The organism is Bradyrhizobium sp. BLXBL-03 (assembly GCF_051853015.1).
GTDB classification, from domain to species: Bacteria; Pseudomonadota; Alphaproteobacteria; order Rhizobiales; family Xanthobacteraceae; genus Bradyrhizobium; species Bradyrhizobium manausense.
Genome location: NZ_CP182470.1, coordinates 842,051 through 898,454, shown reverse-complemented (window position 1 = coordinate 898,454; position 56,404 = coordinate 842,051). Strand labels below are relative to the sequence as shown.

The following is a 56,404-nucleotide window of genomic DNA, read 5'->3' as shown; positions in this document are numbered from 1 at the left end:
GCAGCGCGCCCATCAAGAGGCTGGACGGGATGTAGTCGGACGACAGGATATCGAGCAGGCCTTCACGGGCAAGATCGACCGCGGCGATGTTGCCGGAATGCGAGCCGCCGCGCACCACGTTGGGCGCGCCCATCAGGATGTCGATGCCGGCCTGGTGCAGGCCGCGCGCGGCCTCGAGCGTGGTCGGGAATTCCGCCACCGCGACGCCGTCACGCACGGCGTCGGCGACGTTTTCCTCGGTGGTGTCGTCATGGCTCGCCAGCGGAATCCTGTACTGATGCGCCAGCGCCACGATCTCGCGCATGTTGGCCGCGGCGTATTTCTTCTGATAATCGAAACGCCTTGCGAACAGCTCGTCGAGCTCGGCGTCGGTCATGCCCCCGCCCTTGCCGCGATAATAGTCGCGCAGCTTCACTTCATCGCGGAACTGGCGCTGGCCGGGAGTATGGTCCATCAGCGACATCAGCTTGACGTCGGGCCGGTCGATCAGCTCCCTGGCTTCCTCGACCACGCTCGGCATCGGGATTTCGCAGCGCAGATGCAGGAAGTGGTCGGCGCGCAGCAGGTTCGAGTCGCGCGCGGTCGTGATGGCCGCAGCGAGCACGCCGGCGCGGCCATCGACCTCCTCGGCGCCGTCCTCGCGCCAGACACGGAGCGAGTCGAACACGGTGGTGATGCCTGAGGTCGCAAGCTGGCCGTCATAGGAGATCACGGCCGCGACGGGATTCCAGAATACCTTTGGGCGCGGCACGTAATGCGCTTCGAGATGATCGGTGTGCAGCTCGATCAGGCCGGGCATGATCAGATCGCCGCCGGCATCCTCCGCACCCGCGGGCGCCCTGCCCTCACCGATCCCGGCGATGCGTCCGTCGGCAAGCGCAAGCCAGCCCTGTTCGATCACCCGGTCCGCCAGCACGATCCTGGCGTTGGCAATCACTGTGTCCTTCGGCTTCATTTCCATGTCCTTCAGGCCGCGGCGGCAAAGCTGGTGACGTCGACGATGCGGTCGGCAATCAAATGCCTGACTTCGTCGTCATGGACAATGGCGACCATGGCCACGCCCTGGCGCTTCTTCTCGGCGACCAGCGCGACCACCACAGCGCGGTTGGCAGCGTCGAGCGAAGCGGTCGGCTCGTCCAGCAGCAGGATCGGCAGGTCCGAGATGAAGCCGCGCGCGATGTTGACGCGCTGCTGCTCGCCGCCGGAGAAAGTCGCGGGCGGCAGCTGCCAGAGCCTTTCAGGAATGTTGAGGCGATGCAGCAGCTCACCGGCGCGCGCTTGCGCATCGGCGCGAGTCACGCCGCCTGCGATCAGCGGCTCGGCGACGACGTCGATAGTGGCCACACGCGGCACAGCGCGCAGGAACTGGCTGACATAGCCGATGGTGGCGCGGCGGACGTTGAGCACTTGCCGTGGCTCGGCGGTGGCGAGATCGATCACCTCGCCGCGATGGCGGATGCCGATGCGACCGGAATCGCAGCGGTAATTGCCGAAGATCATCTTCAGGATCGAGGATTTGCCGGCGCCTGACGGTCCGGACAGCACGACACACTCGCCCGGCTGGACCTGAAAGGTCACGCCGCGCACGACAGGCAGCTCGATGCCGCCTTGCAGGTGCATCCTAAAGGTCTTGCCGGCGTCGGCGATGTCGATCATGGCGGTCATCGGAGAGCTCATGGCGGCAGAATCGAGGAGACGAGGAGCTGGGTATAGGGCTCACGCGGATCGTCGAGCACCTGGTCGGTGAGACCTGTCTCGATGAGGCGGCCGCCCTTCATCACCATCACGCGATGCGAGAGGAGACGCGCCACCGCGAGATCATGGGTGACGATGACGACCGCGAGATGCAATTCGGCGACGAGATTGCGCAGGAGATCGAGCAGGCGCGCCTGCACGGAGACATCCAGACCGCCGGTCGGCTCATCCATGAACACCAGCCGCGGCCCGGTGACGAGGTTGCGCGCGATCTGGAGGCGCTGGCGCATGCCGCCGGAATAGGTCCGCGGCGCATCGTCGATACGCGCGACGTCGATCTCGACCCGGGTGAGCCAATCGGAAGCACTTTCGCGAATCCGGCTATAATGGTTCCAGCCCACGGCCATCAATCGCTCGCCGACATTGGCGCCGGCCGAGACCGCCATGCGCAGGCCCTGCGCGGGGTCCTGATGCACAAAGCCCCAATCGGTGCGGAACAAGAGGCGACGCTCGGCCTCGCCGAGCGAGGCGAGATCGCGGGTGACGCCGTCGCGCATCCGATAGGATACCTGCCCGTCGCTCGCCGCGAGCTGGCCCGACAGCATTTGCAGCAATGTCGACTTGCCGGAGCCGGATTCGCCGACGATCGCCAGCACCTCGCCCGGATAGAGCGCGAACGACACGTCACGGCAGGCGGCGATGCGGCCGTAGGACTTGCTGAGGGAGTTTGCGATCAGCAATGGCTGATCGGCTTCCTGAATATCCTGATCAGCCATTGGATGCCTCCGGCGCCTTGTCCTTGTAGGGTGCGGCGCTCAGGGCACCGTGATGGCCGGCAGCCTGACGGCCCTCGCAATAGTCGGTGTCGGAGCAGACGAACATGCGGCTGCCCTTGTCGTCGGTGACAATCTCGTCGAGATAAGAGTCTTCGGTGCCGCACAGCGCGCAGGGCGCGTTGAAACGATACGGCTCGAACGGATGATCCTCGAAATCGAGCGACACCACCTGAGTGTAAGGCGGGATCGCGTAGATGCGCTTCTCGCGGCCGGCGCCGAACAATTGCAAGGCCGGGCAATTGTCCATCTTGGGATTGTCGAATTTCGGCGTCGGCGACGGGTCCATCACATAGCGCGCGTTCACCTTGACCGGATAGGCATAGGCGGTCGCGATGTGGCCGAAGCGGGCGATGTCCTCATAAAGCTTCACATGCATAAGGCCATATTCGGCGAGCGCGTGCATGCGGCGGGTCTCGGTCTCGCGCGGCTCGAGGAAGCGCAGCGGCTCCGGGATCGGCACCTGATAGACCAGCACCTGCTTTTCGTGCAGCGCGGTCTCCGGGATGCGGTGACGGGTCTGGATTACGGTCGCCTCGTCGGTCGACGTCGTGGTGGCGACGCCCGCGGTCTTGGCGAAGAATTTGCGGATCGAGATCGCGTTGGTGGTGTCGTCCGAGCCCTGGTCGATCACCTTCAGCACGTCCCTAGGGCCCAGGATCGCGGCGGTCACCTGCACGCCCCCGGTGCCCCAGCCATAGGGCATCGGCATTTCACGGCTGGCGAACGGCACCTGATAGCCGGGGATCGCGATCGCTTTCAGGATGGCGCGGCGGATCATCCGCTTGGTTTGTTCGTCCAGATAAGCGAAGTTGTAGGCAGGCGCGTTCATTCCGCGGCCTCCTTCATGGCACCGGGAGTATTGGCTTCGGCCGAAGCTTCGGCAAATTCCTTGCGCAGCTTGCGCAGGAGGCCAAGCTCGGACTGGAAGTCGACGTAATGCGGCAGCTTCAGATGCTCGACGAATCCGGTCGCCTGCACGTTGTCCGAATGCGACAACACGAATTCTTCATCTTGCGCCGGGGCGAGGGCTTCTTCTCCGAGCTCGCGGGCACGCAGCGCCCGATCGACCAGCGCCATTGACATGGTCTTGCGCTCACTTTGGCCGAAGCCGAGGCCATAGCCGCGGGTGAAGCACGGCGCTTCGGTTGCCGAGCCCTTGAACTGGTTGACCATCTGGCACTCGGTCAGTTCGATCGAACCAAGCGGCACGGCGAAGCCGACGTCCTCAGCTGTGAATTCGACCTCGACCTCGCCGAAGCGGATCTCGCCGGCGAAGGGGTGATTGCGGCCGTACCCGCGTTGGGTGGAATAGCCCATCGCCAGCAGAAAACCTTCATCGCCGCGGGCGAGATTTTGCAGGCGCAAATCGCGGTCAGCCGGGAAGTTCAGCGGCTCCCGCGTGAGATCGCCGACGCTGGCGCCGTCTTCGGCCTGTGGCGATGATTCGATCAGTCCGTCGCGGCCGAGAATGTCGGTCACGCGCGGCGTCGGCGCCGTTGAGGCTTCGGCCACGGCCGGCGCTTCCGGCACAAAACCCTGGGCGAGCGAGGGATCGAGCAGGCGATGCGTGTAGTCGAAGGTCGGCCCGAGGATCTGGCCGCCCGGAATGTCCTTGAAGGTGGAGGACACCCGCCGCTGCACCCGCATCGCGCCGGTGTCGACCGGCTCGCTGGCGCCGAAGCGCGGCAGGGTGGCGCGGAAGGCACGGACCAGGAAGATCGCCTCGATCAGATCGCCGCGCGCCTGCTTGATCGCGAGCGCCGCGAGCTCGCGGTCATAGAGCGAGCCCTCGCTCATGACGCGATCGACGGCGAGGCCAAGCTGTTCGGAGATCTGGTCGAGCGAGATTTCCGCAACGTTTTGGTCGCCGCGCCTGGCATTGGCGAGCAGGCGATGGGCGTTCTCGATGGCGCGTTCGCCGCCTTTGACTGCGACATACATGCCTCTAGCCTCCCTTGCTCACGACGCGCGTGGTGCGCGGAATCGCGACCACGGCATCCTCGGCGACCAGCACCACGTCGATGCCGCGCGGAAACAGCGTCTCGTTGAAGCGCAGCTGCTCGAACAGGTCGAACGGCTTGAACGACGCCTCAAGCGTCGCGACGCCGTCGATGCCGGGACCGCGCAGCTCGACGTTTTGGCCTGCGCCCAGGCTCTCGACCTGAATGATCACGGTGGTTGAACGATCCGGATATTCGTTGGTGCCGAGCGCGAACCGCGTAAGATTGGGCAGCAACACGCCGTCGCTGATCAGCGCGAAGGCTGCGATCGACGAATCCTGCACCACCGGCGCGCCGGTGTGAAACTTGAGCCATTTCAGGACCTCGGTGCTCTCGGCCATGCGCGCATCGAGCCAGAGCGGCGTGTCGTGATCGAACAGCGTCAGCGCGATCGCGGCCGTGCCGCGCATCATCGTATCGGGCGTTCCCGCCATCGGCACGATGCGCTGGACCGTGCCGGGCCGTGCCATCGCGTCCATGACCGAGCGAAAGGTCGATTGCGCCGACAACACCTTGTCGGCGAATCCCGGCGGCAGTTCCGCAATCGTTGTCATGGCCTCATCCCTCACCGCGCACCATGGTGTAGAAATCAACCTTGGTCGCAGCCGTCTGTTCGGCCTGCTGCTTGCGTCTGACCATAAGCTGCTCGCGCAACGGAGCGATTACGTCGCGCTCGACGGCGACGCCGAAATCGCGTGACTGCACCAGCGCGTCGCACAGCGCGATCAGCCGTGCCTTCTCACTGTTGCGCCCGAGCGTGTAGCCGAAGCCGACCTCGCCGCTGGCAAGCCGCACCGCAGCGCGCGACACGGTCGCCTCACCGAGATTGAACGGCGCGCCATCGCCGCCGACCCGGCCGCGCAGCATCACCAGACCGTTCTCCGGTTCGCGCAGATCCTGATGGACGGGCAAAGCAATCGTGCGGAGGCGAGCGGCGATCTCGCCCGCCTCCGCGTGCGCCAGCACGGCCATGGCGGCCTTGCGCTGGGCTTGCTGGGTATTGTGCTGGGTCACCGAATCCACCGGCCTTCCACAAAACTTGCCGAATTGAAGTTGTCTATGATAATAGACAACTTCATACGGAAACGCCATGACTGTTTCGTGACAAGCGTGTGATTTTAGGGCTAGGCTGATCGCCGACATGAGTATGCAGGACACCGCTTCCTCCGGCGTCGCGCTGTGGCGCCTCGTTGCCGACGGCATCGAGCGCGGCATCGCCGACGGCCGCTTTGCCGCCGGCGACAAATTGCCGGGCGAGATGGAGATCGCCGAAACCTATCGCGTCAACCGCCACACCGTGCGGCGCGCGCTCGCAGCCCTTGCCGAACGCGGTATCGTGCGCGCCGAGCGCGGCAGCGGAACCTATGTCGAGGCGCAGAAGCTCGCCTATCCCTTGCGCTCGCGCACGCGCTTCTCGGAGATCGTCGGCGCCGAAGGCCGCGAGCCGCATGGCCGGCTGATCGAGGCGTCAGAGGATGCCGCAACGCGCGAGCTTGCAGGGGAACTGGGCGTGAAATCAGGCGCGCCGCTGGTGCGGATCGAGGCGATCCGCCTCGCCGACCGCACGCCGATCTGCGTCTCCACCACCTGGTTGTCGGCCGAGCGATTTCCGGGCGCCGGCGCGGTGTTCTCGGCCACGCGCTCGATGACGAAGATGCTCGAGCATTACGGGATCCGCGACTACCGCCGCGGCGCCACCCGGATCACCGCCGGCATCGTCGATGCGACCGATGCCGCGCGGCTCGATCTGCCGCTGGGACGGCCGATCCTGGTGGTCGACGCGACGGACCTCGATCTCGAGGGCAAGCCGCTGGTGACGAAGCATTCGCGCTTTGCCGCAGAGCGGGTGGAGTTTTTGGTGGAGCCGTAGGGGAGCTCGCTCTCTCCACGAAAACGGAGCCGTAGGACCTCCTACCCTTCGTCAAGGGTGGGAGTCCCTGACAGATAACCATAGCACCGTGCTCGACGCTATCCAGGACGCTTCGCGCCGGCTTTGCCGGTGCCTATGGCATCCTGGACAGCGTCTGCGCGCGGCGCTCTTGCGTTCGGCAGGTCGGGACGAAGGAACGGTCGCATGCGGCCGAACAAAGGAACGGCTCAGCCTGCTGCCGAGATCTTCGCGCTGTTGTGGTCTGCGTCGTAGGGCGTCTGGTGCTTGAGCGTCGCGCACAAGGCAAAGAGCAGGCGATCTCCCACACCACGCAGCGCACGCGCATGGCCGTGTCCGCGCTGCCGCAAAGCATCATAGCGTCGCCGGGCTGCGGCGTCGTATTGAAGCGCGCCGCGCGACCAGTGATGAACGGCGCTTTGCAGCCGCCTGTTGCAGGCCAGGCGGCGGATCACGAAGCGTTGCTTGCCGCTTTGCCGCGTCACCGGTGCGACCCCTGCCAAGGCGCGCAAGGCGTGGTAGTCTCGTCTGCGCAGAGGCTCGGTGGCCTCGACGAGCAGTGTGGCGAGAACGATCCTGCCGATTCCCGGCCAGGAGCGAAGGATCGCCACGTCACACTGCTCGGGATTCTGCCCCGCGGGGCTCTCCTGTTCTTCGAGCTTGGCGCACAGGCGGTCCAGGCTGTGCTGCGCTTCCTTGATTTGCTGATTGACCAGGCGCAGACGGGCCGCGAGGCTGCGGATATGCACGCACGCAGCCTCCGTCGTGCCCGGTGCCACGAGCAGGGGTGTCTCGCGCAAAGTCTTGAGCACCGTCGCCGCATCGAGGCGGCGGATACGATAGGCGCTGAGGATGCGCGCGATCGCCTTGTCGCTGGCCTTGGCCGCGCTGTCCGGCGTCGGCACCTTTTGCCAAAGTGCCAGGAACCAGTCGTCGGCGACATCGTCGGTCAGCTTGGCCGCTTGGGGATAGTACCGCCACAACTGCTGACGCAGGCGATTGGCAAGCCGCGTGCGCTCCTGCTGCAGCTCCTCCGCCATGCGCGACCACTCGCGCAGCTCGATCACCACCGGATTGTCGGCCGCAAGCTGGCGGAAGGCCGCACAGTCCGTACGCAATGAGCTTCCGAGCACATGAGCGTCGCGGCGATCATCCTTGGCACCGGCCACCGTGAAGCGATCCCGGAAGCGGTCGAGTTGCTTGGGATTGATGGCAAAGACCATAAAACCATGCTCGAGCAGCATCTCCACCACTGGGCCATGCGGCGTCTCGATTGCCACCGCGATCTGTCCCGGTGCGGCCTTGGTCTTTTCGACCAGCCAATCACACAGCTCCGTCAGTCCGGCTCCGCCATGCGCAAAGTCGCGCTGGCCGGCCGGCCGTCCTTCCGCATCCAGCAGGCAAACGCAATGACTCCGCGTTGCCCAATCGATCCCGACGAACCATTGCACGTCCTTGACCATCGTTGGATCTCCTCGCTCTCAAAGCGGGCCAACCGCGATCCTGATCGATCCCTGTACTGGCGCTCTCGGCGCAATGACCTCCTACTGGATCTCGATCGCGGACGTTCCGCTGGGGCGCGGTTCCTACGTGGGTGCTCAAGGGCACGGGTGGACAAGGCTGCTCCCGACGGATCGGCCCGAATGGCCAGTCTACACCTCTAGGCCGGCCATGAACGTCAGAAGAGGTACAGGGTGGGCAAAGGCGCTCTTGCGCCGTGCCCACGATCTTTCTCGATCGCTAGAGAGGTGGGCACGCTTCGCTTTGCCCACCCTACGGCAGCGGTGCTCAGGCCACTGCCCGCTTACCGATGATCGCAAAGCGCAGCTTGCCCGAGATGAAATCGATTCCCGCGACGGCGACCAGGATCATCAGGATCAGGAACGACACCTTCTGCCATTCCAGCACCCGGATCTGCTCGGCGAGCTGGAGGCCGATGCCGCCGGCGCCGACGATGCCGATGATGGTGGCCGAGCGCGTGTTCGATTCGATGAAATACAGCACCTGGCCGGCGATGACGGGCAGCACCTGCGGCATCAGGCCGAAGCGGATCTCGTGCAGCGCGCTGCCGCCGGAGGCGCGGATGCCCTCGACCTGCTTCTGATCGGCGCCTTCGATCGCTTCCGAGAACAGCTTTCCGAACGCACCGAAATCCGCCACGGCAATCGCGAGAACGCCGGCGAACGGGCCGAGCCCGACCACGTTGATCCACACCAGCGCCCAGATCAGCGTATCGACGCCGCGGATCGAATCCAGGAACCGCCGCACCGGGAAACGGACGATGTTAGGGACGATATTGCGAGCCGCAAGCAGGCTGACGGGCAGCGCCAGCAAGGCGGCCAGCGTGGTGCCGAGCAGCGCGATCGACAGCGTCTCGCCCAGCGCTTTGAGATAGAGCGGGAGCGACGATCCGGGATCGGGCGGCATCATCATCATGCTGATCCAGCCGAGCTGGCTTAGGCCCGAGATGAAGCGCGCCGGCGAGAAATCGAGATCGACCAGGCCGAACACGAAGATCGCAAGCGCCGCGATGAGCATCGCCGGGGTCGCCAGGCGTGCCGATGCCGGACGGCCGAAGACGTCGGGGTAGCGCGCGCGGAGCTCCTCGGTGTTGACATCCTGCGGCTTGTTCAATTCCGCGCCTCCTTGCCGAACAGGCGGCCGCGCACCCAGCCGGTGGTGATGTCGATCAGGAACACCGTGACGATGATGGTGACGAGGATGGCGCTGACGTCGGAGTAGTAGAATTTTCGGATCGCGACGATCAGCTCCTGCCCGATGCCGCCGGCGCCGACAAAGCCCATCACCGAGGCCTCGCGCACATTGATCTCGAAACGCAGCAGCGCGTAGCTGGCGTAACCCGCCGAAACCTGCGGCAGGATCGCAAAGCGCATGCACGACACCCAGCTCGCGCCGGTGGAGCGGATGCCCTCGACCGGCTTCATGTCGGCGTTCTCGACCATCTCGGAAAACTGCTTGCCGAGCGCGCCGGTGGAATGGATCGCGATCGCGAGCACGCCAGCGACCGGACCGAGACCGAACGCCATGACGAAGATCAGCGCGAACACGATGCCGGGCACCGTGCGCGCGAATTCAAGCAGCCGGCGCACCGTGAAGCGCAGCCAGGGCGCGGGCGAGGTGTTCTCGGCGGAGAAGAAATTGAGCAGGAAGGCAAGGACGGCGCCGATCAGCGTGCCGACATAGGAGATCAGCAGCGTCTCGCCGAGCAGCTTCAGCCATTTGTGCAGGCCCCAGAACCACTCGCCGAGATCGGTCCAGACCCGCTGGCCGCTGTCGAGGGTGAGGATGCGATTGAAGTAGCTGACGAAGTTGCCGAAATAAGTGAAGAAGGTGCGCAAATTCACCTCGGCGCCGATCGAGGCCACGATCAGCGCGGCGACGAACAACGTGAAGCCCGCCGAGAGGCGCAGGCGCTTGCGTGCGACCGCCTTGCGATAGGCGGCGTTGAGGGCGGCGAGCTGCTGCTCGGGAAGGATCGAAACCGCAACCGTCATCGAAGGCAAAGATCCATCACAAACAGATCCATCAAGAAAAGAGCCGGGTCCATCGACCCGGCTCGAGGTGCCTCGTCCCGACGAGCTCAGGACGCCTTCTTACGCAGATTATCGACGAACCTAATCAGATCGATGGTCTTGTTGTAATCGTCGTTGGCGATCGGCTCCCACGGCTTGTTCTTGCCGTCGGAGAGCTTCTTGAACGCCTCGGGGTCCTTGGTCGCCGCATCGAGGAAGGCCTTCTTGATGGCGGCCTTCATGTCCTCAGGCAGGTCGCTCAGATAGGCGTAGGGCGAGTTGATGATGAGGTCGGACTTCACGACGATGCGGAAGTCCTCCTTCTTCATCGGCGTGCCGTCGGCCGACTTCACCATACCCTTGTTGAGCATGCGGGTCAGGTTGGAATCGTCGTCCGCGTTCCACCAGTTGGCAGCGACGTCGACGGTTCCTTGCGCAAGTGCGAGAACGGCATTCTCGTGGCTGCCGGTGAAGACGACCTTCGAGAAGTAGGCATCGGGATCGATGCCGAGCGCGTTCAGCTTGAAGCGCGGCATGTTGTTGCCCGAGGTCGAGTTCGGATCGACCAGGCCCAGGTTCTTGCCCTTGAGGTCCTCGATCTTCTGGTACGGCGATTTCGCCAGCACGTAGAACACCGAGTAATAGCCCTTCGAGCCGTCGGAGTTGACGTCGATGACGAAGGCGTCGGTCTTGACGCCGGTAAGCCGGGCACGCGCGAACGAGGCCGGGCCGTAATAGCCGATATGGATGTTGCCGGCGCGCTGGCCCTCGATGAGGGCGGCGTAGTCGTTGGCGACACGCAGAGTCACCTTGACGCCGAGCTCCTTGGACAGATAGCTGATGAAGGGGGCGTAACGCTCGGTCACGCCCGAACCGTTCTCGGCCGGAATCGCGGCGAAGGTGATCTCCGGATATTTCGCCCTCCAGTCTTCGGCGGAAGCGGATCCGGCAAAGGTCAGCGCGGCGGCGCCGGCAAGAACTAATCTGCGAGTGATCATGATGCCCTCTTCATCTGATAGGAGCGGTTGACGCAAAACTGGTATGACGGATGCGACGCGGCTCAGGCCGCCGCAGCCGTTCCGAGTGCCGGGACCCCCTCGGGCACCGGCGCAGGCGTGCCGCCCATGACATCGGCGGCTTCGAGATCGTAGAGCTCACGCGCGACAAGGTCGGTCAGCGCGGATGGCGCGCCGTCGAACACCACCCGGCCCGCCGCCATGCCGATCAGGCGATCGCAATAGCTGCGCGCCAGATCGAGCGAATGCAGGTTGCAGAGCACGGTGATGCCGAAATGCTTGTTGATGCGCAGCAGCGCATCCATGACGATCTTGGTGTTGCGCGGATCGAGCGAGGCGATCGGCTCGTCGGCGAGGATGATGTCGGGCTGCTGCACCAGCGCCCGCGCGATCGCCACGCGCTGTTGCTGGCCGCCGGAGAGTTGATCGGCGCGCTGCGCCGCCAGCGCGGCGATATCGAACTGTTCCAGCGCCGACATCGCCAACGCCTTGTCCTGCTCGGGCCATGCTTGCGACAGCGAGCGCCAGGCCGGCATGGTGGCAAGACGGCCCATCAGCACGTTGGTCAGCACGTCGAGCCGGCCGACCAGGTTGAACTGCTGGAAGATCATCGCCGACCGCGCCCGCCACTGCCGCAGCTCCTTGCCGCGCAGCGCGGTGACGTCGAGGCCGTCGAACAGGATGCGGCCCTGCGTCGGCGTCACCAGACGATTGATGGCGCGCAGCAGGGTCGACTTGCCGGCGCCGGAGCGCCCGATCACGCCGACGAAGCCGCCGGGGGAGATTTGAAACGAAGCCTCGTCCACCGCGGCTTTTGCGCCAAAGCGGCACGTCAGACCTTCAACCACCAGCATGCAGGGCTCCAGAGTAGCTGGAGCCCACCGCTATCCCCGGCGGTTGACACTTGTATGACACGCGCAATGCGGCGGGGCGATCCTACACACTTCATCCCCTGTCATCGTATCGTCATCACACCGTCATTGTGCCGCTCGAAGAGACGCGACATTGGCCAGGCTGGCATGGTGGGACTGGGATCACGACAAATTGCGTGCGGCGCTGGCCTAATTCCGCACGCTCGCAATTGAAGATTTCCTGTCGGCATACGAAGCAGAGGCAAGTCTCCCTTCCAGCAAACCAAGCGCGGTCGCGTGACAGACATTTTCATCGAAGGTGGCCGGACCCTTGTTAGCTCCGGGCTCGCCGAAACATCGCTCGCCGTATCCGGAACCGACATTGCGCAGATCGATGCGGCACGCGGTCGCGCGCGGCTGGCGATCGATGCGCGCGATTTGCTGGTGCTGCCCGGCATCGTCGACCTGCATGGCGATGCCTTCGAGCGGCAGATGATGCCGCGCGCCGGCGTCGATTTTCCGATCGACGTCGCGCTTGATGACACCGACCGCCAGGTCATCAGCAACGGCATCACCACGGTGTTCCACGCCACCACCTGGTCATGGGAGCCGGGCCTGCGCAGCGGCGACAATGCCAGGCGCCTGCTCGAGGCGATCGAGCGGCAGCGGCCGCACTTCGCCGCCGACACTCGTTTTCACCTGCGCCACGAGACCTACAATCTCGATGCCGAGGCTGAGATCGGCCAATGGCTGGCCGAGGGCCGCGTCGACCTGTTCGCCTTCAACGACCATATGGACGGAGTCGTTGCCGACATCTCAAATCCGCGCAAGCGTAACCGCATGGTGGAGCGCACCGGCGTGTCGGGCGAGGATTTCGACAAGCTTGTCGCGCATATCGTGTCGCGCGCAGCCGAGGTTCCGGCCTCGATCGCCCGGCTCGCTGCTAAGGCCCGCGCGGCCGAGGTGCGGATGCTGTCGCATGACGATGCGACGCCGGCGATGCGCCGGAATTTTCGCGCCATGGGCGTGAGGCTCGCCGAATTTCCGATCAATGAGGAGACGGCGCGCGAGGCAGCCGATCATGGCGATGCCATCGTCTACGGCGCACCGAACGTCGTGCGCGGCGGCAGCCACACCGGCTGGACCAAAGCCTCCGACATGATCGCGAAGGGGCTCTGCACGGTGCTGGCTTCCGACTACTACTATCCGGCGCCGCTGCTCGCCGCAGTCCGCCTCGCCGCCGACGGCGTGCTGCCGCTGACCGAGGCCTGGAAGCTGATCTCGTCGGCGCCCGCAGAGGCCGCTGGCCTCACTGATCGCGGCACGCTGGCGGCGGGCCGTCGCGCCGACATCCTGCTCGTCGACGACAGCATGCCGCTGCGGCCGCGGCTGGTCGCGGTGATCGCGGCCGGCAAGCTCGTCCATCTCACCGATGCGACGCGTCTGGCTGGCATCGCGGCGACACCGCGCGAGACTATCGTTGCAGCATAAATTAGTTATGCTTGGGCAATGACAGGTTTTCCCCGCTACGCGATCTATTTTGCCGCCGGCGCCGACCACGCACTCTCCCGCTTCGGCGCCGAGCTGCTCGGCTATGATGCCTACACCGGCGACGAACTGCCCTTTCCCGGCGACGCCCTGCGCGTCGCCGCCGACTGGCGCGACGTCACCGCCGATCCCCGCAAATACGGTTTTCACGGCACGCTGAAGGCGCCGATGGCGCTGGCAGCGGGCAAGACAGAGGCCGAACTCGCCGCGGCCTGCGCGACATTCGCCGGCAAGGCGCGCCCGATCCCGGTGATCCGCCCAATCGTCGATTCCATCAGCGGCTTCATCGCCGTCATTCCGGCCGAGCCGGTTGGCGCGCTGCAACAGCTCGCCGCCGATGGCGTCCGCGATTTCGATTGCTTCCGCCAGCCCCTGACCGCGGAAGACCGCGCGCGGCGCAAGCCGGAAAAGCTCAGCGAGCGCCAGCGCGATTATCTCGATCGCTGGGGCTACCCTTACGTGATGGAAGATTTCCGCTTCCACATGACGCTGACGGGGCGGCTGGACGCCCAGCGGCGCGGCCCGATCCTGGAGATGTTGCGGGCAAGGTTTGCGGCGCTGAAGCTGGAAAAGCTGGCGATCGATCGCATCACGCTGTTCAAGCAGGATGATGCCAAGGCACGCTTTTATATCGTGGGCGAATGGACGTTGGCACCGGCCCCGTAGGACCTCCTACCCTTCGTCAAGGGTGGAAGTCCCTGACAGATAACCATAGCACCGTGCTCGACGCTATCCAGGACGCTTCGCGCCGGCTTTGCCGCTGCCTATGGCATCCTGGACAGCGTCTGCGCGCGGCGCTCTTGCGTTCGGCAGGTCGGGACGAAGGAACGGTCGCATGCGGCCGAACAAAGGAACGGCTCAGCCTGCTGCCGAGATCTTCGCGCTGTTGTGGTCTGCGTCGTAGGGCGTCTGGTGCTTGAGCGTCGCGCACAAGGCAAAGAGCAGGCGATCTCCCACACCACGCAGCGCACGCGCATGGCCGTGTCCGCGCTGCCGCAAAGCATCATAGCGTCGCCGGGCTGCGGCGTCGTATTGAAGCGCGCCGCGCGACCAGTGATGAACGGCGCTTTGCAGCCGCCTGTTGCAGGCCAGGCGGCGGATCACGAAGCGTTGCTTGCCGCTTTGCCGCGTCACCGGTGCGACCCCTGCCAAGGCGCGCAAGGCGTGGTAGTCTCGTCTGCGCAGAGGCTCGGTGGCCTCGACGAGCAGTGTGGCGAGAACGATCCTGCCGATTCCCGGCCAGGAGCGAAGGATCGCCACGTCACACTGCTCGGGATTCTGCCCCGCGGGGCTCTCCTGTTCTTCGAGCTTGGCGCACAGGCGGTCCAGGCTGTGCTGCGCTTCCTTGATTTGCTGATTGACCAGGCGCAGACGGGCCGCGAGGCTGCGGATATGCACGCACGCAGCCTCCGTCGTGCCCGGTGCCACGAGCAGGGGTGTCTCGCGCAAAGTCTTGAGCACCGTCGCCGCATCGAGGCGGCGGATACGATAGGCGCTGAGGATGCGCGCGATCGCCTTGTCGCTGGCCTTGGCCGCGCTGTCCGGCGTCGGCACCTTTTGCCAAAGTGCCAGGAACCAGTCGTCGGCGACATCGTCGGTCAGCTTGGCCGCTTGGGGATAGTACCGCCACAACTGCTGACGCAGGCGATTGGCAAGCCGCGTGCGCTCCTGCTGCAGTTCCTCCGCCATGCGCGACCACTCGCGCAGCTCGATCACCAGCGGATTGTCGGCCGCAAGCTGGCGGAAGGCCGCACAGTCCGTACGCAATGAGCTTCCGAGCACATGAGCGTCGCGGCGATCATCCTTGGCACCGGCCACCGTGAAGCGATCCCGGAAGCGGTCGAGTTGCTTGGGATTGATGGCAAAGACCATAAAACCATGCTCGAGCAGCATCTCCACCACTGGGCCATGCGGCGTCTCGATTGCCACCGCGATCTGTCCCGGTGCGGCCTTGGTCTTTTCGACCAGCCAATCACACAGCTCCGTCAGTCCGGCTCCGCCATGCGCAAAGTCGCGCTGGCCGGCCGGCCGTCCTTCCGCATCCAGCAGGCAAACGCAATGACTCCGCGTTGCCCAATCGATCCCGACGAACCATTGCACGTCCTTGACCATCGTTGGATCTCCTCGCTCTCAAAGCGGGCCAACCGCGATCCTGATCGATCCCTGTACTGGCGCTCTCGGCGCAATGACCTCCTACTGGATCTCGATCGCGGACGTTCCGCTGGGGCGCGGTTCCTACGTGGGTGCTCAAGGCACGGGTGGACAAGGCTGCTCCCGACGGATCGGCCCGAATGGCCAGTCTACACCTCTAGGCCGGCCATGAACGTCAGAAGGGTACAGGGTGGGCAAAGGCGCCCTTGCGCCGTGCCCACGTTCTTCTCGGCAATACGCAGGTGGTGGGCACGCTACGCTTTGCCCACCCTACGATTGCGGTGCATGAGGCTTACTTCCCCCACCTCAACGCCAGCGCGTCGCGCTCCTTGGCGAGCTCCAGCAATCCTGCGCGCGTTGCCGAATGCAGCGGTTGCAGCGGATGGCGCACCGCGTCGGACTTGATCACACCGCCGGCCTGCATCATCGCCTTGCAGGCGATCAGGCCGCATTGGCGGTTCTCGTAATTGATCAGCGGCAGCCAGCGTTCATAGGCGGCCTTCGCCTTCTCCCGGTCGCCCGCGAAATAGGGATCGATGATCTGGCGGATACCGTCGGGATAGCCGCCGCCGGTCATCGCGCCGGTCGCGCCGGCATCGAGATCGGCCATCAGCGTGATGGCTTCCTCGCCATCCCAGGGGCCCTCGATGTCCTTGCCGCCGGCCTCGATCAGGCTGCGGAGCTTTGACGCCGCGCCCGGCACCTCGATCTTGAAATAGCGGATGTTGGAGAGCTCGCGCGCCAGCCGCGCCAGCAGCTCGACCGACAGCGGCGTGCCCGCAACCGGCGCATCCTGGATCATGATGGGGATGGTGATCGCGCCCGAGAGCACCTTGAAGAATTCGACGATGCCCTTCTCCGGAACGCGGAAGGTGGCGCCGTGATAGGGCGGCATCACCATCACCATGGCGGCCCCGGCGGCCTCGGCCTGCTTGCTGCGCGCCGCGCACACCGCCGAGCTGAAATGGGTGGTGGTGACGATCACGGGCACGCGGCCGGCGACATGCTCCAGCACCACATGCATCACGGCCTCGCGCTCGGCATCGGTCAGCACGAACTGCTCGGAGAAATTGGCGAGGATGCAGATGCCGTTCGAGCCGGCGTCGATCATGAAATCGATGCAGCGGCGCTGGCCCTCGAGATCGAGCTCGCCGCGCGCATCGAAGATGGTGGGTGCGACCGGAAACACGCCGCGATAGGGGCGCTGGGCCTTATGTGGGGTGACCGGCATCGAAGACATCTCCCTGTCGTCCTGTCGTTGGAGCTTGGTACCGCTACCATTTACAGGTCGCAGCCAGACCCGGCAATGCCGATCCACGTTCCATCAAGCTGGGAAAGAAGCCCTAGGCGGACTTCACGGCGCCGAGGAAGCCCTCCACCGCGGTGCGGAGGCGGTCAGCGTCGGCCGACATCTTGGTCACGGACTGGAACAGCACCGTGCCGGCATTGCCGGTCTCCTGGTTGAGCTGGGCCACGCTGCCGATGGTGTCGGTGACCTCGCGGGTGCCCTGGGCGGCATGCTGGAAGTTGCGCGAGATCTCGGTGGTGGCCGCGCGCTGCTGTTCGACGGCGGCGGCGATGGCCGTCATCTTCTCGTCGATGCCGCTGATGGCGCCGCCGATCGAACGGATGGCGGCGACGGCCTGGCCGGTCGCGCTCTGGATCTCCTCGACCTGGCGCGAGATCTCTTCGGTGGCGGTCGCGGTCTGCGACGCCAGGCTCTTGACCTCGCCGGCAACCACCGCAAAACCGCGGCCGGCCTCGCCGGCGCGCGCCGCCTCGATGGTGGCGTTGAGGGCGAGCAGATTGGTCTGGCCGGCGATGGCGTGGATCATCTTCACGACTTCGCTGATGCGGCCGGCGGTCTGGTCGAGGATCTCGACAGTGGCGTTGGTCTGCTCGACCTGAGCCACCGCCTCGCGCGCATCGCGTGCGCTGGACTGCACCTGCGCGGAGATTTCGCCGACCGAGGCCGAGAGCTCCTCGGTCGCGGCCGCGATGCTTTCGAGATTGTTGGTGGCCTGCTCGGCGGCGGACGACACCGCGGCCGTCTGGCTGCTCGATTCCGACGTCAGCATGCGCACGTCGGTCGCGGTGGCATCGAGCTCCTTGGCCGATGCCGCGACGCTCTGGATCACCGCCTGCACGGTGTCATCGAAGCTACGGCATGCCTCGTCGACGGCGCCGGAGCGGGCGAGCTGCAGCGCCTGCTGCGATTCGCGTTCCCGGCCGAGCCGTTCCGCGGTGGCCGCGCTCTCGCGCAGGCTTTCGAGCGCGGCGGCCATGGTGCCGAACTCGTCGGGATAGCGGGATTGCGGAACCGGCGTCGCGTAGTCCCGCGCGCTGATCCGGGCGATCGCCTCCAGAATGGCGCGCACCGGACGCATCAGGCGATTGCGCACGACATAGACGCCGGCCAGCGTCACTGACAGCGCCAGCAGGAACGCGAGCGACTGCACGATGAGATTGGTCAGCGCCTTGGCCTGAACGGTCTCGGCTCGCACGATCGACTGGTCGAGCGCCGTGGTCGCGATAGCGACAATGAGCGGGAACGGCGACTGGCACAGCGCATTCCAATCCGCCGCCGCCATCGCCGGCTTGCCGCTACCGTCAAAATTCCTGGTGAGATCGCCGATCTGCTTGAGAACACCGTCGGTCTTGGCCTGCGCGTCCCTTGCTGCGCTAACCAATTCTGAGGGAACATCGGGGGCTGCCAGCAACTCGGCCATGCCGGCAAAGCTGGAGGCAATGGTGCCGTCCCACTGTGCCACTGATCGCTTTTGAGTGTCGTCGAGCGGCTTGCTGCTGTTGACGTTCGAGCGCAGCGACGAGCAATGGATGCCATAGCGGTCGCGCACCTGCCAGGCGAGGCGGCGGACCTGGACCATGCGGGCAATGAAGGGATCGTTCATCCAGGCCTGGTTCGACACCGCGGTCGAGGCGAGGTTCGCCGTGTCGATGACCTTGGTGACGGCATCGTACCAGGGGTTGCCGCGCTCGATCTTGCGCTCGGCGCGCGGACGTTTGGCTTCATCATAGAACAGCTGGAATTGCGGGGCGGCCTCGCTCCAGCCCTGCTTCAGCTTGCTCGCCAGTTCGTCCCGGCGGGCAAAGTCGACGCTGGCCATCGCGGCGATGACACCTTCATAGCCGCCCTGCTCCGCCTTTTCCGCCTCGGCGAGCTTTGCGCGCGGATCGTCCTCGCCGAGGATCGCGCTCTGGGCGTCGCCGCGATTCTGGCGGAGCGCTACCACGCCGTGAAAGATCGCCTTGTCGGCAGCGGCAAGCCGCGCCGTCTCAAGACTGTCGTTGTAGCGGCCGAGGGCCCCCACCATCTGGATCGCCGTGGAGGCGAGCGCGCCGGCCGCCAACAGGGCCATCAGGGTCAGGAGCAGCGAGCTTACCGATTTCTTAAACATTGCCATGGGTCACAAGGGGGCCTTTGTCCAGGAGAGGCCACCTTGCATCGGGACATGCCAATGTTCCGTTAAGGTTTTAGTCAAATGCGGTGTTCGCGATTTGCCAGCCCCCTTGAGGTTGGGCCAGATGTCACGAAACCTTCGTGAAATCAGGCGGGCGCCGCTCGGCAAAGGCCGTGAATGCCTCGCGCGCCTCGGCGGTGCGCAGACGCTTGGCGAACTGCTCGCCCTCGGCATTCATCTGCGCGACCAGCGCCTCGCCATCGCGCATCAGCTTCTTGGTCGCGATGAGCGCACCGGCCGGCTGTTTGGCCAGACGCTGGGCGAGCGCGAGCGCCTCGGTATCGAGCCTCTCGAGCGGCACGACGCGGTTGGCGAGGCCCCATTCCAGCGCGGACTTGGCCGGCACGGTCTCGCCGAGGGCGAACATCTCATAGGCGCGAGCATAACCTATGCGCGCCGGCATCAAGAGGCTGGAGGCAGCTTCCGGCACCAGCGCGAGACTGACGAAGGGCGTCGACAACTGCGTATTCTCGGCAAGCACGACCAGATCGCAATGCAGCAGCATGGTGGTGCCGACGCCGACGGCACGGCCCTGCACGGCCGCAACAAGAGGCCGCGTGCAACGCGCCAGCGATTGGACGAAGCGTCCGACATTGCGGCTGCCTTCGGACTTGCCTGATGCGACGGCCGCAAACTCGCCGACGTCATTGCCGGCGGTGAACATGTCGCCCTCGCCGCGGATCAGCAGCACGCGCACGGACGGATCGGACTCGGCGGCTTCGATGGTGTCGGCGAGCTTGCGGTACATCGCGTCCGTCAACGCATTCTTCTTGTCGGGGCGCGCCAGGGTAAGGGTGAGAATTCCGTTGTTGTTTTCAACTCGCACATGCTCGGTCATCAGTGTCTCCTCTTATTGCTCTGGATCTCGTGTGCCGTCTCTTAGGGAGTCTCGTGGAAACTTGTCCTGAATGCTGGTCAGCCAGCGCGCGACGATGTCGATCTCGGCGCTGGTAAATCCTTCCGTCAGGGCGGCATTGATCGCAGCCGTATCGGCCCTCGCCTGCGCCAGCACAGTGCGGCCCTTCGGCGTCAGCCACACCCGAAAGGCGCGGCCATCCTCGCGATCGGCGCGGCGCTCGACCAGTTTTGCCGCTGCGCTGCGATCGACGAGGCCGGAGATGCCGGCCGGACCAAGATCAAGCGCCGCGCCCGCCTCGCCCATCAGGACGCCGTCCTGCTTGCTCAGGATGAACAGCAACCCGGCCTGCGCCGGCGTGACCTCATTCTGCTGCTGCACAGCCATCCAGCGCTGCAAACGGCGCTGCGCGACGTTGAGCAGATAGATCAGCCGATGATGCTTCGCCTCAGGCGGTTTATTTCGCATGCGAAATAGATAGTCCAGCTTCGTCGGATTGTCAAAGCCTGCCGCCGCTAGCGCGACGGCCCGCGACAGCCGTCGAGCAGAATTGCGGCGCATGCCTTTGCCCGCCGCTCGATCTCCTTGCGGGAGGGCAGCGTCACGCTTGCGTAGATCGCGGCGCGTTGCGGCGCTGACACCATCATGCCGATCATCATGCCGGCCGCTTCATCGACATTGTCGAGCGCGAGGCGCTTCTTCCTGACCTGAACGCGGAGCCAGCCGGCGAGCGCCGCCGCGGTGCGGGCGATGCCGTCCCGGTAGAAATTCGCGGCAAGATCGGGGAACGTCGCCGATTGCTGCAGCACCATGCGCTGCAGCGCCACGACCTCAGGATCGAGTGCGAGATCGGCACAGGCGACCAGCACCGCAGCAAGATTTGTTTCGATGTCGGCCTGGTTGTTGGCCTGAAGATTGACGTCGGAGAGCAGCCGCTCGAGCCTGTCAGCGCACATCGCCTCGAACAGCGCCGCTTTGCCCGGAAACAACCGGTAGAGCGTCTTGGTGGAGATGCCGGCGCCGCGCGCCAGCTCCTCGGTGCTGGTTGCTGCGTAACCATCGACGGCAAACGCGTGTCGCGCGGCCTCGAGGACGATCCGCTTCGTCTCCTCGTCGCTGCGCACAGGCGGCCGTCCGCGCGCACGAACCTGTGATGACGATTTTGTCTGAGCCATGTCTTTAAATGATGCCTGTCATTCCATTGACAGTCTCAAAGCTAGTCCTATTTTGGAAATCGTCAAGTTTCCTAATTCAGGGAGGCGGCGATGACCGTCCACACCAACCCAACGAAATCCGAAGGCACCGTGGTTCCAACCCTGGCACCGGAGGGCATTCTGCCGGCCTCATCAGCCCCCGCCCCGAGCCGAAAGCTCAACCTTCGCAAGCTGTTGCTTGCGGGAGTGGCCCTCGCCGCCCTCGCTGGCGCGAGTTGGTACGGCTACGACTACTGGACCGTCGGCCGCTTCCTGGTCTCGACCGATGACGCCTATGTGAAGGCCGACAACACCACCATCGCGCCGAAGGTCAGCGGCTATCTCGACCGTGTCCTGGTCGGCGATAACGAGCATGTGAAAGCAGGCCAGGTGCTGGCGCGGATCGACGACCGCGACTTCCGCGTCGCGCTCGACCAGGCCAAGGCCGATGTCGCCGCCGCGAATGCGACGATCACCAGCAAGCAGGCGCAGCTCGAGGTTCAGGATGCGGTGATCGCCGCGGCCAGGGCGACCATCGATGTCGACACCGCAGCAAAGATCTTCGCGCAACAGGAGAACAAGCGTTACACCGATCTCGCCGCGACCGGCTATGGCAGCGTGCAGAATGCGCAGCAGGCACAGTCCCGCAACGCCGGCGCCGAGGCTGCGATCCAGCGCGACACCGCCAATCTCGCCTCAGCTCTCAAGCAAGTCGAGCTGCTGAAGGCCGAGATCGCACACGCCAATGCCGCCGCCGCCCGCGCCGCCGCGCTTCAGCATCAGGCCGAGCTCAATCTCGGCTACACCACGATCGTCGCGCCGATCGACGGCGTCATCGGCAACCGCACCTTGCGCGTCGGCCAGTTCGTGCAGGCCGGCACCCAGCTGATGTCGATCGTGCCCGCCGAGGGCGCCTATGTCGTCGCCAATTTCAAGGAAACGCAGCTCACCCACGTCCGCGCCGGACAAGAGGTCGAGATCGAGGTCGATACGTTCCCGGGCCAGGTGGTGCATGGCCACGTCGATTCCATCGCGCCGGCCAGCGGCCAGGAATTTGCTTTGCTGCCGCCTGACAACGCCACCGGCAATTTCACCAAGATCGTGCAGCGCATCCCCGTGAAGATCGCGCTGGATGCCGAAACGCAGCCGGTGATCGAGCTGCGGCCCGGCATGTCCGTGATCCCGACGATCGCAACCCGTTCAGCGCCGACCGCGCAAGCGGCAACGACGCCCTCGACGCAGTCCAAAGCCAAGCTTGTTTCCGGAGGGTCGTGCCATGTCCAACAGCCTCGCAATCTCGACGCCAGCGCCCTCCATACCGGCCGCGACGCCTGATCGCGTCGCCGCCGACCCGAACAGGGCCAGTGCCACAGTCTGGATCGCCGTCTTCGCCGCGATGATCGGCGCCTTCATGGCGATCCTGAACATCCAGATCACCAATGCCTCGCTGCTCAACATCGAGGGCGGCATCGGCACCGGTGTCGACAACGGATCCTGGATCTCGACGTCGTACCTGATCGGCGAGATCATCGTGATCCCGCTGACCGACTACCTGTCGCGCGTGTTCTCGTTCCGCAACATCATGCTGAGCTTTGCCTCGCTCTTTGCGGCGTTCTCGGTCGCCTGTGCCTTCACTCACGACCTGCCGTCGATGATCGCGATGCGTGGCTTCCAGGGCTTCTTCGGCGGCGTGCTGATCCCGATGGCCTTCACGCTGGTCTTCACCAAGCTGCCGAAGGGCCAGCAGCCGATCGGGCTCGCGATGTTCTCGCTGGCGGTGACGTTCGCTCCGGCAATCGGCCCGACCATCGGCGGTTATCTCACCGAGAATTACGGCTGGCAGACCATCTTCTTCGTCAACGTGCTGCCGACGGCAGTCATGGTGAGCATTCTGTTCCTCACCCTGGAACGTGCACCCCTGAATCTCGCTTTGCTGCGTGAAGGCGACTGGTTCGGCATCGCCACCATGGCGGTCGGCCTCGCCTCGCTGCAGGCCGTGCTCGAGGAAGGCAACAAGAACGACTGGTTCGGCTCGCCCTTCATCATGCGGCTCGCGGTCATCGCCGCGATCAGCCTGTCGCTGTTCATCACCATCGAGCTCGTGGTCGAGAAGCCGTTGCTTCGCCTCCGCCTGCTGACGCAGTGGAATTTCGGCGTCGGCACCATCGCCGCGGTGTTCCTCGGCTTTGCACTGTTCGGCTCGGTCTATCTGCTGCCGGCCTATCTCGGCCAGGTGCAGGGTTACAATGCCGAGCAGATCGGCAATGTGCTGGCCTGGACCGGCCTGCCGCAGCTGCTGCTGATCCCGCTGGTGCCGAAGCTGATGCAACGTTTCGATGCGCGCTACATCGCGACGATCGGCCTCTTGCTATTCGCTGCCAGCTCCTTTCTCAACATCGAGATGTCGCTCGACTATTCCGGCGATCAATTCTTCATACCGAACGTCGTGCGTGCCGTCGGCCAGGCGCTGACGCTGGCGCCGCTGTCCGCACTCAGCCTCGGCAGCGTCGCGCCGCAGGATGCGCCTGCCGCCTCCGGCATCTCCAACATGATGCGCAATCTCGGCGGTGCCATCGGCACCGCAGTGCTGGCCACCATCGTCACCAAGCGCGAGCAGTTCCACTCCAACATCATCGGCCATTCCGTGACGCTCGGCCGCGAGGAGGTCCGCAGCCGCCTCGCGCAGATGACAGATTATTTCATCGCCCATGGCGTGCCCGATCCCAACGCCGCGCGCGAGCAGGCGATCATCGCACTCGGCAAGACGGTGAAGCGCCAGGCGCTGGTGATGGGCTTCTCCGACACCTTTGCCGTGATCGGCGTGGTGCTGGTGCTGGCCGCGATCGCGGTGCTGCTGACGCGGCGGGTGAAGGCAGCGGGCGGGGGCGGCGCGCACTAGGCTCGCATAGCGATTGCATTTGAGCGGCCGTCGGACTTGACGGCCGCTTCTTTTTGTGTTCCCTATTCGTTCTCTACCACCATAAATTGTATCGGAGATCTTTCGTGATAATTAGTATGCGTGGCGAGAACCAGCTGGTCCGGCTCATCATTCATAATGATGATGATACGCCGGACCAGTTCGTGCTGGATCTGCTCCGTCAGATCTTCGGCAAGACGGAGCGCGAGGCGGCCGCGCTGATCGCCCAGATCGAGCAGAAGGAGAAGGCGATCTGCGGGCCTTACCCGCAATCCGTCGCCGAGACCCTATTCAAGTCCGCGCAACAATCCATCAATCTTGCCGGCCACAGGCTGCAAGTCACGCTTGAGGCGATCAAGACCTCGTGCGAGCTCTGCGGCAATGGCGACGGACGGACGGATGTTCGGATCGGCAACCGAACGATCTGGCTGTGCAGCGAATGCATGCGCGCAGCGGACCAGCCCGATAGCGAGCAGGAAGAGAATTTCGACTTCGCTTGCGACGTTCTGGACTGGCATTTTGCCAACGTTCCTCGCAGCAAGCTGGTGACCACGATCCGCCAGTTTCCCGGCCATATGCGCGTGGACGTGCAGGCCGCGGTCGACCGGCTCTTCGGCGAAGCCATCAGGTTGTTCGGGTTGAACGAGGAGCAGCGCTACGAAACGCTCTCGATTTCGCGGCTCCTCAAGAGCGGCCGCTATGCCGTCGCGATTGCCCCGCTGCAATATTCAGATGTCGACGTCGGCGAGAAGAAACCGGTCAAGTGTCTGGATAACGGGCTATGGCTGTGCGAACAGGATGGCCTCCGCTATTCTGTCTTGCTATGTGCGCACCGCGAATACAGCCGCGAGCCGGGCATCCGGATCGAGATCCTGGTGCCTGCGGGCGGCGCGAGCGCAGCCCTCGTCCAGCAATGTTTTGGCGAATTGGAAGAAGCTGTGCAGGCCGCGCGGACCTATCGCGGCAAGATCCTCTCGCTCGATGCCGATTCCGACTATCGCGGGCGCTCGCGCGGTATCACTGTGCACCGATTGCCGGCGATCGCGCGTGACGATGTGATCCTGCCGGAGCAGACCTTGCGGCTGCTCGATCGCAACGTGCTGACCTTCGTCGGCACCCGCGATCAATTGCGCCGGCTTGGCCAGTCGACCCGTAAGGGCATCCTGCTGTACGGGCCGCCGGGCACCGGCAAAACCCATACGATCCGCTATCTCGCAACGCATCTGCCCGGGCACACGACGCTGATCATCACTGCCGAGCAGATCGGCCTGCTCGGCGCCTATATGAGCCTGGCGCGCCTGCTCCAGCCGTCGATGGTGGTGATCGAGGACGTCGACCTGATCGCCCGAGATCGCGACGACATGGGGCCGTGCGAGGAATCCATGCTGAACAAGCTGCTCAACGAGATGGACGGGCTGAAGGAGGATGCGGACATCCTGTTCGTCCTGACCACCAACAGGCCGGAGGACCTCGAAGGCGCCCTCGCTGGCCGCCCGGGGCGCATCGATCAGGCGATCGAAGTACCTCTCCCCGACGAGGCTGGCCGCAACAAGCTGGTCCAGCTCTACGGCAAAGGACTGCCGCTTGAGGACGCCGTGATCGCCGAGGCGGCACGACGCAGTGAAGGCACGAGTTGCGCGTTCATCAAGGAGTTGATGCGGCGGCTGGCACAGGGCAGCATCGCGCGCGATGGCGGCAGGTCGGTGATATCAGCGGACATCGACGAAGCGCTCGACGACATGTTGTTCTCCGGCGGCCGGCTCAATGCGCGGTTGCTGGGAGGTGCACAGGCCATGGCGGCGGGGTGAACTGCGCGTGTTAACCTCGGCGGCTGGCACAATCGTCTCAGAACGACCCCAGCACGCTGCCCAGGGCGATCACGGCCACCAGCGCGAGGAGCGACGTCACGATGCCGACCATCACGATGTCGAAATAGCTGTCGCGATGCGTCAGGCCGCAGATCGCGAGCAGGCTCACCACCGCACCGTTATGCGGCAGGATGTCGAGCGTTCCCGAACCGATCACAGCGACGCGATGCATCAGGGCAAGGTCGATGCCGGTCGTTTCGGCAAGGTCGACATAAATGTTCCCGAGCGCATCGAGGGCAATGGTCAGGCCGCCTGACGCAGAGCCGGTCAGCGCCGCCAGGATGTTGGTCGCGACCGCCAGCGAAACCAGCGGGCCGCCTTCGATCGCGAGCACCCAGTCGCGCACGGTCGTGAACGCCGGCAGTGCGGCGACGACCGCGCCGAACCCGACCAGGCTCGCGACGCTGAAGGCGGGCAGCACCGAGGCGTTGGCGCCGGCGTCCATGGTCTGGCGCAATGCCGGCAGGCGGGACCAGTTCAGCACGATGGTCGTGACGATGGCGGCGGTCAGCGCCACGGCGACCGACCACACGCCCGCAACCGCGGCGAGCGACGTCCCGCCAAAGCGTTGCTCGGCAAGATAGCTGACATCGAGCCGCGGCAGGACCACGAGCGACATCAGGAGATTGACTGCCACGACGACGACGAGCGGCAAGACGGCATTCAGAACCGGCGACGCTCGGTCGCTGCGATGGCCATGTTGCAGCTCCGCCGGATCGAACTCGCGCGCCGTCGTCGCACGCTCGCGCACGAACTCGTCGGACGCGGCCCGCTCGGTCACATCCTCGACTTCGTCGCCATAGCCCTCGCCGGCGCGCCTGGCCTTGGCCTCCGCGCGATGCAGCCACCACAAACCGGTCATGAGCATGATCAGGGATGCGACGATCCCGAGGCCCGGCGCGGCAAACGGCGTCGTGCCGAAGAATGGCATCGGGATCGCATTCTGGATCGACGGCGTGCCCGGCAAAGCCGACATGGTGAAAGTCGACGTCCCCAGCACGATTGCAGCGGGAATCAGACGGCGCGGAATTTCAGCCGCGCGAAACAGCGAGCGGGCCATCGGCACGATGACGAAGAACGCGACGAACAGGCTGACGCCACCGTAAGTCACCGCGGCGCCGGCCAGCACCACGGCCAGGATCACGCGGCGCTCACCGAGACGCTTGGCCATGAAGTCGGCCACCGATGTCACCGCGCCGCTGTCATCCATCAGCTTGCCGAATACGGCGCCGAGCAGGAAGATCGGAAAGAACTGCGCAAGGAATGCTGCCGCATTCGTCATGAACACCTGGGTGAGGTTCGCCAGCAGCGGCTCGCCGCCAAACGACGCCGCCACCAGCGCGGCGAAGGGCGCGAGCAGGAGCACGCTCCAGCCGCGAAACGCGAACAGCACCAGCAGGCCGAGCCCGACGAGCAGGCCGAGAAGACCCATGCCTCAACACTCCGCCAGCAGAACATCGAGATCGGCCGTCGATTGCCGGCCGACATCGGCGCCGTGCTCGCGGAGAAACGCATCCGCGGCCAGCCGTCCCTCGGCGCGGAGCATCGAAACGAACTCCCATTCCGCGTTGAGCTTCGACGAGGCGCCGAACTTCGCCAACATGTCGCTCTTGACCCGGTGGGTGCGCATCTTCGCCCAGCGCGCCCCCTCGCCGCTGCCGGGATCGGCGGCCTGGCGCAGCAGCGCGATCATGCGCAGCTCCTTCATCAGCGGCGAGTTGAAGGAGATTTCGTTGAGCCGGTTGAGGATCTCCGCCGCGGTGCGCGGCACTTCCGGCCGTTCGGTCGGATTGATCTGAACCAGTATCGTGTCATGCGCGTCGCTCTCGCGAACCAGCGGCGTGATGGTGGGGTTGCCGGCATAGCCGCCGTCCCAGTAGGGCTCGCCGTCGATCTCGATGGCGCGAAACATGGTCGGCAGGCAGGCCGATGCGAGCAGCACGTCGGCCGTGATCTCGGCGTTGCGGAAGATGCGGCCGCGACCCGTGCGCACCCGCGTCGCGGTGACGAAGAGCTGGATCGGCGAGCGCGCGAGCCGCTCGAAGTCGATGCTCTCCGCCAGCACCGCGCGCAGCGGATTGTAGCCGGTCGGATTGAGGTCGTAGGGCGACAGCACCCGCGACATCAGGTCGGTGAGGATGTAGAAGGGCGAGGTATCGAGCGTCCAGCGTCCCATCAGCCGGTCGAGCGGTGAGCGCTGCAATGGGCTGAAGGCGGCAGCCTTCGAGACACGGCGCCAATATCGTTCAAGCGCCTTGCGCGCGCCCTCGGCGCCGCCGGCGGTCCAGCCGTCCGCCAGCACCGCCGCATTCATCGCGCCGGCCGACGTGCCGGAGATCGCGGCGATGGTGAGCCAGTTCTCCTCCAGCAGGCGGTCGAGCACGCCCCAGGAGAAAGCGCCGTGCGAACCGCCGCCTTGTAGTGCGAGATCGATCAGGACGGCGTCGCGTTCCATGGCGGACACTCACGCAACTGAAGCTCAAATTCAACGTGATTGGAACACGTCGAAGCCGGTACAGTTTAGAGAGTTTAGGCCGGACAATGCAACCGGAACGTGACGAGACCTAGTGCTCGAACACCAGCCGCGCGCCGACCGTGCCTTCGAGGGCGCGGATCTGCGCCAGCAGCGCGCCGGAGTCCTGGCCGCCGAGATCGGCATCGAGCACGACATAGCCGAGGTCGCCGGCAGTCTCCAGATATTGCGCGGCGATGTTGATGTCGCGCTGGAGGAAGACCTCGTTCAGCCGGCGCAGCATGCCCGGCACGTTGCGATGGACGTGGCTGAAGCGCGCGCCCGAGGGGCGCAGATGCAGCTGCACCTCCGGAAAATTCACCGCGCCCATGGTCGATCCGGTGATGAAATAGTCGACCAGCTTGCGCGCCACTTCGCCGCCGATGCGCTCCTGCGCCTCCTCGGTCGAGCCGCCGACATGCGGAGTGAGGATGACGTTGCCAAGGCCCTGCACCGGGCTCTTGAAGCGCTCCGAATTCGACGACGGCTCGACCGGAAACACGTCGATGGCGGCACCGGCGATGTGGCCATCGCGCAAGGCGCCCGCGAGCGCATCGAGATCGACCACCGTGCCGCGGCTGTTGTTGATCAGGAACGCGCCAGGCTTCATCGCCCGCAGCTCCTTCTCGCCGATCATGCCCGCGGTCTCCGGCGTCTCCGGCACGTGCAGGCTGACGATGTCGCTCTGCGCCAGCAGCTCTTCCAGCTTCTCCACCGGCTCGGTGTTGCCGTGGCGGAGCTTGTCGGTGCGGTCGTAATAGATCACCCGCATGCCCATGGCTTCGGCCAGCGTCGAGAGCTGCGAGCCGATATTGCCATAGCCGATGATGCCGAGCGTGCGACCGCGCACCTCGCGGCTGCCGGCCGCGGACTTGTCCCAGCCGCCCCCATGGGCCGATACCGAGCGTGGAAAGATCTGCCGCAGCAGCATCACGATCTCGCCGATCACGAGTTCGGCGACGCTGCGGGTGTTGGAGAACGGAGCGTTGAACACGGGAATGCCGCGCTTGCGCGCCGCCAGCAGATCGACCTGGTTGGTGCCGACGCTGAAGCAGCCGACCGCGAGCAGCCCGTCGGCCGCTTCCAGCACCTCGTCGGTGATCTGGGTGCGGGAGCGGATGCCGAGCAGCGACACGCCCTTGAGCGCCTGGCGCAGCGCCTCGCCATCCAGCGCCTTGGTCAGACGCTCGACATTCGTGAAGCCTGCGCCCTTGAACAGATCCACGGCGCTGTCGTTGACACCTTCAAGCAGCAGCGCCTTCGCGCTCCGCTCAGGGCTTTGGCCTGGGGCTGGCATGGAATCTCCTGAGATGACGGCTTTGCCGCAGCTCTTAGACCGTGGACGAGGCCGAGCACAATAGGGTTTGGATACGGGAATATCGTGGCCTGGTGGTAGTCAGATCACGTAAAACCCGTGCGTGCCGTCGCGGCGGAGCTGCTCGACGAGGCCATATTCCCAGTCGAGATAGGCCTGCATCGCCTGCTCCGCAACATCCGTGCCCTCATAGGGCCGGCGGTAGCGATGCGCCGGATCGGGCTTCGGCAGAACCAGCGGCGGGCCGGCCTCGAGCGGGCCATCATAGCCGCCTTCGAGGACATAAACCTCCCAGCCCATCTGCGCGAGCCAGGACGCCGTCATGTCGGCGCGCACGCCCTTGTCGTCGGTCAGCACGATGCGCGCGCCGCGCACGGGTGCTGCCATGTCGGTCTCCTGCACCAGCTGGCCGCCGGGATAGTGGCGAAAGCCCGGGAGGTGACCGGCCGCATATTCCTCGGCGCCGCGCACGTCAAAGCGATAGAGCGTCCGGCTGGTATCGGCGACCAGCGCCGCCATCTCGTTCGCACCGACGTGGCGGACGCCGGCGCGATAAGCGACGTCGCGCGCATTGGCCGGGCCGCCCTCGAACGAGCCGATCGCGCCGCGCCTGTCCGCGCCGTGATCGAGCGTGTGCCGCGCCAGCGTCCAGCCGATCGTGCCGTTACGCAGCGCCCGCACCTTGTTGGGCACGCCGGCATTGATCAGCGATTGGGTGCCGATGATCGAGCGGGTGCGGCCGGCGCAATTGACGATGATGGTGGTGTCTGGATCGGGCGCAGCCTGCCCGGCCCTCAGCACCAGCTCGGCACCGGGCACGCTGATCGAGCCCGGAATGTTCATGGTCGCATATTCGTCGAAGCGACGGACATCGAGGATGGCAATGTTGGCCTTGTCCGCGATCAGCTTTGCCACCTCGTCGGCGCCGAGCGAGGGCGTGTGACGGCGCGCCTGGACCAGCTCGCCGAACGCCTTTGAATAGGAATTGACGTCCTCGAACACCTCGTAGCCCGCCGCACGCCAGGACCTCAGCCCGCCATCGAGCGCGCGGACATTGCTGTAGCCGAGCGCGGCGAGGCGTTCGGCGCCTGCAGCGACCAGCCCCTCGCCATCGTCATAGAGCACGACCGGCACGTTCTTGCGCGGCAGCCGCACCGCGGCCTCGATCGCGATCCGGTCCACGGCCATGTTGGCGGCAAACAGCGGATGGCCGGTGGCAAAGGCCGCCTCGAACCTGAGATCGAGCAGCGCAATCTCCTCCCGCAGCAAGAGCGCGCGGCGGATATCGGCGGGAGTGACGATCGGAAGCTTCATGGCGTGAACCCCGGCAAGGACAGGCCATGGGCTTTTGAACGATTGCAACGAGCTTGGCTAGAGCATGATCCGGAAAAGTGTGAAGCGGTTTTCCCTCGCGACATCAGCGGAACGCGTTTGCGCGGAGATCATGCTCAAACAAAGATCTAAAGCGCGATGACGATTCAGCCCAATCTCATCGCGCCTTAGTCACTCGGCCGCATGGCGGCCCGATCAGCCCGCCAACTGCTTCTCGATGATGCTGGCAACCCGCACCGGGGTCTCCAGCATGGAATAATGTCCGGCGTCGTCGATGGTCTCAAGGGTAACGCGGGGATAAGCGAGCGCAAAGGCATTGCGTAGCGGCTCGCCGCGATAGAACGGAATATCCAGCGCGCCGGTCACGACATGCAGGGGCGCGGCCAGCCCATGGGTTTCGCCTGATATGGCGGAGGACGTGAACATGGTGAGATAGCCGCGCTTGGCCTCGACCGTCGAGGCCTCGCGCGCGATGGCAAGCTTGCGGCGCAACCAGCCGGCACCATAGCGGCTGGAGGTGCGGGCCGTGATCGCGCGCCCGGCCGCTTCGTCCTCATCGATGACCGCATTGAGCGCCTTCATCGCCGCCTCGTCGGCGCGGAAGCCGGTCGGTGGCACCGGCGAGAACAGCGTCACGGTCTGAAGCCGGCTCCCGACCTGAAGCGCGATCTTCTGCGCCACCAGACCGGACATCGAGTGACCGACAAGATGGAAACGGGTGATGGCGAGCTCATCGGCGGTGCGCAGCACGTCGGCCGCAGCCTCATCCAGCGTGTAGCTGCCGCTCACGCCGCGCGACCAGCCGTAACCCCTGAGATCCATGAACACGATGGTGCAGCGTGCCGGATCGAGATAAGGCAGCACCGGCTCCCAATTGACGTGATCGCCAAGCCATTCGTGCAGCACCACGCACACCGTGGATCCGTTGCCGATGCGGCAATGGCCGAGCCGGTTGCCGGTCGCCAGTTGCGGTGAAGGCCAGGGCGATGGTGAAGTGCTGACAACGCTTCCCGCGCCTTGCGCGAACGCGGGAGTGTTCGTGATAGCGGCGGTAGCGGTCAGACCCAGACCCTTCAGGACGTTGCGGCGCTGCATGTGTTTCCCCCGCGCCTCTGGTTGCGGCTGGCGCGCATGCCTGATAGCGCGCGCCTGCCTCATGGGAGAAATTGATTTCTGCAATGGCTTGATTGATAAATCTCATTCTGACCGTCCGCCGCGCCGGAGCTTTCCATGCCGACAACCCTCGATCTCGATACGCTCCGCGCACTGCTCGCCATCGTCGAGCTCAACAGCTTTTCGCGCGCGGCGGAGCGATTGGGGCGATCGCAATCCGCGATCAGCCTGCAGATCGCCCGGCTCGAAGCCATGATCGGCCATCCCCTGCTGGAGCGGGCTCGCGGCCGGGTGCTCGGGCCAACCGTGAAGGGCGCCGAGCTCGTCGCGCATGCACGGGAGATGATCGCGCTCAACGAGCGTGCCGTTACCGCGATGCGCCGGCCAGCCTCGGACGCGCCGATCAGGCTCGGCATGCCCGCCGATTTTCTCGAGCGTGATTTTGCGTCTGCCGTCGGCGAGATCCGCTCGCGCTTTCCCAGGGCACAACTATCGGTGCGCACCGACCTGTCGGCCCGACTCGCCGAAGACGTTGATCGTGGGCGGCTCGATCTCGCCTTCTACAAGCGCGCCCCCTCGAACGCCGCGGACGCCGCGATCGCGTTCGAACCAATGGCATGGTTCGGCAAAGTGCCGGCGCCAAACCGGTCCGACGATGCCGTTCCGCTGGTGGCCTTTGCGGACGGCTGCGCCTATCGTGGCGAAGCCCTGCGCAGCCTGCGCCTGATGGGACGGGATTGCAGCATCGCCTGCGAGGCGCGCAGCCTTTCCGCGCTGGTCGGCGCCGTCAAAGCCGGCCTTGGTTATGCCGCGCTGCCGGTCAAGCTCGGGGTGCGCAAATCGCTGCAGCAGGCGAGTGATCTGGCGGGCCTGCCGCGACTCAACGCCGTCGAGCTAGCTCTTGGTATTGCCGAGGGCTGCAACCTGCCGTTCGCCCGCGCCATCGGCGGCATCATCGCCGAGCGCTGCGCGCTGGCGTGACGGCCGCAGCTTCCGGCGCGACAGGTACAGGAGCACGCCGGTGACCGCGAACAGTGGCATCAGCGCCGCGGCAATCATGAACGCAAGCTTGCCGGGCCAGCCCAGGATCGCGCCGCGGTGGATGTCGAACACGCCTGCGATGGCTTTTTCGCCCAGCGTCTTGTCGGCGTAGCGTTCCGAGGAGATCACCTGGCCTGTCGCAGCGTCGATGCGGAATTCGTCGCGCTCGCTTTCGAGCGTGGCGCCCTTTGGCCACGACCGGATCCGCATCACCGTGCCCGGACCTGCCTGAAGGAGGAGCTGAACCTTGGCGAAACCGCCGCTCTCCTCTCGCTGGATGGTGGACCAAGCGCGATCCAACCCGACGGCCTCTGCCGTCTCGGCACGGCCGGCTGGACGCGGCTGCTTCGGCTGCATCTTCGCCGCCGCCACGTGGGGGCGTGCCAGCAACCAGACGACGCCGCCCTTGTACCAGTCGAACGAGTACCAGAGGCCGGTGATCGCCATCACCAGATAGACCGGCAGCACCCAGGTGCCGATGACGGCATGCAACGAACGATGCAGGCCACGGCCGGTGAGCGCAAGATTCGGCTTCAGCCACATCTTCATGCTGCTCGCGCGACGCGGCCAGCGCAGCACGAGGCCCGAGACCAGCATCAGGATCAGACCCAGCGCCGCAATACCTGTGATCTGGCGTCCCCATCCTTTGCCATCGCCTGTTATCAGCAACCAGCGATGCAGCCGGCGCACCGTCGCAAAAAATTCCTCGCCACGCGGGACACCCAGCACGTGGCCGTCATAGGGATCGACATAGAGCGACGACGGCCGCCCGCCGGGCTCGTCGCGCGCGAAGCGAATGTGCACGGCGGCTGCAGGATCGCTCGAGAGCGTCATGCCGGCGACCCTGCCAACATCTGGCACGACCTTCAGGCGCGACGCCAGCTCGTTTGGCGACAGCGCCGGCATCGCGCGCGGCACGACCTGCATGATGCCGGCGTTCAGATGGTCGACGATCTCGTCCTCGAAGCTTATGACCGCGCCGGTGAGCGCGATCAGGGAGAGCAGCAGCGCGAGCACGAGGCCCGCGATGGAATGGACCTGGAGCAGCGCGGCGCAGATCTTGCGTCCGGCCTGATGTCTTATCGCCATGGCTAGAAATTCACCGTCGCCGACAGCGAGATTCGGCGGCCATCGCCCATCGCGACGTTCAGGGCGTTTCCGGTGGTGGAGGTGTAGTAGACCTTGTCGAACAGGTTCTTGACGTTGAACTGATAGGTCACGGGCACCTTGTCGACCTTGGTGTCGTAGGTCGCGAAGATGTCCGCGACGGTATAGGCGGGAAGGAAGAACGTGTTGGCGGAGTCGCCCGGCCTGTCACCGGCATAATGTGCGCCGCCGCCAAGTCGCAGGCGACCGGGGAGCCGGTCGCCGAAATCGTAGACCAGATAGAGCGAGGCCGTGTTCATCGCGGCGTTCAGCAATTTTGCGTTGCCGACGACGGGATCGTTGATCAGGCGCGCGTCGGTATAGCCGTAGCTGCCGATCATGCTCCATTCGTCGGTCAGCCGGCCGGTGACGTCCAGCTCGACACCGCGCGACCGCGCCTTCGCGGATGTTCGTACCAAGACCGTACCGCTGCTAAAGGGATCGGCGACCAGCACGTTCTTCTTCTCGATGTCGTAGACCGCAAGCGTGCCGGACAGCCGCTTGTTGACGTCGAACTTGACGCCGGTCTCCCATTGCGTGCCTTCTTCAGGCGCAATGGTGGAGTCGACGACGAAGCCGATAGGTGCACCGGTGAAGAGCGCAATGGTCGAGGTCGGCTTCAGCGACTGCGTGTAGCTCAGATAGTAAGAGAGCTCGTCGTTCAGCTTGACGATGACACCGCCGAGCGGCAGCACCTTGTCGCCGGAAAGGTTGGTGTTGGTGACGAAGACAGGCCGGCCCTTTCCGGCGAGCTGCTCGTATTGCATCCAGCGCACGCCGCCGACGACGGACAGCCAGTTGGTGAGATGGAACGTGTCCTGCGCGAACAAGCCGCGGGTGCCGAGCTTGTCGGTCTGCTCGCTGTCGGTCGCCGAGATGGTCGTGCCGGGTATGACGCGCCCGTAGACCGGGTTGTAGAAATTGAAACTCGGCGTCGCCTGGCGGATCAAATCGTGGCGATCGATGGTGCGATACATTGCCTCGCCGCCGAACAGGACCTCGTTGCGGAAGCCGCCAACCCAGACGTCGCCCTGCATGTAGGAGGTGCCGTAGCTGACGTTGCTCAGCGAGTTCTGGGTGCCGTCATTGCTGCGGGTCTCGATACCGGTCGCAGCATTGACGCCGGTGATCCGGAGCTGGTTGGCGCTGTAGGTCTCGGTGTTGTAGCTGTAGGCCGTCGTGACCTTCCAATGATCATCCAGCTTCTGCTCGACCGAGCCCTGCACCAGATCGGACGTGCCCCACATATTGTTGAAGGGCTCATCCAGCCGGCGCGTCGCCGGGATCGCCAGCGGCGCGCCCTTGACGAAAGCGGTGCCGCGATCGAACGGGGTGATGAACTCCCGATGCTCATAGGTGAGCTGGACCGTCGTGGTCTCGCCGTACCAGGCGAGCGACGGGTTCACCAGCATGTCCCGGTGACGGCCGAAATTGCGCCAATAGTCTTCGCTGACGCCGTAGCCGATGAAGCGATAAGCGAGCCCGCCATCGCCGATCGGGCCGGTGACGTCGAGCGTGCCGTCGGCGCCGTTGCGGTTGTTGGCGTAGGTCGAGCCGAGCAGCGTGACCGAACCGTGCTGGTAAAGCTCGGGACGCTTGCTGATTGTGTTGACGATGCCGCCGGGATCCATGATGCCGTAGAGTAGCGAGGCCGGTCCCTTCAGAACCTCGACACTGTCGACGGCTGCGTTCAGGCTGCGCCCCTGCACCAGCGGCATGCCGTTGCGCATGATTGAGCCGTCCCGATTGTCGCCGAAGCCGCGGCGGATCACCGCATCCTGGGTGCCGGCGAGCGTATTGGTCTGGGTGATGCCGCTGATGTTGACCAGCGCATCGTCGATATTGCGGGGCAACTGATCCTTCAGGACCTGCGCAGGCACGACGTTGACGGATTGTGAGGTGTCGAGCGGAGATGCGCCCGAGCGCAACGTGCTCGCGCTCGGCATCGCGCGATAGCCGAGCCTTGCGGCCTGCTGTGCGGCAGCTTCCGCCGAAGCGCGTTCCGACAATGTCGGGAGCGCGGGCGGAATGACCGTTGGGGTGCGGCGCGCAAGCGTCTGCGTCCGTTGTCGGGACTGCTGCGACGCGCGCGACGGTTTCGGCCGCGGCGCCGGTGCATCCACATTCACCGGCGGGAGCGCTGTTTGCGCCTGCGCGATCGCGGGGTTGAGAGGAATTTCAGCGAGCAGCACGGCTGCGCCGATGAGCAGGCTGGCGCGGCTCCTGCCGCAACGATTTCGATGACCTCTGACGCGAGAGCCATCCAGAAGGGCACGCACTTTCGATTCACTTCCAAGTCACAGCATTGGCGCTCGCGCATCTAGCAGCGGCTGCGAATGAAGAGAACCGTCGGCGGACTTGAATAGCTCTAGTGTTGAATGGTTCTAGGACTGAGATCAGCGCGAAAAGGCCATCGCGACACGCGCTCGCGAATTCGCGGGGACGTGTCGCAGCATTGCCCAATCCTAGACGAGCACGGGGCGGGTCAGCTCGTCGAGCTTCGCCTTGAGCGCGGCTCCGTCGGACAAAGCGCGCAGCGGCGGACGCACGCGGAGCCAGCCGGCGTCCCCGGTCTGCGCGGCGAGGATGGCCTTCAACGTCGTCAGGAAAGACGGCGACTTCACCACGATATCGACAGCGGCCTGCATGCGCGCCTCGACGTCCTTGCCGCCGATCATCGCCTTGACCAGCTCCGGCGCGATATTGGCCATGCCGCAGATGGTGCCGGCGCCGCCACCAGCGATCGCGCGCGCGATGTCGGTTTCGTTGCCGACCGTGATGGCGAGCTCGGGCGCCGCTGCGCGGAAGGCCTGGAATTGTTTGAAATCGCCGCTGGAGTCCTTCAGGCCCGCTACCACCTTGCCGTAACGCTTGCGCAGACTCGCGGCGACGCGTGTCGGGATCGCGACGCCTGATATCTGCGGGATGTGATAGAGATAGGCACGCAGGCGATCATCGGCTGCGCCGTCGATGACGGCGGCGAAGGCATCTTCGATACCTTCAGGCGTGGCGCTGCGATCGAAATACGGCGGCAGGATCAGAACGTGCCGCAGGCCGAGACCGAGCACGGCGCGCGTCAGTGCGATGCTGTCGCTGATGGCAGGAAAGCCACCGCCGATGCCAATGCGTTCCGCCGGCACGTCGGCCTTGAGCACGGCTTCGATGGTCGCGACACGCTCGGTGACGTTGAAGGAGGTGCCCTCGCCGGTGGTTCCGAACAGCACGACGCCGTCCACACCCTTGCCGAACAGCTGCTTGGCATGGGCGACAAGCTTGACGGAATCTACACTGCCGTCTGCCGCCAGCGGTGTTGCCGACGCCACCCAGAACCCGCGAATTGCCTCCGTCATAGCGCCACCCATTGTTGCAGCTCCCCGAATAAACTCAGGATCGTCGAGGGCTTATCGAGCCTTGTTTTTACTTTACTTCCCGCCTTGTACCTTACATACAAGATGGACGCAAACCCTTTCAGCCGTCACGGCGCGCATGAGGCGCAGCCAAATTTGGAGGAGGTCTCGCATGAATATGGTGAGCCCCGTCGGACATCCGGAGCCGTTGCTTGCCGCCTTGCGCGACAAGCTCGGCGCTGCGGCCGTGCTGTCCGGCAGCGAAGTGCCCGCGCGCAATTGCAACGACTGGAGCGCGAGCCTGCCGCAAGCGCCGCTTGCGGTGATCCGCCCGCTCGATGCGCAGGGCGTTGCCGATGCGATTGCGACCTGCCGGCAGGCGCGCCTGCCGTTCGTGCCGCAGGGCGGCCTGACCGGGCTCTGCCGCGGCGCTTCCCCTGAGGCGGGCTGGGTCGCGATCTCGCTGGAGCGGATGACCGGCATCGAGGAGATCGACCGCGCGTCGATGACGATGACCGTCAAATCAGGCACGCCGCTCGAGACGATCCAGAAAGCCGCTGACGAGGCCGGCTTCTTCTTTCCGCTCGACCTCGGCTCGCGCGGCTCCTGCGCCATTGGCGGCAACCTCTCCACCAATGCCGGCGGCAACCGCGTGATCCGCTACGGCATGACGCGCGAGCTGGTGCTCGGCCTCGAAGTCGTCTTGCCTGATGGCACCATCATCACCAGCCTCAACAAGCTGATGAAGAACAATGCCGGCTACGATTTGAAGCATCTCTTCATCGGCTCGGAAGGCACGCTCGGCATCATCACCCGCGTCGTGCTGAAACTATTTCCGAAGCCGCGCTCGACCATGGCTGCGCTGTGCGCATTGAAGGACTATGCCGCCGTCATCGCGCTGCTCGATGCCGCCCGCAGCGGACTGGGCCCGCTGCTCTCTGCATTCGAAGTGATGTGGCCGGATTATTGGGACGTGATCACAACCCGCGCCGGCGTCAAGCCTCCGGTCGCCGCGGGCCAGGGTCTCTACGTGCTGGTCGAGGCGCAGGGCACCGACGAGAGCATCGATGCGCCGCGCTTCCAGGCGTGGCTCGAAGAGCTGATGGAGCGCGGGCTGCTGGTCGATGCGGCCGTGGCGCAATCGCTGGCACAGACGCAGGCGTTCTGGCGCGTGCGCGATATCTGCGCCGAGTTCGGCCAGGTGCTGGGGCCGCACATCTCCTACGACATCGGTCTTGCGGTGGCGCGGATGGACGAGTTCGTCACGCGCTGCAAGACTGCGCTAGCTGACGGCATCAAGGGCTGCGAAAGCGTCTATTACGGCCATATCGGCGACGGCAATCTGCACCTCGTCTCCTGGGTGACGGGCCTTCCCGTCGAGCAGCAGCCGAAGGAGGAGATGGACGCGATCATCTATGGCCTCGTGCGCGAGCTGGGCGGCAGCGTCTCGGCCGAGCACGGCATCGGCACGCTGAAGAAGAAATGGCTTGGCCACGCCCGCAGCGAGGCGGAGATCGCCTTGATGCGGACGCTGAAGGCCGCGCTCGATCCCGATCATCTTCTCAACCCCGGCAAGGTGATCTGAGAGCATCCATGCGATCGCTCAGGCTCGATACGCCGAAATCGCTGTCGCAGCGGGTGATGCTACGGCTGCGGCAGGCCATCATCGACGGCGAGTTCGCGCTCGGGGCTGCCATCTCCGAGGAGATGGTGGCGAACTCTTTCGGAGTCAGCCGCACGCCGGTGCGCGAGGCGATGGGCCAGTTGCAGGCACAGGGGCTGGTTGTGATCCGGCCCCAGGTGGGCAGCTTCGTGTTCACGCCGAGCGCGGAGGACATTACCGCGCTCTGCACTTTCAGGATCGCGCTCGAGCCCAAGGCCGCAGAGCTCGCGTTCCGCCACGATGGCGACGGCGCCATCGTGACGCTGAGCGATGCGATCGCGGCGATGGAGCCGGCGGTCGAGGCCAGGGACAACATCGCCTATGGCCGCGCCGACGCCGCCTTTCACGAAGGCCTGTTCGCGCATTGCGGCAACCGCTACCTCGCCGAATCCTACCAGCTCGTCTCGGGGCGCGTGGCGGCACTGCGCACCAACCTGACCTCACCGATCGACGTGCGCACCCGCTCGTCATTCGATGAGCACCGCAAGCTGCTCGATCTGTTCGCGCGCGGCGAATTTGCGGCGTTCGAAGCGACGATGACGACGCACATCACGAATTCCGGCGTGGTCTACGCCAAAGCGTTGAAGGTGGAGACGCCGGCGAATTGAGCGGCTTCTACTTCCCGCTCTCCGGCCCCGGCCGGTCCAGGAAATCCAGCGCTGTGTTGATCTGTTCGAGCTGGTGCTCAATTTTGTCGCGGTCCTCGACCGACTGCGCCTTCTCGAGCTGTTCGACAAGCTTCTGCTTCCGCGACAGCAAGTTCTCTATGACTGTACCCACAGTTCCCCCATCGCCCGAGGCGAATATCGAGGCAGATCCCGGACACGGGCGCGCGCAAGCGGGGCTCGCCACGATCCCTCGAGTCAGAATGTGCGCGAAGCCGGATCGTTCCTGCAAATGAACCGCGGCAGGCGAGCCAGCCACGGCGCCCGAGCCCCGGCGGGGGCAGGCGAAGGGTTAATGCGCCCGAATGAGGACGGAACCGGCATCTTTCACGCGAGCGTCGGTTGTATTCGCGCGTCCGGAGTCCTATGCCTTGGCGCCATGGACACCCAGATCATCACCGCCGAAAAGCCCCTGATGGCGAGCGCGCGCCCGCGCAAGCCCGCGCCGTTCCTCCCGATGAGCCGCGCCGAGATGGACGCGCTCGGCTGGGACGAATGCGACATCGTGCTGGTGACGGGGGACGCCTATGTCGACCATCCGAGCTTCGGCATGGCCATCATCGGCCGGCTGCTCGAAGCACAGGGATTCCGGGTCGGCATCATTGCGCAGCCGGACTGGCACTCGGCCGAGCCGTTCAAGGCGCTCGGCAAGCCAAAAGTCTTCTTCGGTGTCACCGGCGGCAACATGGATTCCATGGTGAACCGCTACACCGCGGATCGGCGCATCCGCAGCGACGACGCCTACACCGCCGGCGGCGAAGGCGGCAAGCGGCCGGATCGCTGCACCATCGTCTACGCCCAGCGCTGCCGCGAGGCGTTCAAGGATGTGCCTGTCGTGCTCGGCGGCATCGAGGCCTCGCTGCGCCGGATCGCGCATTACGATTACTGGTCGGACAAGGTGCGTCGCTCGGTGCTGGCCGACGCCAAGGCCGACCTCCTGCTCTACGGCAATGCCGAGCGCGCCGTGGTCGAAGTGGCGCATCGGCTCGCCGCCGGCGAGGCGCCGCGCGAGCTCGACGACATCAGGGGCGTCGCGCTGTTCCGCCGCGTGCCTGAAGACTACACCGAGCTGCACGCCGACGATCTCGATTCCGCCGACGAAGGCGCCACGCGCCAGAAGGGCCGGACCGTGATCCGCCTGCCGGCGCTGGAGCAGGTCGAGCAGGACAAGGAAGCCTATGCCCGCGCCTCTCGCGTGCTGCATCGTGAGAGCAATCCCGGCAATGCGCGGCCGCTGGTGCAGCGTCACGGCGATCGCGACCTCTGGCTCAACCCGCCGCCGATCCCGCTGACATCTGAGGAGATGGACGCGGTCTACGACCTGCCTTACGCGCGCGCGCCGCATCCGTCCTATGGCGATGCCAAGATCCCCGCCTGGGACATGATCAAGTTCTCGGTCACGATCATGCGCGGCTGTTTTGGCGGCTGCACCTTCTGCTCGATCACCGAGCACGAGGGGCGCATCATCCAGAATCGCTCGGAAGGCTCGATCCTGCGCGAGATCGAGAAGATCCGCGACAAGACGCCGGGCTTCACCGGCGTGATCTCCGACATCGGCGGCCCGACCGCCAACATGTACCGGATGGCCTGCAAGGACCCGAAGGTCGAGGCCGCGTGCCGCCGGCCGTCCTGCGTCTTCCCAGAGATCTGCCCGAACCTCAACACCTCGCATGATGATCTCATCCGGCTCTATCGCAAGGTGCGCGAGACCAAAGGCATCAAGAAGGTGATGGTCGCCTCGGGCGTGCGCTACGACCTCGCGGTCGAGAGCCCCGAATACATCAAGGAACTCGTCACCCATCACGTCGGGGGCTACCTGAAGATCGCGCCTGAACATACCGAGCGCGGCCCGCTCGACAAGATGATGAAGCCCGGCATCGGCGCCTATAACAAGTTCAAGCGGATGTTCGATGAAGCCGCCGAAAAGGCCGGCAAGAAATATTACCTGATCCCCTACTTCATCGCGGCGCATCCGGGCACGACCGACGAGGACATGATGAACCTCGCGCTGTGGCTCAAGAAGAACCGCTATCGCGCGGATCAAGTGCAGACCTTCCTGCCCTCGCCGATGGCGACCGCCACGGCGATGTACCACACCGGCGTCAATCCCTTGCGCGGCGTGCGCCGTGGCGGCAGCGACAAGGTCGAGGCGATCAAGGGCCTGCGTCAGCGCCGCCTGCACAAGGCCTTCCTGCGCTATCACGACCCTGACAATTGGCCGGTGCTGCGCGAGGCCTTGATCGAGATGGGCCGCCGCGACCTGATCGGCTCGCAGCCGCACCAGCTGGTCCCGGCGCACCAGCCGCCCGGCACCGGCAAGGCCGCCGGCACCAGGCGCCCCGTTCGATCAGGCGGCAGGACGCAGAAGTTCACGACCAAGGGCATACGGCTGATGAAGTAGCGGGCTATCGCGCTGCTAGAGATCGAGCACCACCGCACCTGACACGGCATCGGTCACGCCGCGCCCCTGGCCCTGATCCTCGAGCACCGACCTGAAACTGTCGAGCGTCTTGATCATCGCCGGCCGTGCCGCGACCATCGCGTCCTGGCTGGACCATCGGCCGATCAGGCAGAAGGTCTGCTCGCCTGTCTTGATGATGACGCCATGTTCGAGGCCCGGCCATTTCGCCTTGCCGCCGCGGTGCGCATCGAGGAAGGCGGCTTCCTCGCCGGCCTTCACCTTGAACTTCACCACGTTGTAAACCTGCATGGTGCGTCTCCTGAAAATGGCTTGATTGAAAAACGCGAGCGCCGGACCATTTCGGGCTCGGGCAGATATTTGCACCCTCGCGACGAAAAGTCGAAAACAACCCCATGCACAGTAGCCGGCGACAGCGAAATCAAGGGCTTGAAGCGCAACGAGGCCGAGTCGCGTCGCCATCGCACCCGAGCGGGTCGGCCACGCCTAAATTTTCCGTAAAACCGAAAATTGCTTGAGGCGCCGGGCAAAACAGGAGTAGGATGGCATCATCGCGGCGTGCGGCAAGGGCCCGCTCGTGACAGCTCGACACGCATTTGCTCGCCAAATCCAATCAGCAAATGGGTGATGAGCCGAGCCGCATTCCGGCCGGCCCCATCTGAAAGACCTTCGACATGACGGCGAGTAGGATCAACCAGATCCGGTCGGAGCGCGGCCATGAGGCTGCGCTCAAACCTGAGTTCTTCGCTGTTTGACCCGAAACCGACCCGGGGGCTTTCGGTTGCGAGGACAGTGCTCGGCGTTTTCCCTTCGCTGCACAGCAATGATGTTTCTTTCGAGGAAACGGATTTCCGGAAGAACCGGCATTTGAACTGGCGATCACTTCCCAATCCACTTTCGGCCAGGAATATGCACTCGCTGCAAATGTCGGCGTGATGGCGGCCCCGCAATGCGGCACGGGTCTTGAGCGCCGGGTACCGCTAAGTTGAATTTGTGAGTGTTCTAAATTATTGGAGAGGTAAGGGAATAAGAAACGGGCGCGTTGCCGTGGTGGACAAGCTTAAACAGGCGTTGGAGCAATTGGAGCAGCCAATCTGCCCTGCCTGCCACATTGAAATGAGATGGACGAGGTCCGCGCTGGTCGCCTCGGATACCATCGCGCATCTATTCCATTGTCCGAATTGCTACCGGACCAGTGAGACAAGTTCCAAGGTGAATACGACCGTGATTCCGCCTGAGAAGTTGTCGGCACCGTTCCGCGAAAGAGCCGCGTAAGGCCGCCTCAGTGGGTGGCCTCTATCATTCTTACTAGCGTCGACTTTTGCTTCTTGCCCATCTGCAAAGTTGCGCCTGATCTGCCGGAGGTTCGCTCATTAAGTCGGAGCGGACTGGATTTGCTCGACCTCTGTTCTTTCTCTCGCGATTGACCCAACTCCGACCTTCCCGAGTTTAGGAGATTGTCGCCGCCGTCCCTCCGCCAGCGAGTGCGGCTCGGAAAAGAAGATTTCCTAGACTAATGGAGAGCACGGCTCGCCGACAAAGTGATAGCTTTTACCATTGCAGACATGGTCCTGGAGGTACGGACACATGCGACGACGCGATTTTCTAGTTGGGTTATTGGGGACCGCAGGAACAGGCGCCCTCTCGGCAGCTGAGCCCAACAAGGTCTACCGGCTGGCAGTTTGCAGCCAGGACGGAATGGAGAATTTCGCAAGGACGTTCTGGAGGGTTCTCTTCAATCGGCTGGCTCAGATCGGTTTCACAGAGGGCAAGAACCTGATCGTGGATAGATACGCCACGGAGGGTCGGCCCGAACGCTATGAAGAAGTCGCGCGCAAGATGGTGCAAACAAAGCCTGACGCAATAGCGCTTGGGTTTGACCACCAGATGATCCTGAAAGTCGCGAAGGAGACAACCACAATTCCGATCATCGCCACGTTTGGCGATCCGGTAGCCGCTGGGATTGTAAAGAACATGGCAAGGCCGGAGCGCAATATCACGGGCGTTTCCTTAGATGCTGGAATTGAGATGCAGGGAAAGCATCTCGAACTTTTACATCAGGCAGTCCCAACGGCATCACGCATTGCCTATCTTTCCAACCGCGCAGAATGGGAGGGGGCTTGGGGACAGGCGGTTAGAGACGCCGGTCAGCGGTCGAAAGTTTCGATCATCGGCATATCAATGGAACGTTCGGCCGGAGAGCCGGAATATCGGCAAGCGTTCGAGACCATGGCGCAACAATCGGTTCAGGCGCTCATGGCCAATGGACTTCCTCCCAATTCCGAACACCGTGAGCTGATACTCCAGTTGGCAATGAAACATGGCCTGCCCACCATTACTTGGTGGACGGACCTCGTCGAAAATGAGCCGGTATTTTTGGCCTATGCGCCAGATTGGCCATATTATTTCGGCCGCTGGGCAGATGATGTTGGCCAAGCTCTCAACGGAGTAGCACCGGCCGACATTCCTATCCAACAGCCAACGAAACTTATACTCGCAATCAATCTCAAAACCGCGAAGGCACTCGGCCTCACCATACCACCGACATTGCTCGCCAGCACCGACGAGGTGATCGAATGACGATCCTTCTGCTGCGGCGCACGGCTCCGCAAATGCCCATCGCGACGATACCGGACGGTCCGTCATTGGTCCGCTTCTTGGCACCAACCTGACCAATCACGTTGCCATCCGATCTTCCTTCCCCGCCCACGCATCACGATCCTCAGCGCGTCCTCGGGCAAGGGCCTTTGCAATGCCTTAGCCTCATCCCACCGCGCCCGCATCCAGACATCGCGCTCTTCATCCGTACGGGCGGTTCCGGACGAGATCGCGAAGAGGGCTGTGAGAGTATTTGGCCCAATCGATTGAGGCCGCCCTGCAAGGCGGCCTCATGTCCCTTCAGAAAGATTTCCTGTCACTAGTCGCGGTCGCGATGGTGTTCGCGGTGCTCGTCCCGGCCGCCTCCACCTCCGGAGTGCGCAATTGCGCTTGATGTGAGGGAGGTCGACAGCAGCATGGTCATGGTAGGCGGTGTGACCGCTGCGAATTTTCCGCAGGTCTTCAAAAACTCCCGCCGATCTTCGTCTTCCGAGGGCATGGGAACCATCCTATGGTTGTCAGACGGCAGATATTAACGTACCACTGAATTAAATAGATTGAAACAAGTTAATCGGTTCCAACATGAATTATATAGCGCACCGGCTCGCTCGTTCGGCGGACCCTCCTTGTGGCCGGGTGCTGACCTTCGCACGAATCCGCCGAAGCGTCCGCTATGCGATGTAGATCGAGACCAGTCCTGAAACAGGGTTGTCGTCGCAGTTTGTGAAGGGTTTCGGATGCCGGCCGCATGACCGACGGCGCGGCATATTCGGGCGGCCGGCGTCCGAAAGCCTCCAAGGGAGGAAACCGCGCGTGAGGAAACGTAAGGCGTTGCGGCAGTCGCTATGGGGATTTGAGCGTCGTGGGCGAGCTCGTTGATCGGGATCGAGCCGGTCCAACGCGTTGCGCGACGGTGAAGTCACTGACGAATGCGCAGCGGATGGCATCGAACTCCACAAATTGTCCGACGGTTTGTGACGGTTGATAGATATCTGGACGCGCTCTGCCGTGGCTGGTCGAAGGCCAGCTAGCGCGGCGAGCGGATTTGCGGGATTGCGGCACGGTCATGAGGTGTCGATCCTGATGTGGTTCGTTGGAGCTGTCGGCCGATGCCGTGGCATTGCACCGCGCTCGAAGACTTCGATGATGTTCATGCGACCGCCGCAGCATGGACAAGCCGGCTTGCTGGGATCGACGGCGGCCACGGTGGGCTGACCTTCAGGTTTTGCAGCGGCGAGCAGCTCCCGGGCGCGTGCGATGTTGTCGGTGCAAGCGCCTTTGGCGAACAGGCCGTAGTGGCGGATGCGGTGCAAGCCTTTTGGCAGCACGTGGCTGAGGAAGCGGCGGATGAACTCGAAGGTCCCGAGCCTCATCTGCTTGTATCGATCGCGGCCTTCGATGCGATAGTCCTTCCACTTGAAGGTGACGCCGCGCTCGTCGCAGGCGATCAGGCGGCTATTGGCGATGGCGACGCGATGGGTGTAGCGCGACAAATAGGCCAGCACCGCCTGAGGTCCGCCGAACGGCTGCTTGGCGTAGACGACCCATTCAGTTTTGCGCAGCGGCGCCAGGAAAGCTGCGAAGGACTGTGCATCGGCCAGCTCTGTGTGCTCGCCGAAGAAGCTCAGGCGGCCGGCTTGGTGGGCGGTGACGAGCTTCTGAAGGAACAGGCGCCGGAACAGGCGGGAGAGCACGCGCACGGGAAGGAAGAAGCCCGGCCGACACGAGACCCAGCGCTGGCCATCGGGCGAGATGCCACCGCCCGGCACGATCATGTGCACATGCGGGTGATGGGTGAGCGCTGAGCCCCAGGTGTGCAGCACGGCGGTGATGCCGATCCTGGCGCCGAGATGCTTCGGATCGGCCGCGATCGTCAGCATGGTCTCAGCCGAGACCTTGAACAGGAAATCGTAGAGGATGGCCTTGTTCTGGTAGGCGATGTTGGCGATGGCCGCCGGCAGCGTGAACACGACGTGATAGTACGGCACCGGCAACAACTCGGCCTCGCGGTCGGCAAGCCAGTCCTTCGCGGCAGCGCCCTGGCACTTCGGGCAGTGCCGGTTGCGGCAGGAGTTGTAGGCGATGGTGGTATAGGCACAGTCCGCGCAGCGCGCGACATGGCCGCCGAGGGCTGCCGTGCGGCAACTCTCGATCGCCGACATCACCTTCAACTGGTCGAGGCTGACATGGCCGGCATGGGCCTTGCGCCATGCCGGGCCATGGTCGCGGAAGATATCCGCAACCTCCAGAACCGGGCACGACATAGGTGCCCGGCGTCAACCGGACGGCCGCGCCTCCTTGAGCTTGAGAGCAATGTGCTCCAACGGGCTCATGACCTCGCTGATCGTCTTGGTGGCGACACGGGTATAGAGCGCCGTGGTGTCGAGCTTGGCGTGACCGAGCAGCACCTGGATGACGCGAACGTCGATGTTCTGCTCCAGGAGGTGAGTGGCGAAGCTGTGGCGCAAGGTGTGCAGCGAGACACGCTTGTTGATCTCCGCCATCTGGGCGGCAGCGTGACAGGCGCGATTGAGCTGGCGGGTGGTCATCGGCTGGGCCGGATTGCGGCCCGGGAACAGCCAGCCCTGCGGCCGCGCCGCCTTCCACCAGGCCCGCAGCAGGTCAAGCAAGCTCGGCGAGAGCATGACGTTACGGTCCTTGCCGCCCTTGCCCTGCTCGACGCGGATGATCATGCGCTTGCTGTCGATGTCGGCGACTTTGAGCGAAACCACCTCGGCAGCACGCAGGCCGGCGCCATAGGCGACGCTTAGCGCCGCCTTGTACTTCAGCCCCGGCGCGGCAGCGAGCAGCCGCGCCACCTCCTCGACGCTGAGCACCACCGGCAGCTTGCGCGGCTCGTGAATGACATGGGTGTGCTCGACAATCTCGTGGCGCTTCAGCGTGACCTTGAAAAAGAACCGCAGGGTCGAGACGGTCTGATTGATGGTCGGCACCCCAACGCCGCTCGCCGCCAGATGCAGCTGGTAGCGCCGCACGTCCTCGAAGCTCGCCGTATCGGGCGAGCGCCCGAGAAACGCCGCGAAGTTCTTGACCCTTTGCACGTAGTCATGTTGGGTCTTCGGGGCCAACTTGCGGATCGTCATGTCTTCGATCATGCGCCGGCGCAACGGGCTCATTGCCTCGTCGGTCATGGGATGCTCCTGTCTTGAGTGAGGTTGTTGCAACCCCTCAATCTCAAGACAGGACGCCCCTCGGCGCTATCGTCTTGGCCGCCCCGCTTGCCGCAGCGGCCTACCGCGCGAGCGGTTTAGTCCTTTGACCCTTAGCCGACTTGCGCGACGTCGTCAGCGCGCCGCTCTCGCCTTCATCAAAACAAATAGGTGGGAGCCCGCGGCGATCACCGAGAAAATGACTATTCCTAGTTCAACTCCGTGCACACGCTGCGGCGCATATGTCGAGGCCAGCCAAATAAAAAGCCGAACAGCCGCCATGAAGACAATCATTCCCCACATCGCCAACCATTTTGGGGCGCACCATGTTGGCTCGCCGTTACGTCCCCACTGCATTGCAACGCGTTCGCGCTCGATACGGGGTCCAAAATAGACGTTGAATATGACGACTAACGCAACAGCGAGGCCAAAAACGTAATCTGCGGGTAACATGTTTTGCCTTCCCAGAAAGCAAGCAAGCTTATAGCGAGACTAAGTCGCAATCTATGCTTATCAGGACAGATCAATCCTCGACGTCAGCAATCCGCCTGAGGACGATCACGACGGCGACGACTAAGCCAAGTATGCCGCCAGCAATTCCGGCTAAGAACCAAATGCGCCACTTACATCACGGTCGGATAGAGCGGAAACAACGAATTCGACCGCAAAGCCCATTGCCAGCGTCAGCGCAATTATGATCGCGATGGATTTGAGAAGTTCGATCGCAAATCGAAGGGCCATGTCTTTCCTCCGACGCCGCCTCAGGGCGGCCTGTCACATTATCGGCCCAGCCCGAGATGTCGCCTTCTGGCCCTTAGCTGCCCACCAGCGCCATCGGCCAATTCGTCAGCTTGTGACCCACTGCGGATATTCCGTCGCTCGGCGATTGCGATGTCCCTCAAGGGGAGTGGACTGACAAACAATCCCTTCCCGGAACTGATATTCGTCAATGACACATGAGCCCAGAATACGCAGGGTTTGGGGCGGCCCACAGAGACTAGTGGTTTCCGGGATGATCCTCGGCGCCGTGAGTACCGAGGCCACTGGAACTTCGGCGCCTCGGCGCCGGAGTTTCCGGCTAGGCTGGGAACGATGACATATGAGCGCACCAGAGAAGTTCCGTCGGCCCTACCACCACGATCCCGAGAGCCTTGAGAGCTGCTGCAGCGATACCTACCCGCGTATCACGACAGCCTTGAGATGCTGAAGCTGCCACTTCCTGACGAATACGTAGCGTAATGGGAATGAAGCCCATGCACCCGCCCCAGCATTGGTGGAATCGAGCCGAGGAGTTTCACGCCCTGGCGAATAATGCTGAGCTGCTGCCGGTTTGATGGACACCGGGTTAAGCTAATCCCACCTTGCGCTCGAACTCAACCGGGCTGACGTAGCCGATCGTCGAGTGCCTGCGGATCGTGTTGTAGAATCTCTCGATGTAGTCGAACACATCGGCGCGCGCCTCGTCTCTGGTCCTGTAGGTTTTGGCTTCCGTCCGTTCGGTCTTGAGCGAGGAGAAGAAGCTCTCCATCGCAGCGTTGTCCCACACGTTGCCGGAACGGCTCATGCTGCAGACAATGCCGTGGTCGGTCATCAAGCGCTGGAACTGCTCGCTGGTGTACTGGCTGCCCTGGTCGGAGTGATGCAAGAGCGCATCCGGCTTGCCGCGTCGCCAGACTGCCATCAACAATGCGTCCGTTACCAGCTGTGCCGTCATGGTGGCACTCATCGACCAGCCCACCACCCGACGCGAGAACAGGTCGATCACCGCCGCCACATAGAGCCAGCCCTCGGTCGTCCAGAGATAGGTGAAGTCGGCGATCCACTTCTGGTTCGGCCGCTCGGCAACGAACTGCCTGTCCAGCAGGTTCGCCGGCACCGTCTCGAGCTGTCGATCGCCGCTGTCTTTCGGCAACCGCCGCCTGCGCGGCCGTGCCCGCAGGCCCTGCAGGCGCATCAGCCGTTCGATCCGGTGTAGGCCACAGTCCGCCCCCTCGGCGAGCACATCGCGCCAGACACGGCGCGCGCCATAGGTGCGGTCGCTCGCCATGAAGCTGGCCTTCACCTTGTCGCCGAGATCCTCGTCGCTGCGGGATCTGGCGCTGGGCGAGCGGTTCAGCCAGGCATGGAAGCCGGACCGCGACACTCCCAGCGCATCGCATAGCCATGCCACCGGCCAGATCGCCCGGTGCTTCGCGATGAAGACGAACTTCATGTCGCTTCCTTCGCGAAGAAGGCTGCGGCCTTTTTTAGGATATCCCGCTCAGCCTTCAGCTTGGCGACCTCACGGCGCAACCGATCGATCTCCTGCTGCTCGGGTTTCAACTGCCCATGGCCGGGGAAGGCCTGTGTCCGGTCGGAGCCGAACTCCTTGATCCACTTGCGCAGGACATTCTCGTGCACGTCCAGGTCACGGCTGGCTTGTGCCACCGACACCCCGCGTTCCCTGACCAGCTTGGCCGCCTCGACCTTGAACTCGCGACTGAACTTCCGTCTCTTCATCGCCAACCTCCGGCTCGATAAAACACCTAATCTCGGTGTCCATCAAACCGGCAGCAGCTCATGCCGAGCACCCTCAAATAAGACGAACACTCCGAAAAATAGCCGAAGACTATGAAGGCCTTGCCCGCTGCGCTGAGCGGATCAAGACCGTTCAAGACTTCCAAGAGTAAGGCCACCTCGGCTAGCGGCCTCTCTCATTTGCCATTCCTTCGGCGGACGTCCGTTTGCATCCCTGAGTGAAGGCTAGTGGACGTCGCCTATGGCACGTGGCTGCCCTGAGCCCTGAGCGCGGCGATGTCCGCTCCCGGAAGAAGATCCGACCAGAATTTGCCGACTGCGGAGGGCAGCCTTTGACCCATAGCAGTAACGGGCCTGAACCTCAGGAAGGTCGTTTAGCGAAAGCCAAACCTAAGCCAAGCATCACCATGGCCGCGCCGGACCCTTCGCGCAGTCTTCGAATAAGTTTTGGACGTTCCGCCACGCCGCTTCGGATGCTGCTCGCAGCAAAAGCCACCACAACGTCTGCCAGCGTATTTAGAACCACTGATACCGCGCCCAGAACAATGAACTGGATCGCCACATGTCCAGCATTCAAGTCGACGAACTGTGGAATGAAGGCTAGAAAGAACGCTGCGGTTTTAGGGTTCAGCGCTTCAACAAGTACCCCCTCTCGAAACGCTCGCAGCGTGCCGATCGAGGGCATCGCTTTGCCGAACTCCGCATCCTTACGAGCGGATCGGAATGTGCGGACACCAAGCCAAACGAGGTAGGCGGCTCCCACCAATTTAAGCGCGGTGAATAGTTCTGCACTAGTCAGCACGATGGCCGAAATCCCTAAGCTCCCAGCAATGACGTGAACCATACCACCTAAGCCGGTTCCAAGGCTGGAGCTAATACCTTCGCCCCTGCCACCCGCGAGAGTCCGTGCTGCCACGTAAAAGATGCCCGGCCCCGGCGTTATGGCAAGTAGCAGCGCGGCAGCGATGTAGAGTGCGAATTGGATGGGATCAAACATGAGGGCGCTATATCACCGAAAGCGTCTGGTAACAGCCCGGAAATAGCTTGCGAGAAGTCGGCATTTGGCCCCTGGCTGACCTAAGCCCAGAGCGCGACGATGTCTGCTTGCTGGACACGACCGGACCGAGGGCATGCCAGGCGCGAAGGAAGCCTTTGAGACCCGGACCGAACGTCAGCACGTCGAATTGCAACCGATCATTTAATTCGGTGGGTCGCCCGCGATCCGTCCAAACATCCGGAAATCATGATAGGCGCCTTTGAACCAGGCCTTCTGTCGAAGGGTGCCCTCATATCGAAATCCGGATTTTTCCAGGACCCGGTCTGACGCCGAGTTTCCCGGAAGCGTCCAAGCCTCAATGCGGTTAAGCCCAAAAATCTCGTGACCGCAGGCCACCGTGGCGGAGACCGCCTCGGACATCAGGCCCTTTCCCCAAAATTGCGGGTGTAACTCGTACCCGATCTCGCCAGAACTCCATTTTCTCTCAAAGCTATTGAAGCGGATCGCGCCAATGAGGGATTCCGACTTTCGGTCTTCGATGATCCACGCGCAGCCCTTGCCGGAGGCGTAAAGCTTCACCATCCACCTTGCATAGCGTTCGCTTTGAATTTTGCTGGGTTTATCCGGCCAGTTTGAATGACGGGTTACTTCCGGTATCGACAGGAGTGCTCCGAAGGCGGCGGCATCTTTGGGTTTCATGGCGCGCAGCACCAGGCGCTTTGTGGACAGCGAGGGAAAATTCCGTCCCTTGGTTATCAACATCATGCTCTCGCCAGTCGCGCGTCCAATCAAATGTGGCGTCGGAATTCGATGGCCTAAGCGTCGTTCGATGGCTTGGGCGCCGTAGCATGATGGTCGAAACCCATCGTGAAAGTTGCACGCCCTCGGCTTGGAGAGCGCAGGCCATCTGCGTAGCCGAACATATCAGCGAGTGGCACCATCGCCGTGATGACGTTTGCTTTGCCGCGCACACCCTGGCCCCGAATCCGGGCGTGCCGCGCATTCAGGTCGCTGATGACGGTGCCCGTGCAATCTTCCGGGGTCACCACTTCAATCTTCATGATCGGCTCAACGCTCAAAATTCGCTCCGCGCTTCAACTGGGCAAGCTCGAGTTCAACCTAAGGTTAGCGGTGTTAACTCAAAAGGTCTAGCTTGGCCCGCTGCTGATCTCCACGCGAACCAGGCTGCGTCCGACAGCGCTCGAACAGAGTTGAAGACGCAGTTGAGCCAAAGGCGACCTTTCGCTTGAGCAGCCATCAAGTCGATCGCTGGCCGGAGCCAATTTTGAACGCGATAGGCAGCGTCAGCCCATGGGCCGATTTGTAGACCTTGGCGCGGCGCTCGAACGCGGTTCGGATCAAGTCCTGAGTTGCATGATCTTGGTGCCTGATGACAGCGCCAGTTAGAACGAGGCTGCCTAACCCACCTCGCCAAAGAGTTTCCGTATCCGGAACGAAAAAGGAGGCTGCATGCCCGGTGACCGCCACCGCGGTGAGCCCAGCTCCTCTTAGTAACCGAAGAAATTCGTCCGAGTCCGAGAAACGAAACACATTGTGGCCCTGTGGGACGTCCTTCGGTAACGTTACTCCGATCTCGGCAATGGCTTCACGGAAGAGGCCTTGGATCCGCTGGCGCGCCGGATCATCCCACCAAGCGAACGCAATGCGTCCGCCTGGCGCTAAGGTTCGGACGCACTCTGCGACAGCAAGTTCCGGCTGGGGAAAATGTCCAAGCCCAAAGGCGCAGACGACCGCGTCGAACATATGATCGAGAAATGGGAGATGTTCTACGTCTGCCTCACGATATTCTATGGCAGGATGCAGTTGGTGTGCCAGCTCTACCATCCGTGGGGACAAGTCAACGCCCACGGCGCGCGCGCCGCGATTTGCCGCCTCCGCCGCAAGAGCACCGGGCCCGCTCGCGACATCCAGCAGATTTGCGCCCGGTTGCAAACGTACGGCGTCGAGAAGCGGCTCGGTGGCTAGAGTGGTCACCGCTGCAAAAAATTCGTAATAACTCCTTGCCAGAGCGTCATGACCTTGGCGTTCGAAAGCACGCAGTCGTTCGGCGTCGCTGCTCGACAATCCTTCTGAAGACATGATCATTACCTCTTCCGGACGATCCATCCCCAACACCGCATCATCATAACAGCTCCGGCGAGCGGCAGCATCCTCGGCGGATGGACATTTGGCTCAAGGTTGTGCACATATCTTTGTGCAATCGCCGAACGGAGCCGCCCGATGAATCGCCTGCCGATGGTTCTGAACTCTGCTTTATGGGTTGTACTTGGCCTCATTCCGGTCCTGCTTTGGCAAGGGCAACATGCCAGCGAAATTCTCCTTTCGTGCCTGCTCGCATCCGTTCTCTCGACATTTATTTCGATCGGCCGTTTGCGCTGGATTGGGCTGCCGCTCAATGCAACTGTTGACGAATGCAATGAGCGAGCGAGGTTTCTGCGCAACCAAGTGACACGAATTCCGACCGGCAATGATGGCGCTTCTGGTTGACCCTCACCAAGGGCTTGCGCGCCGTTTGGATACTAACGGTATCCACAATGTCTGCTTCTGGCTCTTTCGCGACATCCGGAGATGTCCGGTTCTCCGCTGCCGTTCGAGGTGAGCGGACATCAGGCGGCTAGCCTTGGTGAGTACACAGCCTAATCTCGCCCAGTCAGAAAAAGCGGCGTAAGGGACGCTCCCCGCCTCACCGCATGGTGACCGCATACAGGCTTCGGTGATGATCAGCGTGTGGTCGCCGACATCGAGCCGGCGGGCGACCTTGCAGGCGAACCAGGCGGTGCATCCCGCAAGGCAGACTGAAAGACAGCGCAGGAATGGAATTGCCGATCGCACGGATTGGACGCCCGAGTCGTTGCTCACATCGCCCAAACTAGAGAACCGAATTGTCCGCCGAACAGCCTAAAGTCGCGCGAGCACGCGAGCGTGAGCAGGCGATGAACGGTATCCGTACGGGATTTCTGGACTCCATCGGCAATACGCCATTGATCAGGCTGCGAATGGCGTCGGAGGCCACGGGCTGCGAGATCTACGGCAAGGCCGAATTTCTCAATCCAGGTGGGTCGATCAAGGATCGTGCGGCGCTCGCCATGGTCGATGATGCCGAGCGAAGCGGCAAGCTCGCCCCCGGCGGCGTCATCGTCGAAGGCACGGCCGGCAATGTCGGCATCGGCATTGCGCTCGTGGCGAATGCACGCGGCTATCGAAGCGTGATCGTGATGCCTGACACGCAGAGTCAGGAGAAAAAGGATATGCTGCGCCTCTGCGGTGCAGACCTGCGACTGGTCCCTGCCGTTCCCTATTCGGATCCCAGTCATTACGCGCGCTATTCCGGCCAGCTCGCCGAAGAGCTCGGTGCGTTCTGGGCCAATCAATTCGACAACGTTGCCAATCGCGAGGGCCACTACCGCACGACCGGGCCGGAGATCTGGCAACAAACGGGCGGAAAGATCGACGGCTTTACCTGTGCCGTCGGCAGTGGCGGAACGCTGGGTGGGGTCGCACGAGCCCTCAAAGAGCGAAATCCAGCAATCAGGATTGCGCTCAGCGATCCCATGGGGGCCGCGCTCTACAACTGGTTCACCAAGGGCGAGCTGACGAGCGAAGGAAACTCCATTACCGAAGGGATAGGACAAGTGCGTGTGACCAGGAATCTTGAAGGCACACCAATCGATGCGGCGTACCGGATCACGGACGAGGAGGCGTTGCCAGTTCTGTTCGACCTGATCGAGCACGAAGGACTGGTGCTCGGTGGATCGAGCGGCATCAACATCGCCGGAGCCATGCGGCTTGCGCGGGACCTCGGTCCCGGCAAGACCATCGTGACCATCCTCGCCGACGGCGGACAGCGCTATCAATCCAAGCTGTTCAACCCGGAATTTCTGCGCCAGAAAGACTTGCCCGTTCCACGCTGGTTGGAGGCGCCATAATTCGAGCAATTCGCCGAAGCTGGTGGGTTACCCCCTGCAGATGCGCTCCGCGCATCTGCAGGACTAAGCCACCCTACGAGACCTCGCACCTACGAGACCTCGCCTCAGACCTCCGGGATTTGCGGATTGACGATCGGCGCGTGGTCCGGGTTGTGGATGTGGATGTCCGGAAGAGGCTTCGCCGCCGCCTTGCCAAACTGGGAGGCGATGTGACGAACGAGATCCTGGCACACGGATTTGTCTGGCGTCTCATTGTTCACGCCGACCTCGAACGTCCCGCCGATGACGACGTGATCGGCGCGCGGGAACAAGTATCCGTCCTGACCATACAAATATTGCAACGCGGGCTGCGGCGGCAACATCGCCAACTGCCCCTTGATCGGGACCATCTTCGGATCGCTCATCAACATCATCGACCCGAGCCCGGTACAATTGACGACGATCGTTTCCGGCACCGACGCGATGATGTCCGACTTGTCGACGAATCTCTTGTTCACAAACGTAATGCCGCGCGCCCGCAGGTCTGCTTCGAGCTTCGCAAGGAAGATCGGCGGTTCGATCAGCAAGGTCTGGTAGACGAAGCCAGGCTTCGTATGGCCCTCGAACGGCTCCCTTGGAAGCGATTGCCTTGGCTTGATGAGACCGGGCGCCAGCTGGATCACGACGTCCAGATTATGCGACGGCGTGGCCGAATAGTTCGGCCGCTCGCTGACGCCAAAGCCCTGGCCGATGCTGGCTTTGAAGGTCGTGTATGCGAACTTGATGATGTCAGTGAGTTCCTGTCTCTT

Annotated in this window: 51 protein-coding genes and 2 pseudogenes (2 of these 53 cut by a window edge); 15 read left to right on the top strand and 38 right to left on the bottom strand. The window is 63.8% G+C overall.

The window, feature by feature from the left end; all coding sequences use genetic code 11:
- The 7 genes in view from ACNJX9_RS04265 to phnG are tightly spaced (at most 8 nt apart) and all read right to left on the bottom strand, a layout consistent with a single transcriptional unit that may run on beyond the window.
- Nucleotides 1-961, bottom strand: partial view of an alpha-D-ribose 1-methylphosphonate 5-triphosphate diphosphatase gene (locus ACNJX9_RS04265; RefSeq protein WP_057759833.1) — the 5' portion only. 197 nt of this gene lie to the left of the window's left edge; the window shows 961 of its 1,158 coding nt (coding positions 1-961); it begins with the start codon at nucleotides 959-961; its stop codon lies off the left edge, out of view.
- A 5-nt stretch (nucleotides 962-966) separates the two neighbouring features.
- Nucleotides 967-1,665: a phosphonate C-P lyase system protein PhnL gene (phnL, locus tag ACNJX9_RS04260; protein ID WP_439407912.1), complete on the bottom strand. Its 699-nt coding sequence runs from the start codon at nucleotides 1,663-1,665 to the stop codon at nucleotides 967-969.
- Nucleotides 1,666-1,673: 8 nt separating this feature from the next.
- Nucleotides 1,674-2,471 carry a phosphonate C-P lyase system protein PhnK gene (phnK, locus tag ACNJX9_RS04255; RefSeq protein ID WP_439407911.1) on the bottom strand — a complete coding sequence of 266 codons (798 nt, stop codon included), beginning with the start codon at nucleotides 2,469-2,471 and terminating at the stop codon, nucleotides 1,674-1,676.
- Nucleotides 2,464-3,360 carry an alpha-D-ribose 1-methylphosphonate 5-phosphate C-P-lyase PhnJ gene (locus ACNJX9_RS04250; RefSeq protein WP_439407910.1) on the bottom strand — a complete coding sequence of 299 codons (897 nt, stop codon included), beginning with the start codon at nucleotides 3,358-3,360 and terminating at the stop codon, nucleotides 2,464-2,466. The genes phnK and ACNJX9_RS04250 overlap by 8 nt, the downstream gene beginning before the upstream one ends.
- The gene (locus ACNJX9_RS04245; protein WP_439407909.1) at nucleotides 3,357-4,472 is read right to left on the bottom strand and encodes a carbon-phosphorus lyase complex subunit PhnI; all 1,116 of its coding nucleotides are present in this window, start codon (nucleotides 4,470-4,472) and stop codon (nucleotides 3,357-3,359) included. The genes ACNJX9_RS04250 and ACNJX9_RS04245 overlap by 4 nt, the downstream gene beginning before the upstream one ends.
- A gap of 4 nt (nucleotides 4,473-4,476) precedes the next feature.
- Nucleotides 4,477-5,085: a phosphonate C-P lyase system protein PhnH gene (gene phnH, locus ACNJX9_RS04240; RefSeq protein WP_439407908.1), complete on the bottom strand. Its 609-nt coding sequence runs from the start codon at nucleotides 5,083-5,085 to the stop codon at nucleotides 4,477-4,479.
- Between the two features lie 4 nt (nucleotides 5,086-5,089).
- Nucleotides 5,090-5,554 (bottom strand): phosphonate C-P lyase system protein PhnG, encoded by a 465-nt coding sequence (gene phnG, locus ACNJX9_RS04235; protein WP_439410006.1) that lies wholly within the window; start codon nucleotides 5,552-5,554, stop codon nucleotides 5,090-5,092.
- Between the two features lie 118 nt (nucleotides 5,555-5,672).
- Here phnG and phnF point away from each other — a divergent pair, with 118 nt between their 5' ends.
- Nucleotides 5,673-6,401, top strand: coding sequence for a phosphonate metabolism transcriptional regulator PhnF (gene phnF / locus ACNJX9_RS04230; protein WP_439407907.1), 729 nt, complete (start codon nucleotides 5,673-5,675; stop codon nucleotides 6,399-6,401).
- Between the two features lie 227 nt (nucleotides 6,402-6,628).
- On the opposite strand, the gene ACNJX9_RS04225 is transcribed toward phnF, so the two are convergent.
- From ACNJX9_RS04225 to phnC, 5 genes are all read right to left on the bottom strand, one after another.
- Nucleotides 6,629-7,882, bottom strand: a complete 1,254-nt coding sequence (locus ACNJX9_RS04225) for an IS110 family transposase (RefSeq protein ID WP_057742012.1) — start codon at nucleotides 7,880-7,882, stop codon at nucleotides 6,629-6,631.
- 325 nt (nucleotides 7,883-8,207) lie between these two features.
- The gene (gene phnE / locus ACNJX9_RS04220) at nucleotides 8,208-9,053 is read right to left on the bottom strand and encodes a phosphonate ABC transporter, permease protein PhnE (protein WP_057751934.1); all 846 of its coding nucleotides are present in this window, start codon (nucleotides 9,051-9,053) and stop codon (nucleotides 8,208-8,210) included.
- Nucleotides 9,050-9,934: a phosphonate ABC transporter, permease protein PhnE gene (gene phnE / locus ACNJX9_RS04215; RefSeq protein WP_439407906.1), complete on the bottom strand. Its 885-nt coding sequence runs from the start codon at nucleotides 9,932-9,934 to the stop codon at nucleotides 9,050-9,052. The genes phnE (ACNJX9_RS04220) and phnE (ACNJX9_RS04215) overlap by 4 nt, the downstream gene beginning before the upstream one ends.
- Nucleotides 9,935-10,020: 86 nt before the next feature.
- Nucleotides 10,021-10,950, bottom strand: coding sequence for a phosphonate ABC transporter substrate-binding protein (gene phnD, locus ACNJX9_RS04210; RefSeq protein WP_439407905.1), 930 nt, complete (start codon nucleotides 10,948-10,950; stop codon nucleotides 10,021-10,023).
- Between the two features lie 62 nt (nucleotides 10,951-11,012).
- Nucleotides 11,013-11,822 (bottom strand): phosphonate ABC transporter ATP-binding protein, encoded by an 810-nt coding sequence (phnC, locus tag ACNJX9_RS04205; RefSeq protein WP_439407904.1) that lies wholly within the window; start codon nucleotides 11,820-11,822, stop codon nucleotides 11,013-11,015.
- Between the two features lie 151 nt (nucleotides 11,823-11,973).
- Between phnC and ACNJX9_RS04200 the strand changes: the two are divergent.
- The 3 genes and pseudogenes from ACNJX9_RS04200 to ACNJX9_RS04190 all read left to right on the top strand — a co-directional run.
- Nucleotides 11,974-12,120, top strand: a pseudogene (locus tag ACNJX9_RS04200) (chloramphenicol acetyltransferase); the annotation flags it as partial.
- Nucleotides 12,117-13,310: an alpha-D-ribose 1-methylphosphonate 5-triphosphate diphosphatase gene (locus ACNJX9_RS04195; RefSeq protein WP_439407903.1), complete on the top strand. Its 1,194-nt coding sequence runs from the start codon at nucleotides 12,117-12,119 to the stop codon at nucleotides 13,308-13,310. The pseudogene ACNJX9_RS04200 and the gene ACNJX9_RS04195, both read left to right, overlap by 4 nt.
- A gap of 18 nt (nucleotides 13,311-13,328) precedes the next feature.
- On the top strand, nucleotides 13,329-14,033 hold the full coding sequence (locus tag ACNJX9_RS04190) for a DUF1045 domain-containing protein (protein WP_057751922.1): 705 nt from the start codon (nucleotides 13,329-13,331) through the stop codon (nucleotides 14,031-14,033).
- Between the two features lie 192 nt (nucleotides 14,034-14,225).
- Here ACNJX9_RS04190 and ACNJX9_RS04185 read toward each other — a convergent pair whose 3' ends face one another.
- From ACNJX9_RS04185 to ACNJX9_RS04160, 6 genes are all read right to left on the bottom strand, one after another.
- Nucleotides 14,226-15,479: an IS110 family transposase gene (locus ACNJX9_RS04185; protein ID WP_439405121.1), complete on the bottom strand. Its 1,254-nt coding sequence runs from the start codon at nucleotides 15,477-15,479 to the stop codon at nucleotides 14,226-14,228.
- A gap of 331 nt (nucleotides 15,480-15,810) precedes the next feature.
- A complete protein-coding gene (locus tag ACNJX9_RS04180; RefSeq protein ID WP_439407902.1) occupies nucleotides 15,811-16,749 on the bottom strand; it encodes a dihydrodipicolinate synthase family protein in 939 nt (312 codons plus the stop codon).
- A gap of 112 nt (nucleotides 16,750-16,861) precedes the next feature.
- Complete coding sequence (locus tag ACNJX9_RS04175; RefSeq protein WP_439407901.1) at nucleotides 16,862-18,943, bottom strand: methyl-accepting chemotaxis protein; 2,082 nt, start codon at nucleotides 18,941-18,943, stop codon at nucleotides 16,862-16,864.
- A 124-nt stretch (nucleotides 18,944-19,067) separates the two neighbouring features.
- Entirely contained in the window at nucleotides 19,068-19,838 is a 771-nt protein-coding gene (locus ACNJX9_RS04170; protein ID WP_439407900.1) for an enoyl-CoA hydratase, read from the bottom strand.
- A 12-nt stretch (nucleotides 19,839-19,850) separates the two neighbouring features.
- A complete protein-coding gene (locus ACNJX9_RS04165) occupies nucleotides 19,851-20,324 on the bottom strand; it encodes a MarR family winged helix-turn-helix transcriptional regulator (protein ID WP_439407899.1) in 474 nt (157 codons plus the stop codon).
- A 47-nt stretch (nucleotides 20,325-20,371) separates the two neighbouring features.
- Nucleotides 20,372-20,980, bottom strand: coding sequence for a TetR/AcrR family transcriptional regulator (locus tag ACNJX9_RS04160; RefSeq protein WP_439407898.1), 609 nt, complete (start codon nucleotides 20,978-20,980; stop codon nucleotides 20,372-20,374).
- A gap of 141 nt (nucleotides 20,981-21,121) precedes the next feature.
- Here ACNJX9_RS04160 and ACNJX9_RS04155 point away from each other — a divergent pair, with 141 nt between their 5' ends.
- From ACNJX9_RS04155 to ACNJX9_RS04145, 3 genes are all read left to right on the top strand, one after another.
- Nucleotides 21,122-22,384, top strand: coding sequence for an HlyD family secretion protein (locus tag ACNJX9_RS04155; RefSeq protein ID WP_439407896.1), 1,263 nt, complete (start codon nucleotides 21,122-21,124; stop codon nucleotides 22,382-22,384).
- Nucleotides 22,326-23,948, top strand: a complete 1,623-nt coding sequence (locus tag ACNJX9_RS04150; protein ID WP_439407895.1) for an MDR family MFS transporter — start codon at nucleotides 22,326-22,328, stop codon at nucleotides 23,946-23,948. Before ACNJX9_RS04155 ends, ACNJX9_RS04150 begins: the two co-directional genes overlap by 59 nt.
- Nucleotides 23,949-24,052: 104 nt before the next feature.
- Nucleotides 24,053-25,774 (top strand): ATP-dependent Clp protease adaptor ClpS, encoded by a 1,722-nt coding sequence (locus ACNJX9_RS04145; RefSeq protein WP_439407894.1) that lies wholly within the window; start codon nucleotides 24,053-24,055, stop codon nucleotides 25,772-25,774.
- A gap of 37 nt (nucleotides 25,775-25,811) precedes the next feature.
- On the opposite strand, the gene ACNJX9_RS04140 is transcribed toward ACNJX9_RS04145, so the two are convergent.
- From ACNJX9_RS04140 to ACNJX9_RS04120, 5 genes are all read right to left on the bottom strand, one after another.
- Nucleotides 25,812-27,266: a GntP family permease gene (locus ACNJX9_RS04140; protein WP_439407893.1), complete on the bottom strand. Its 1,455-nt coding sequence runs from the start codon at nucleotides 27,264-27,266 to the stop codon at nucleotides 25,812-25,814.
- A 3-nt stretch (nucleotides 27,267-27,269) separates the two neighbouring features.
- Nucleotides 27,270-28,289, bottom strand: a complete 1,020-nt coding sequence (locus tag ACNJX9_RS04135; protein WP_439407892.1) for a patatin-like phospholipase family protein — start codon at nucleotides 28,287-28,289, stop codon at nucleotides 27,270-27,272.
- Between the two features lie 109 nt (nucleotides 28,290-28,398).
- Nucleotides 28,399-29,643 carry a phosphoglycerate dehydrogenase gene (gene serA / locus ACNJX9_RS04130; RefSeq protein ID WP_439407891.1) on the bottom strand — a complete coding sequence of 415 codons (1,245 nt, stop codon included), beginning with the start codon at nucleotides 29,641-29,643 and terminating at the stop codon, nucleotides 28,399-28,401.
- A 99-nt stretch (nucleotides 29,644-29,742) separates the two neighbouring features.
- Complete coding sequence (locus ACNJX9_RS04125; RefSeq protein WP_439407890.1) at nucleotides 29,743-30,975, bottom strand: rhodanese-like domain-containing protein; 1,233 nt, start codon at nucleotides 30,973-30,975, stop codon at nucleotides 29,743-29,745.
- A gap of 213 nt (nucleotides 30,976-31,188) precedes the next feature.
- Nucleotides 31,189-32,088 carry an alpha/beta fold hydrolase gene (locus tag ACNJX9_RS04120; RefSeq protein WP_439407889.1) on the bottom strand — a complete coding sequence of 300 codons (900 nt, stop codon included), beginning with the start codon at nucleotides 32,086-32,088 and terminating at the stop codon, nucleotides 31,189-31,191.
- A 135-nt stretch (nucleotides 32,089-32,223) separates the two neighbouring features.
- On the opposite strand from ACNJX9_RS04120, the gene ACNJX9_RS04115 reads away from it, so the two are divergent.
- Nucleotides 32,224-33,087, top strand: coding sequence for a LysR family transcriptional regulator (locus ACNJX9_RS04115; RefSeq protein ID WP_439407888.1), 864 nt, complete (start codon nucleotides 32,224-32,226; stop codon nucleotides 33,085-33,087).
- Here ACNJX9_RS04115 and ACNJX9_RS04110 read toward each other — a convergent pair.
- The 3 genes from ACNJX9_RS04110 to ACNJX9_RS04100 form a co-directional block, all read right to left on the bottom strand.
- Nucleotides 33,001-34,236, bottom strand: a complete 1,236-nt coding sequence (locus ACNJX9_RS04110; RefSeq protein WP_439407887.1) for a PepSY-associated TM helix domain-containing protein — start codon at nucleotides 34,234-34,236, stop codon at nucleotides 33,001-33,003. The genes ACNJX9_RS04115 and ACNJX9_RS04110 overlap by 87 nt on opposite strands.
- A 2-nt stretch (nucleotides 34,237-34,238) precedes the next feature.
- The gene (locus ACNJX9_RS04105) at nucleotides 34,239-36,572 is read right to left on the bottom strand and encodes a TonB-dependent siderophore receptor (protein ID WP_439407886.1); all 2,334 of its coding nucleotides are present in this window, start codon (nucleotides 36,570-36,572) and stop codon (nucleotides 34,239-34,241) included.
- 186 nt (nucleotides 36,573-36,758) lie between these two features.
- A complete protein-coding gene (locus ACNJX9_RS04100) occupies nucleotides 36,759-37,643 on the bottom strand; it encodes a dihydrodipicolinate synthase family protein (protein WP_439407885.1) in 885 nt (294 codons plus the stop codon).
- Between the two features lie 169 nt (nucleotides 37,644-37,812).
- Here ACNJX9_RS04100 and ACNJX9_RS04095 point away from each other — a divergent pair, with 169 nt between their 5' ends.
- Nucleotides 37,813-39,225 carry an FAD-binding oxidoreductase gene (locus tag ACNJX9_RS04095; RefSeq protein ID WP_439407884.1) on the top strand — a complete coding sequence of 471 codons (1,413 nt, stop codon included), beginning with the start codon at nucleotides 37,813-37,815 and terminating at the stop codon, nucleotides 39,223-39,225.
- 8 nt (nucleotides 39,226-39,233) lie between these two features.
- Nucleotides 39,234-39,911 carry a GntR family transcriptional regulator gene (locus ACNJX9_RS04090; protein WP_439407883.1) on the top strand — a complete coding sequence of 226 codons (678 nt, stop codon included), beginning with the start codon at nucleotides 39,234-39,236 and terminating at the stop codon, nucleotides 39,909-39,911.
- 7 nt (nucleotides 39,912-39,918) lie between these two features.
- Here ACNJX9_RS04090 and ACNJX9_RS04085 read toward each other — a convergent pair whose 3' ends face one another.
- The gene (locus tag ACNJX9_RS04085) at nucleotides 39,919-40,083 is read right to left on the bottom strand and encodes a hypothetical protein (RefSeq protein ID WP_439407882.1); all 165 of its coding nucleotides are present in this window, start codon (nucleotides 40,081-40,083) and stop codon (nucleotides 39,919-39,921) included.
- A 264-nt stretch (nucleotides 40,084-40,347) separates the two neighbouring features.
- Here ACNJX9_RS04085 and ACNJX9_RS04080 point away from each other — a divergent pair, with 264 nt between their 5' ends.
- Nucleotides 40,348-42,369, top strand: coding sequence for a YgiQ family radical SAM protein (locus ACNJX9_RS04080; RefSeq protein ID WP_439407881.1), 2,022 nt, complete (start codon nucleotides 40,348-40,350; stop codon nucleotides 42,367-42,369).
- Nucleotides 42,370-42,384: 15 nt separating this feature from the next.
- Here ACNJX9_RS04080 and ACNJX9_RS04075 read toward each other — a convergent pair whose 3' ends face one another.
- Nucleotides 42,385-42,678 (bottom strand): hypothetical protein, encoded by a 294-nt coding sequence (locus ACNJX9_RS04075; protein ID WP_057751877.1) that lies wholly within the window; start codon nucleotides 42,676-42,678, stop codon nucleotides 42,385-42,387.
- A 426-nt stretch (nucleotides 42,679-43,104) separates the two neighbouring features.
- Between ACNJX9_RS04075 and ACNJX9_RS04070 the strand changes: the two genes are divergently transcribed.
- Nucleotides 43,105-43,323, top strand: a complete 219-nt coding sequence (locus tag ACNJX9_RS04070; RefSeq protein ID WP_439407880.1) for a hypothetical protein — start codon at nucleotides 43,105-43,107, stop codon at nucleotides 43,321-43,323.
- A gap of 651 nt (nucleotides 43,324-43,974) precedes the next feature.
- Entirely contained in the window at nucleotides 43,975-44,967 is a 993-nt protein-coding gene (locus tag ACNJX9_RS04065) for an ABC transporter substrate-binding protein (protein ID WP_439407879.1), read from the top strand.
- Nucleotides 44,968-46,049: 1,082 nt separating this feature from the next.
- On the opposite strand, the gene ACNJX9_RS04060 is transcribed toward ACNJX9_RS04065, so the two are convergent.
- From ACNJX9_RS04060 to ACNJX9_RS04020, 9 genes and pseudogenes are all read right to left on the bottom strand, one after another.
- Nucleotides 46,050-47,249, bottom strand: coding sequence for an IS91 family transposase (locus tag ACNJX9_RS04060; RefSeq protein ID WP_439407878.1), 1,200 nt, complete (start codon nucleotides 47,247-47,249; stop codon nucleotides 46,050-46,052).
- Nucleotides 47,250-47,261: 12 nt separating this feature from the next.
- A complete protein-coding gene (locus ACNJX9_RS04055) occupies nucleotides 47,262-48,137 on the bottom strand; it encodes a tyrosine-type recombinase/integrase (protein ID WP_439407877.1) in 876 nt (291 codons plus the stop codon).
- 153 nt (nucleotides 48,138-48,290) lie between these two features.
- Nucleotides 48,291-48,608 (bottom strand): hypothetical protein, encoded by a 318-nt coding sequence (locus ACNJX9_RS04050; protein ID WP_057751871.1) that lies wholly within the window; start codon nucleotides 48,606-48,608, stop codon nucleotides 48,291-48,293.
- Between the two features lie 150 nt (nucleotides 48,609-48,758).
- Complete coding sequence (locus ACNJX9_RS04045; protein ID WP_162268401.1) at nucleotides 48,759-48,896, bottom strand: hypothetical protein; 138 nt, start codon at nucleotides 48,894-48,896, stop codon at nucleotides 48,759-48,761.
- A 604-nt stretch (nucleotides 48,897-49,500) separates the two neighbouring features.
- A protein-coding gene (locus ACNJX9_RS04040; protein ID WP_439405783.1) for an IS3 family transposase occupies nucleotides 49,501-50,654 on the bottom strand; the annotation gives its coding sequence in 2 pieces (ribosomal slippage) (nucleotides 49,501-50,405 and nucleotides 50,405-50,654; 1,155 coding nt in all).
- A gap of 379 nt (nucleotides 50,655-51,033) precedes the next feature.
- Complete coding sequence (locus tag ACNJX9_RS04035; protein WP_439407876.1) at nucleotides 51,034-51,669, bottom strand: LysE family translocator; 636 nt, start codon at nucleotides 51,667-51,669, stop codon at nucleotides 51,034-51,036.
- Between the two features lie 201 nt (nucleotides 51,670-51,870).
- Complete coding sequence (locus ACNJX9_RS04030; protein ID WP_439407875.1) at nucleotides 51,871-52,434, bottom strand: GNAT family N-acetyltransferase; 564 nt, start codon at nucleotides 52,432-52,434, stop codon at nucleotides 51,871-51,873.
- Between the two features lie 50 nt (nucleotides 52,435-52,484).
- Nucleotides 52,485-52,742, bottom strand: a pseudogene (gene fusA / locus ACNJX9_RS04025) (elongation factor G); the annotation flags it as partial.
- A 184-nt stretch (nucleotides 52,743-52,926) separates the two neighbouring features.
- The gene (locus ACNJX9_RS04020; protein ID WP_439407874.1) at nucleotides 52,927-53,775 is read right to left on the bottom strand and encodes a class I SAM-dependent methyltransferase; all 849 of its coding nucleotides are present in this window, start codon (nucleotides 53,773-53,775) and stop codon (nucleotides 52,927-52,929) included.
- A 135-nt stretch (nucleotides 53,776-53,910) separates the two neighbouring features.
- On the opposite strand from ACNJX9_RS04020, the gene ACNJX9_RS04015 reads away from it, so the two are divergent.
- Nucleotides 53,911-54,177 (top strand): hypothetical protein, encoded by a 267-nt coding sequence (locus ACNJX9_RS04015; protein ID WP_157083640.1) that lies wholly within the window; start codon nucleotides 53,911-53,913, stop codon nucleotides 54,175-54,177.
- A 446-nt stretch (nucleotides 54,178-54,623) separates the two neighbouring features.
- Nucleotides 54,624-55,616, top strand: a complete 993-nt coding sequence (locus ACNJX9_RS04010) for a cysteine synthase A (protein ID WP_057751858.1) — start codon at nucleotides 54,624-54,626, stop codon at nucleotides 55,614-55,616.
- A gap of 104 nt (nucleotides 55,617-55,720) precedes the next feature.
- Here the strand turns inward: ACNJX9_RS04010 and ACNJX9_RS04005 are convergent, their stop codons facing one another.
- Nucleotides 55,721-56,404, bottom strand: the 3' portion of a protein-coding gene (locus ACNJX9_RS04005) for an FAD-dependent oxidoreductase (protein ID WP_057751855.1). It continues 405 nt past the right edge of the window; the window shows 684 of its 1,089 coding nt (coding positions 406-1,089); its start codon lies beyond the right edge, outside the window; it ends in the stop codon at nucleotides 55,721-55,723.

Coding starts and splice junctions, on each gene's coding strand:
- ACNJX9_RS04015 (WP_157083640.1), top strand. CDS start 53,911: ATGAATCGCCTGCCGATGGTTCTGAACTCTGCTTTATGGGTTGTACTT.
- phnE (WP_439407906.1), bottom strand. CDS start 9,934: ATGACGGTTGCGGTTTCGATCCTTCCCGAGCAGCAGCTCGCCGCCCTC.
- phnD (WP_439407905.1), bottom strand. CDS start 10,950: ATGATCACTCGCAGATTAGTTCTTGCCGGCGCCGCCGCGCTGACCTTT.
- phnL (WP_439407912.1), bottom strand. CDS start 1,665: ATGACCGCCATGATCGACATCGCCGACGCCGGCAAGACCTTTAGGATG.
- ACNJX9_RS04045 (WP_162268401.1), bottom strand. CDS start 48,896: ATGGCCCTTCGATTTGCGATCGAACTTCTCAAATCCATCGCGATCATA.
- serA (WP_439407891.1), bottom strand. CDS start 29,643: ATGCCAGCCCCAGGCCAAAGCCCTGAGCGGAGCGCGAAGGCGCTGCTG.
- ACNJX9_RS04095 (WP_439407884.1), top strand. CDS start 37,813: ATGAATATGGTGAGCCCCGTCGGACATCCGGAGCCGTTGCTTGCCGCC.
- ACNJX9_RS04065 (WP_439407879.1), top strand. CDS start 43,975: ATGCGACGACGCGATTTTCTAGTTGGGTTATTGGGGACCGCAGGAACA.
- ACNJX9_RS04185 (WP_439405121.1), bottom strand. CDS start 15,479: ATGGTCAAGGACGTGCAATGGTTCGTCGGGATCGATTGGGCAACGCGG.
- phnH (WP_439407908.1), bottom strand. CDS start 5,085: ATGACAACGATTGCGGAACTGCCGCCGGGATTCGCCGACAAGGTGTTG.
- ACNJX9_RS04245 (WP_439407909.1), bottom strand. CDS start 4,472: ATGTATGTCGCAGTCAAAGGCGGCGAACGCGCCATCGAGAACGCCCAT.
- ACNJX9_RS04135 (WP_439407892.1), bottom strand. CDS start 28,289: ATGGAACGCGACGCCGTCCTGATCGATCTCGCACTACAAGGCGGCGGT.
- ACNJX9_RS04050 (WP_057751871.1), bottom strand. CDS start 48,608: ATGTTACCCGCAGATTACGTTTTTGGCCTCGCTGTTGCGTTAGTCGTC.
- ACNJX9_RS04120 (WP_439407889.1), bottom strand. CDS start 32,088: ATGCAGCGCCGCAACGTCCTGAAGGGTCTGGGTCTGACCGCTACCGCC.
- ACNJX9_RS04150 (WP_439407895.1), top strand. CDS start 22,326: ATGTCCAACAGCCTCGCAATCTCGACGCCAGCGCCCTCCATACCGGCC.
- ACNJX9_RS04010 (WP_057751858.1), top strand. CDS start 54,624: ATGAACGGTATCCGTACGGGATTTCTGGACTCCATCGGCAATACGCCA.
- ACNJX9_RS04020 (WP_439407874.1), bottom strand. CDS start 53,775: ATGATCATGTCTTCAGAAGGATTGTCGAGCAGCGACGCCGAACGACTG.
- ACNJX9_RS04060 (WP_439407878.1), bottom strand. CDS start 47,249: ATGTCGTGCCCGGTTCTGGAGGTTGCGGATATCTTCCGCGACCATGGC.
- ACNJX9_RS04170 (WP_439407900.1), bottom strand. CDS start 19,838: ATGACCGAGCATGTGCGAGTTGAAAACAACAACGGAATTCTCACCCTT.
- ACNJX9_RS04075 (WP_057751877.1), bottom strand. CDS start 42,678: ATGCAGGTTTACAACGTGGTGAAGTTCAAGGTGAAGGCCGGCGAGGAA.
- ACNJX9_RS04155 (WP_439407896.1), top strand. CDS start 21,122: ATGACCGTCCACACCAACCCAACGAAATCCGAAGGCACCGTGGTTCCA.
- ACNJX9_RS04030 (WP_439407875.1), bottom strand. CDS start 52,434: ATGATGTTGATAACCAAGGGACGGAATTTTCCCTCGCTGTCCACAAAG.
- ACNJX9_RS04175 (WP_439407901.1), bottom strand. CDS start 18,943: ATGGCAATGTTTAAGAAATCGGTAAGCTCGCTGCTCCTGACCCTGATG.
- phnF (WP_439407907.1), top strand. CDS start 5,673: ATGAGTATGCAGGACACCGCTTCCTCCGGCGTCGCGCTGTGGCGCCTC.
- ACNJX9_RS04055 (WP_439407877.1), bottom strand. CDS start 48,137: ATGACCGACGAGGCAATGAGCCCGTTGCGCCGGCGCATGATCGAAGAC.
- ACNJX9_RS04165 (WP_439407899.1), bottom strand. CDS start 20,324: ATGCGAAATAAACCGCCTGAGGCGAAGCATCATCGGCTGATCTATCTG.
- ACNJX9_RS04035 (WP_439407876.1), bottom strand. CDS start 51,669: ATGTTTGATCCCATCCAATTCGCACTCTACATCGCTGCCGCGCTGCTA.
- ACNJX9_RS04100 (WP_439407885.1), bottom strand. CDS start 37,643: ATGACGGAGGCAATTCGCGGGTTCTGGGTGGCGTCGGCAACACCGCTG.
- ACNJX9_RS04080 (WP_439407881.1), top strand. CDS start 40,348: ATGGACACCCAGATCATCACCGCCGAAAAGCCCCTGATGGCGAGCGCG.
- ACNJX9_RS04115 (WP_439407888.1), top strand. CDS start 32,224: ATGCCGACAACCCTCGATCTCGATACGCTCCGCGCACTGCTCGCCATC.
- ACNJX9_RS04125 (WP_439407890.1), bottom strand. CDS start 30,975: ATGAAGCTTCCGATCGTCACTCCCGCCGATATCCGCCGCGCGCTCTTG.
- ACNJX9_RS04250 (WP_439407910.1), bottom strand. CDS start 3,360: ATGAACGCGCCTGCCTACAACTTCGCTTATCTGGACGAACAAACCAAG.
- ACNJX9_RS04090 (WP_439407883.1), top strand. CDS start 39,234: ATGCGATCGCTCAGGCTCGATACGCCGAAATCGCTGTCGCAGCGGGTG.
- ACNJX9_RS04110 (WP_439407887.1), bottom strand. CDS start 34,236: ATGGCGATAAGACATCAGGCCGGACGCAAGATCTGCGCCGCGCTGCTC.
- ACNJX9_RS04190 (WP_057751922.1), top strand. CDS start 13,329: ATGACAGGTTTTCCCCGCTACGCGATCTATTTTGCCGCCGGCGCCGAC.
- ACNJX9_RS04070 (WP_439407880.1), top strand. CDS start 43,105: ATGAGGCTGCGCTCAAACCTGAGTTCTTCGCTGTTTGACCCGAAACCG.
- ACNJX9_RS04180 (WP_439407902.1), bottom strand. CDS start 16,749: ATGCCGGTCACCCCACATAAGGCCCAGCGCCCCTATCGCGGCGTGTTT.
- ACNJX9_RS04140 (WP_439407893.1), bottom strand. CDS start 27,266: ATGGGTCTTCTCGGCCTGCTCGTCGGGCTCGGCCTGCTGGTGCTGTTC.
- phnC (WP_439407904.1), bottom strand. CDS start 11,822: ATGCTGGTGGTTGAAGGTCTGACGTGCCGCTTTGGCGCAAAAGCCGCG.
- ACNJX9_RS04225 (WP_057742012.1), bottom strand. CDS start 7,882: ATGGTCAAGGACGTGCAATGGTTCGTCGGGATCGATTGGGCAACGCGG.
- phnK (WP_439407911.1), bottom strand. CDS start 2,471: ATGGCTGATCAGGATATTCAGGAAGCCGATCAGCCATTGCTGATCGCA.